The sequence below is a fragment of the Streptomyces sp. NPDC093598 genome, assembly GCF_044764825.1.
Lineage (GTDB): Bacteria > Actinomycetota > Actinomycetes > Streptomycetales > Streptomycetaceae > Streptomyces.
The window spans coordinates 448710-494526 of record NZ_JBIWIV010000004.1; the positions used below are offsets into that span (position 1 = coordinate 448710).

General features: G+C 68.0%; 44 protein-coding genes and 4 tRNA genes (1 of these 48 running past the window's edge). 9 read left to right on the forward strand and 39 right to left on the reverse strand.

What is annotated here, in order from left to right; translation table 11 throughout:
* The 7 genes from ACIRDU_RS17350 to ACIRDU_RS17380 form a co-directional block, all read right to left on the reverse strand.
* Positions 1–517, reverse strand: the 5' portion of a protein-coding gene (locus ACIRDU_RS17350; RefSeq protein WP_403580022.1) for an SMI1/KNR4 family protein. Its footprint begins 20 nt before the window's first position; 517 of the gene's 537 nt are visible here — the first part of the coding sequence; its start codon is at positions 515–517; the stop codon falls past the left edge of the window.
* The gene (locus ACIRDU_RS17355) at positions 514–738 is read right to left on the reverse strand and encodes a hypothetical protein (protein WP_403580024.1); all 225 of its coding nucleotides are present in this window, start codon (positions 736–738) and stop codon (positions 514–516) included. The genes ACIRDU_RS17350 and ACIRDU_RS17355 overlap by 4 nt, the downstream gene beginning before the upstream one ends.
* Before the next feature lie 33 nt (positions 739–771).
* A complete protein-coding gene (locus ACIRDU_RS17360; protein ID WP_403580027.1) occupies positions 772–1161 on the reverse strand; it encodes a hypothetical protein in 390 nt (129 codons plus the stop codon).
* Complete coding sequence (locus ACIRDU_RS17365) at positions 1158–1871, reverse strand: hypothetical protein (RefSeq protein WP_403580029.1); 714 nt, start codon at positions 1869–1871, stop codon at positions 1158–1160. The genes ACIRDU_RS17360 and ACIRDU_RS17365 overlap by 4 nt, the downstream gene beginning before the upstream one ends.
* A gap of 48 nt (positions 1872–1919) precedes the next feature.
* Positions 1920–6482 carry a DUF6531 domain-containing protein gene (locus ACIRDU_RS17370; RefSeq protein ID WP_403580031.1) on the reverse strand — a complete coding sequence of 1521 codons (4563 nt, stop codon included), beginning with the start codon at positions 6480–6482 and terminating at the stop codon, positions 1920–1922.
* 156 nt (positions 6483–6638) lie between these two features.
* Positions 6639–7106, reverse strand: a complete 468-nt coding sequence (locus ACIRDU_RS17375) for a hypothetical protein (protein WP_403580033.1) — start codon at positions 7104–7106, stop codon at positions 6639–6641.
* A gap of 7 nt (positions 7107–7113) precedes the next feature.
* Entirely contained in the window at positions 7114–7761 is a 648-nt protein-coding gene (locus ACIRDU_RS17380) for a hypothetical protein (RefSeq protein WP_403580036.1), read from the reverse strand.
* Positions 7762–7842: 81 nt separating this feature from the next.
* On the opposite strand from ACIRDU_RS17380, the gene ACIRDU_RS17385 reads away from it, so the two are divergent.
* The gene (locus ACIRDU_RS17385; RefSeq protein WP_403580039.1) at positions 7843–8592 is read left to right on the forward strand and encodes a hypothetical protein; all 750 of its coding nucleotides are present in this window, start codon (positions 7843–7845) and stop codon (positions 8590–8592) included.
* Here the strand turns inward: ACIRDU_RS17385 and ACIRDU_RS17390 are convergent.
* From ACIRDU_RS17390 to ACIRDU_RS17400, 3 genes are read right to left on the reverse strand one after another with little or no spacing between them, the layout of a single operon-like run.
* Positions 8546–9151, reverse strand: a complete 606-nt coding sequence (locus ACIRDU_RS17390) for a hypothetical protein (protein ID WP_403580042.1) — start codon at positions 9149–9151, stop codon at positions 8546–8548. The genes ACIRDU_RS17385 and ACIRDU_RS17390 overlap by 47 nt on opposite strands.
* Before the next feature lie 3 nt (positions 9152–9154).
* Positions 9155–9337 carry a DUF397 domain-containing protein gene (locus ACIRDU_RS17395; protein ID WP_392110653.1) on the reverse strand — a complete coding sequence of 61 codons (183 nt, stop codon included), beginning with the start codon at positions 9335–9337 and terminating at the stop codon, positions 9155–9157.
* Positions 9334–10209 carry a helix-turn-helix domain-containing protein gene (locus tag ACIRDU_RS17400; protein WP_403580045.1) on the reverse strand — a complete coding sequence of 292 codons (876 nt, stop codon included), beginning with the start codon at positions 10207–10209 and terminating at the stop codon, positions 9334–9336. Before ACIRDU_RS17400 ends, ACIRDU_RS17395 begins: the two co-directional genes overlap by 4 nt.
* Before the next feature lie 154 nt (positions 10210–10363).
* On the opposite strand from ACIRDU_RS17400, the gene ACIRDU_RS17405 reads away from it, so the two are divergent.
* The 4 genes from ACIRDU_RS17405 (at position 10364) to ACIRDU_RS17420 (ending at position 12582) form a co-directional block, all read left to right on the forward strand.
* A complete protein-coding gene (locus ACIRDU_RS17405) occupies positions 10364–10816 on the forward strand; it encodes an ATP-binding protein (protein ID WP_403580047.1) in 453 nt (150 codons plus the stop codon).
* 211 nt (positions 10817–11027) lie between these two features.
* Positions 11028–11894, forward strand: coding sequence for a helix-turn-helix domain-containing protein (locus tag ACIRDU_RS17410; RefSeq protein WP_403580050.1), 867 nt, complete (start codon positions 11028–11030; stop codon positions 11892–11894).
* Between the two features lie 86 nt (positions 11895–11980).
* A complete protein-coding gene (locus tag ACIRDU_RS17415; protein ID WP_403580053.1) occupies positions 11981–12328 on the forward strand; it encodes a hypothetical protein in 348 nt (115 codons plus the stop codon).
* Positions 12325–12582 (forward strand): hypothetical protein, encoded by a 258-nt coding sequence (locus tag ACIRDU_RS17420; protein WP_403580055.1) that lies wholly within the window; start codon positions 12325–12327, stop codon positions 12580–12582. Before ACIRDU_RS17415 ends, ACIRDU_RS17420 begins: the two co-directional genes overlap by 4 nt.
* Before the next feature lie 157 nt (positions 12583–12739).
* Here ACIRDU_RS17420 and tuf read toward each other — a convergent pair whose 3' ends face one another.
* From tuf to ACIRDU_RS17500, 16 genes are all read right to left on the reverse strand, one after another.
* Entirely contained in the window at positions 12740–13933 is a 1194-nt protein-coding gene (gene tuf, locus ACIRDU_RS17425; RefSeq protein ID WP_030839706.1) for an elongation factor Tu, read from the reverse strand.
* Between the two features lie 156 nt (positions 13934–14089).
* Complete coding sequence (gene fusA / locus ACIRDU_RS17430; protein ID WP_402615059.1) at positions 14090–16216, reverse strand: elongation factor G; 2127 nt, start codon at positions 16214–16216, stop codon at positions 14090–14092.
* A gap of 39 nt (positions 16217–16255) precedes the next feature.
* Positions 16256–16726 carry a 30S ribosomal protein S7 gene (gene rpsG, locus ACIRDU_RS17435; protein ID WP_003992340.1) on the reverse strand — a complete coding sequence of 157 codons (471 nt, stop codon included), beginning with the start codon at positions 16724–16726 and terminating at the stop codon, positions 16256–16258.
* Between the two features lie 2 nt (positions 16727–16728).
* On the reverse strand, positions 16729–17100 hold the full coding sequence (gene rpsL / locus ACIRDU_RS17440) for a 30S ribosomal protein S12 (RefSeq protein ID WP_003948652.1): 372 nt from the start codon (positions 17098–17100) through the stop codon (positions 16729–16731).
* Positions 17101–17419: 319 nt separating this feature from the next.
* Entirely contained in the window at positions 17420–17959 is a 540-nt protein-coding gene (locus ACIRDU_RS17445) for a DUF1707 and DUF4190 domain-containing protein (protein WP_403580058.1), read from the reverse strand.
* A gap of 240 nt (positions 17960–18199) precedes the next feature.
* Positions 18200–22099, reverse strand: a complete 3900-nt coding sequence (locus ACIRDU_RS17450) for a DNA-directed RNA polymerase subunit beta' (RefSeq protein WP_403580061.1) — start codon at positions 22097–22099, stop codon at positions 18200–18202.
* A gap of 94 nt (positions 22100–22193) precedes the next feature.
* Positions 22194–25679 (reverse strand): DNA-directed RNA polymerase subunit beta, encoded by a 3486-nt coding sequence (gene rpoB, locus ACIRDU_RS17455; RefSeq protein WP_403580063.1) that lies wholly within the window; start codon positions 25677–25679, stop codon positions 22194–22196.
* A 569-nt stretch (positions 25680–26248) separates the two neighbouring features.
* Positions 26249–26632, reverse strand: coding sequence for a 50S ribosomal protein L7/L12 (gene rplL, locus ACIRDU_RS17460; protein WP_030839722.1), 384 nt, complete (start codon positions 26630–26632; stop codon positions 26249–26251).
* Between the two features lie 114 nt (positions 26633–26746).
* Complete coding sequence (gene rplJ / locus ACIRDU_RS17465) at positions 26747–27277, reverse strand: 50S ribosomal protein L10 (RefSeq protein WP_361923130.1); 531 nt, start codon at positions 27275–27277, stop codon at positions 26747–26749.
* Between the two features lie 309 nt (positions 27278–27586).
* Complete coding sequence (locus tag ACIRDU_RS17470) at positions 27587–28414, reverse strand: DUF1396 domain-containing protein (protein ID WP_403580066.1); 828 nt, start codon at positions 28412–28414, stop codon at positions 27587–27589.
* 95 nt (positions 28415–28509) lie between these two features.
* Positions 28510–29367 (reverse strand): hypothetical protein, encoded by an 858-nt coding sequence (locus tag ACIRDU_RS17475; RefSeq protein ID WP_403580069.1) that lies wholly within the window; start codon positions 29365–29367, stop codon positions 28510–28512.
* A gap of 128 nt (positions 29368–29495) precedes the next feature.
* Entirely contained in the window at positions 29496–30221 is a 726-nt protein-coding gene (rplA, locus tag ACIRDU_RS17480; RefSeq protein ID WP_403580072.1) for a 50S ribosomal protein L1, read from the reverse strand.
* 77 nt (positions 30222–30298) lie between these two features.
* Positions 30299–30733 carry a 50S ribosomal protein L11 gene (gene rplK / locus ACIRDU_RS17485; protein WP_003992325.1) on the reverse strand — a complete coding sequence of 145 codons (435 nt, stop codon included), beginning with the start codon at positions 30731–30733 and terminating at the stop codon, positions 30299–30301.
* 166 nt (positions 30734–30899) lie between these two features.
* Positions 30900–31724, reverse strand: a complete 825-nt coding sequence (gene nusG, locus ACIRDU_RS17490) for a transcription termination/antitermination protein NusG (RefSeq protein WP_175434213.1) — start codon at positions 31722–31724, stop codon at positions 30900–30902.
* An 80-nt stretch (positions 31725–31804) separates the two neighbouring features.
* On the reverse strand, positions 31805–32089 hold the full coding sequence (gene secE / locus ACIRDU_RS17495; protein WP_030233953.1) for a preprotein translocase subunit SecE: 285 nt from the start codon (positions 32087–32089) through the stop codon (positions 31805–31807).
* Between the two features lie 108 nt (positions 32090–32197).
* Positions 32198–32270 (reverse strand) — tRNA-Trp (locus tag ACIRDU_RS17500).
* A 306-nt stretch (positions 32271–32576) separates the two neighbouring features.
* Between ACIRDU_RS17500 and ACIRDU_RS17505 the strand changes: the two genes are divergently transcribed.
* Both ACIRDU_RS17505 and ACIRDU_RS17510 read left to right on the forward strand, forming a co-directional pair.
* Positions 32577–33803, forward strand: a complete 1227-nt coding sequence (locus ACIRDU_RS17505) for a pyridoxal phosphate-dependent aminotransferase (protein ID WP_403580077.1) — start codon at positions 32577–32579, stop codon at positions 33801–33803.
* A 131-nt stretch (positions 33804–33934) separates the two neighbouring features.
* On the forward strand, positions 33935–34966 hold the full coding sequence (locus ACIRDU_RS17510; RefSeq protein WP_403580080.1) for an adenosine deaminase: 1032 nt from the start codon (positions 33935–33937) through the stop codon (positions 34964–34966).
* 282 nt (positions 34967–35248) lie between these two features.
* Here ACIRDU_RS17510 and ACIRDU_RS17515 read toward each other — a convergent pair whose 3' ends face one another.
* The 9 genes from ACIRDU_RS17515 to ACIRDU_RS17555 all read right to left on the reverse strand — a co-directional run bounded on the left by ACIRDU_RS17515 (position 35249) and on the right by ACIRDU_RS17555 (position 40446).
* Positions 35249–36304 carry a UDP-N-acetylmuramate dehydrogenase gene (locus ACIRDU_RS17515; RefSeq protein ID WP_403580083.1) on the reverse strand — a complete coding sequence of 352 codons (1056 nt, stop codon included), beginning with the start codon at positions 36302–36304 and terminating at the stop codon, positions 35249–35251.
* 97 nt (positions 36305–36401) lie between these two features.
* On the reverse strand, positions 36402–36782 hold the full coding sequence (locus tag ACIRDU_RS17520) for a DUF3291 domain-containing protein (protein WP_403580086.1): 381 nt from the start codon (positions 36780–36782) through the stop codon (positions 36402–36404).
* Positions 36783–36812: 30 nt separating this feature from the next.
* A complete protein-coding gene (locus ACIRDU_RS17525; RefSeq protein WP_403580088.1) occupies positions 36813–38249 on the reverse strand; it encodes an MFS transporter in 1437 nt (478 codons plus the stop codon).
* Between the two features lie 95 nt (positions 38250–38344).
* Positions 38345–38899, reverse strand: coding sequence for a TetR/AcrR family transcriptional regulator (locus tag ACIRDU_RS17530; RefSeq protein ID WP_403580090.1), 555 nt, complete (start codon positions 38897–38899; stop codon positions 38345–38347).
* A 111-nt stretch (positions 38900–39010) separates the two neighbouring features.
* Positions 39011–39439: a MaoC family dehydratase gene (locus ACIRDU_RS17535; RefSeq protein WP_403580628.1), complete on the reverse strand. Its 429-nt coding sequence runs from the start codon at positions 39437–39439 to the stop codon at positions 39011–39013.
* Between the two features lie 8 nt (positions 39440–39447).
* On the reverse strand, positions 39448–39900 hold the full coding sequence (locus ACIRDU_RS17540) for a MaoC family dehydratase N-terminal domain-containing protein (protein WP_388247543.1): 453 nt from the start codon (positions 39898–39900) through the stop codon (positions 39448–39450).
* Between the two features lie 101 nt (positions 39901–40001).
* A complete protein-coding gene (gene rpmG / locus ACIRDU_RS17545; RefSeq protein ID WP_003948671.1) occupies positions 40002–40166 on the reverse strand; it encodes a 50S ribosomal protein L33 in 165 nt (54 codons plus the stop codon).
* Positions 40167–40253: 87 nt separating this feature from the next.
* Positions 40254–40326, reverse strand: a tRNA-Met gene (locus ACIRDU_RS17550).
* A gap of 47 nt (positions 40327–40373) precedes the next feature.
* Positions 40374–40446: transfer RNA gene (locus ACIRDU_RS17555), tRNA-Thr, on the reverse strand.
* Positions 40447–40683: 237 nt separating this feature from the next.
* On the opposite strand from ACIRDU_RS17555, the gene ACIRDU_RS17560 reads away from it, so the two are divergent.
* Together ACIRDU_RS17560 and ACIRDU_RS17565 are read left to right on the forward strand one after the other, a co-directional pair.
* Complete coding sequence (locus tag ACIRDU_RS17560; protein WP_403580093.1) at positions 40684–41943, forward strand: amidohydrolase family protein; 1260 nt, start codon at positions 40684–40686, stop codon at positions 41941–41943.
* Between the two features lie 66 nt (positions 41944–42009).
* A complete protein-coding gene (locus ACIRDU_RS17565; protein WP_403580096.1) occupies positions 42010–42666 on the forward strand; it encodes an NAD(P)H-binding protein in 657 nt (218 codons plus the stop codon).
* 28 nt (positions 42667–42694) lie between these two features.
* Here ACIRDU_RS17565 and ACIRDU_RS17570 read toward each other — a convergent pair whose 3' ends face one another.
* From ACIRDU_RS17570 to ACIRDU_RS17585, 4 genes are all read right to left on the reverse strand, one after another.
* Positions 42695–42907, reverse strand: a complete 213-nt coding sequence (locus tag ACIRDU_RS17570) for a hypothetical protein (RefSeq protein WP_030839769.1) — start codon at positions 42905–42907, stop codon at positions 42695–42697.
* Positions 42908–43511: 604 nt separating this feature from the next.
* Positions 43512–44339 carry a hypothetical protein gene (locus ACIRDU_RS17575; RefSeq protein WP_403580099.1) on the reverse strand — a complete coding sequence of 276 codons (828 nt, stop codon included), beginning with the start codon at positions 44337–44339 and terminating at the stop codon, positions 43512–43514.
* A 585-nt stretch (positions 44340–44924) separates the two neighbouring features.
* Positions 44925–45031, reverse strand: a tRNA-Tyr gene (locus ACIRDU_RS17580).
* Between the two features lie 130 nt (positions 45032–45161).
* Positions 45162–45817: tetratricopeptide repeat protein (locus ACIRDU_RS17585; RefSeq protein WP_403580102.1), on the reverse strand; the 656-nt coding region annotated here is incomplete at its 5' end.

Here is a 45817-nt window from a genome sequence, read left to right on the forward strand (position 1 = left end):
GAGCAGGGTAGGGAGAGAACACGGGCTCTCGGGGGAAGACCTGCGGAAAGACGTCCACGTGATGTGCACCGGACATCACCGCAGCCAGGAAGGCGACGATCCCGCCTTCGAAGTGCGGCCACTTCATGTTGCGCGCACCGTTGGCCGTGATCGTCCAGGAATTCGGCTCATCCTCCGGACAGGTCACCCAGTAGATCGTGTCGCCATTGTCCGTAGCCCCTACGGCCAACAGCTCGTCGGTCTCGTACGGGATGTTCCCGCCCCTCTCCCGTGCCTGGTCCAGGATCTCCGCGGCCCGCTCCGAGGACTCCAGGAGACGGGTCATGGCGAAGGGGGATTCCGGCTGGAAGATGTGCAGGAAGTCATCGAAGGATCCCGGCCCGTACCGCTCGACGAGCCACTTGTAGTCGTCCGGCAGTGCTACGCCCAGGGCCTCCTCGATTCCGGCCCAGTCGACGTGGATCTCGACGCCGCCCGGCGGCGGCACGATGCGCAGGAGTTCGTCGCGTGCGGTCACAACACCTCCGTCTCTCCGAAGCCCGGTCGCGCATGCCGATGGGGGTACAGATCGACGCCCGCCTGTTCGGCGAGGTCATCATCGAAGCGGATGGCGGACGACGTAGTGATCGAATCGGCAGGCCAGCCGAAGGTCACCGGCCCGCCGAATTCGGAGAGGCACCGGCGTGCGGCATCGTGGGCTTCGGTCTGCGGGGACCAGTCCCCTGTCTGATCAGTCACCCACACACCGTCCGACACACGGCTGGTGCGGCTTCACCGCCGGTCCCCCCAGGGGCATTCGCGCTCAGCGTCCCAGTGCACCCAGGGCAATGCCGTACGCCAGCCCGGTCGGCCCGCGGCCCAGTCGAGCATCACGGGGACCACCAGACCGGCACCCCCCTGGTCCGACGGAACGCTCACTTCCGCGCGGTGGTGCGCGATGGCGCTTCCGTCCCGGTACTCGAGCAGCAGCGTCAGATCGTCATGGAGCGCGATCTGCAGGTAGTGCTGCCCGACCTCGCCCTCCGGCACGTCGAGCCGCTCAAGAACGAGGAAGTGCCGACGCGCGTTGAGTCCGGCGAAAAGCCGCTGGATCTGCCGGTCGGAAGGGTCGTCCCAGACCTCGTCGTCGGCCACGGTGACCCGCAGGCGGGGCTGGGTCATCGCAGAGACCGCTCCACGAATGACAGCAGATCCACGATGTCGAGGGGGTCCGGTCCGCTGCTCTGGTTCTCCTCAACGAGCGTCCAGGCCCGCTCCGGATCCCACTCGATCCGGAAAACGCTGCCTCGGAAGTTTTCGAACCGGACGAAGCTTCCTGGAGCGCCTTCAAGCAGCTTGATCTCCCGGTACAGCGTTTTCTCCGCTGCGAGGATTCCGTCAGGCCCGTCCGTTCCCCCCTTGGTGACTGTGTTGTCGTACCAGAGCCTGAGGAACGGTACGGGTTCCCTGCTGAGATCGGCCGGCGAGAGGAACCGGATGAAGCTCTCCCGGGCGTCTTCGAGGGAGTATCGGTTGGGATCGGCAAATTCACAGGTGTAACCGGGAAAAACTGCCCATGTGACCTGTTGCAGCTCGGGCTGTTGAACTTCGTGGTAGCGGTGAACTCCGGGCCGTGCTGCCGCGATGACCTCGAAGTCCCGCCCGGGGTGACGAAATTCCTGAGGAGCGCTCAGAAGTGCACTCCTCTCCAGCAGCTGCGGACTGTTCTCGCGGGCAGTGTGAAGAATCGCAGCCACCAGATTCTGGTCGTACGTGTCGCGAGCATTCACCTGAAAGAGGTTACGCCCATCAGCGCTGAGCGCCGCAGCGAAATCCAAGCCTGGCGCAGGAGACCAGTGCCAGGCGTCGGGGAGTCCGTCGAACTCCTCCACCCCGGGAAATTTGGACACTACAGCAGCCGGATCCACATCTACCTCCCCTTATGCTCCCTTGCAGGAATAGTTGGGCCCGGTGTCCTGACGGTACCTGGGAGCTCGCGCACCGTCCCGGCCATTGTCCGCCCGCGTCATGGGCTCCATGTCGGTTGTGTCATTGTACCAAGCCTCACGTTCCGGATAATTGGTGTTGTAACCCGTCTCATTCCAATGTTCGACCACTCGCGGATTGTGGTCGTAAGTGAGGATCTTCGAGTCCGCCGGAATTACTTCACCCGCATTGTTTCGCCATGTGAGCTGGTCTCGCGGAATGCGATTTCCGTTCTGGTCGAGAGGCCAGCCACCCGCCGCACGGCCCTCGTCGGTAAATCGGGTGACCATGTCCTCATGCGTCTCGTCCCAGTACGTATGGGGGTATTCCGAAGATCGGTTGTGGCGGGTGTCCGGGGCGTCGGGGTCCCTTACCCACCTTCCGTTTCCGCCTCGTGGCTGTGCCAGGCCGAGCGGATCGATGAAGCAGAAGGGGTTCGGGACGTACCCGTAGTGATTCGGCTGCGGCGCAAGACCCAATGGGTCGGGTGTCAGGTAGCGGCCGTTCTCGGGGTCGTAGTAGCGGGCGTGGTTGTAGTTCCAGCCGGTCTCGGCGTCGGCGTACTGTCCGGGAAAGCGCAGTGGGCAGTCGACCGGCACGCCGGAGCCCACATCTGCTGGGCGTGGCTCCAGCTCCCGGCCCCACAGCTCGGTCCTGCGATGCCACGCCACGGCACCCTCGGCGTCGACGAGTTCAGTGGGAGCTCCGACGGTGTCCGTGACCACGCCGTGGAACCGGACACCGTCCGCCCCACGACGTATCTGTGTCACCGGGCGATGCGTGCCGGAAAAGTAGTCCCACGTCAGCGCTTCTCCGGAGCCGTTGACCTGCTCGGCGAGGCGAGTGCCGTCCCAGGTGAACCGCGTCTCCTCGAGAACCGAGCCCTCGGCATCAAGCCGCACCTTGGCGCAGCGCCGTCCCGTGGGGTCGTAGCGGTACTGCCAGTGGTCGCCGTCCGGTGTGACAGCAGCGGTGAGTCTGTCCTGCGCATCCCAGGTGTAGGAGGCTATGCGCTTCTGCCCGTTCAGGAGCCGCTTGACGGTACGGACGGGCCGCCCTCGTCGGTCGTACTGGTAGCTGGTACGGCCGGATCGCCGAAGTCGCGTCCCTTCGTAATCACGCGTCGTCGGACGATCTTCCGAAGAGGGCGCGGTCGACTCTTGGATGTTGCCGAGAGCGTCGTATGCGTAGTTCTCCGTCCAGTCCAGCGCGTGTACCGCTGTGACGCGGCCGACTGCATCGAGATCGAACCTGCGCTGACCGGTTGTGAGTTCGTCGATTCCGGACAGCAGGCCATCTGGCCTGTAGGTGTAGGTGCGGTTCTGCAGGAGTGCTCGGCCACGGGTTCCGTTGCCGTGGAGCTCCTGTCCGACCAGGTGTCCGCGCTCATCCCAAGCCTGAGTGAGCGAGGCGAACGACCCGAACTCGCGGACCCGTTCCCGCCCTAGGGCGTCGAACCCGAAGGTGACCGTCTGCCCTGCCGCATGCAGGGAGGCGGGGCGGCCAACGGCGTCATAGCTCCAAGTCGAGGTGATTCCACTGGGGGTGCGGCGTTCCGTTCGACGGCCCAGTGCGTCGTAGGCGTAGGTCGTCTCAGCACCGTCCAGCACCTCGCGCACCAAGCGTCCGGAGGAGTTGTAGGCGCATTCCAGGGTGCTTGTGTCGCTCACCGCTCGGACCAGCCGCCCGGCCGGATCGTAGGTGAATCGCGACACCTGGTCGCCCGTGCGCTGTTCGACCATCCTGCCGAGTTCGTCGCGAAGGAACACGGTTTCCTGACGGTCGCCATCCGTGCGGCAGGACAGCCGGCCGGCAGCGTCGTAGGAGTAGGTGAGCGAGCGACCCTCGAAATCCGTTTCGGCGACCAGGCGGTTGGTCGAGTCGTACTCGTACTTCCACCTCTGTCCCCGAGGGTTCATGACCTCAGTCAGGTTCACCTCGGCGTCGTACGTGAACCGGTATTCGCTGCCATTGCGGTCGATGCGGCTGGTCGGCTGGTGGAAGTGCCCGGTCTCGATGAGCGACCTGCGCCCGAGCTGGTCCGTGTGGGCGACCAGGTCGCCTTCGCCGTCCCATTCCCAGCTTTCCCGGGAACCGTCGGCGGCGAGACGCCACGCCGGACGCCCCTCTACGGTCCATCCCATGGACTCGGCCCGGCCTTCGGCATCTACAACCCTGACGACACGGCCGAAGGCGTCGCGTTCAGCGTGTGTCGTGTGTCCGAGCGCATCGGTCTCTCGTATCGACAGTCCTGCCGCATTGCACTCGATACGGGTCTCATGCCCGAGGCCGTCGGTCACCGCAGTGCTACGGCCTCGCTCGTCATAGCTGTACTGACGTGAGTTGCCCGACGGGTCGACGATCCTCAGCCTGTTGCCGCACCTGTCGAAATGCTGCTCCCACACGGCCCCGTCCGCCTCGACCAGACGAACGGGAAGACCGAGATCGTCGTACTCAGCCGTCGTTCGAAGGCCGTCCGGACGTGTGACGGCCGCGAGGTTGCCGCGGGAGTCGTACGTGAATGCAGTGGTGTTACCAAGTGCATCCGTATAGGACAGCATCCGGTTGTACCGGTCCCACCCCGTGCGGACCGCTCGGCCGGATGGGTCGATCATCTCCGTACGTTGCAGGAACTCGTTGTAGCGGTGGACCGTGGTGTGCCCAAGCGCGTTCGTGTACCGGGTCTCACGAGCGTCGGTGTCGTAGGAAATGACGCAGTCGAGGAAGCCTTCCGCCCCCTCACCTCGTATGCACCTGTCCTGGTCGTCGTAGGTGTAGCGGTACCAGGACCCTTTGCGATCGGTCCAGGAGGTGACACGTCCCCGATCGTCATAGGTGAGCCGGTACGGCAGACCGCTCGAGTTGTAGATCTCGGTGAGGTGTCCCTCAGTGTCGTAGCCGTACCTCAGCAGTGTGACGCCGCCCGGGCCGCCCTGCGGGTCACGCAGTCGCAGCTGAGTGATGCGTGCACCGTCGGTGAGAACGTGCAGGTGATAGCCGCCAGAATGGCGCACGGCCACCGGGACGCCCCGCTCATCACGGTCGATGTCCATCCGATGGCCGTTACGGTCGGTCACCATAACGAGCGGGAGAGTGAAAACCTCTGTGGCTGACGGCGGCTGGGCCGTCGGCGCGAAGTGACGGGTGTGCCCTGTGGCCGGGTTCGTGATGCGGATCGGTGCGCCGGGCTCGCCGTCCCAGTCGAGGGGCCATCGGGGTCCTTCGAGGGGGAGTACCGACTCCCCGGGGACGGGAACCGGATAGACGAGCACCATCCCGTCCTCAGCCGCGAACAAGGCGCCTGCGCTGTCCAGTTCCAGTCGCTCGTCCAGCGTCGAGGCCCAGGAGGGGCCGAACCACTGCCCTGAGGCGTAGGTGGACAGGTGGGTGCGGCGCACTATCAGCGGGAGCAGACCTGGCAGTTCGACATCGGTGTGCTCCATCAGCATCTCGCCGGAGACCATGTCGACGGGGTCGCCACCCTTGCACCGGCCCTCCACCGGTTTGCTCTTGGCCAGGGCGTCGTCCGCCTCTCTGCGCAGACCGCTCCTGAGCCCCTTGGCCATGGCCTTGAGGCCACCTTTACCGAGGGCCTTCATGCCCTTTGCGAGTTTGCCGAGAGTGGTCAGGCCCTTCATGCCGGGTATGCAGTCCAGTGCCGCAAATCCCACATCCCATAGGGATGCCTGCCCCTTGGAGTACTTGTACAGCGCGTCGGCAAGGACGATGAGTCCCGCCACCACAACGATCGCGGCGAGGATCGGTCCACCGATGATCATCGCCACGATCCCGACAACGGCGACGACAACCTTGCACACGGCGACGATGGTGTCCCAGTTGTCGACGAACCAGTCGCCGACCTCTTCCCACCACGACCGGTTCTGAATGCCCGCGTCGGAGGCCTCGTCGATCTTCGACTTGGCCTCGCGGGCCGCCTCGTCACGCATCGCGCGCGCATCCGCGGCCATCTTCTTCGCCGCGGCCAGCGCGTCCTGCGCGTCGGATACGTCCGACTGCGCCTTGGACTGAGCCGACTTGGCGTGCTGGACGTCCCGGGTCGCGGCCCGCACCTTGGCCTCATCGGGCTTGTCGGCGTCGGACTTGCTGCCGGTCGGGTCGTCCTTGTACTTGTCCGCCTCCTTGCCGGCCCGTGTCACCCACGAGTCGGCCGAGGTGAGACGGGACTGGGCGGAGGAAAGGCTGTCGCGCGCCTCACGCCCCTTGCGCAGGGCCTTGTCCGCCAGCGACTGCGCCCGCTCCAGCTTCGGCCAGAAGTCCGCCAGCGCGACCCCGCACATCTCATAGGACTTCTTCAGCTTCTTGAGGTTCTTCGGGACATCCGCGAAGTCCTCCTTGAAGACATCCGCCGACTTGCCCGCCCACTCGAGAAGCGTGCCCTCCCCCGCCATGCCCTTGACCAGACGCAGCGCATCGGAGACGTCGTCGGCGAAGTCGTGCAGATGCTTCGCGAGTGTGCGTACGCGTTGCGGATCCCCAGGAGTCGGATCGTTGTCCAAGTCCAGGACATGCCAATCCGAAGGCCTGTGCCCCGCCATACCGCAACCCCCGTCACGCATGTATCTGCATCAACAACCGTATGCACACGTGAACTTACAAGGCACAGTCGTTCGACGGAAAGGCGGTACCGCGGGCGGAGACTGCGGAGACCGGCGTCAGGAGCTGGGTCCGCGTACCGCCCGCCAGGCATCCTCGACGGCGTGCACGCACCGCAGCCACCAGCCTTCCAGCCCGTCCCGCACCGTCACGTACACCCACCGCCGCTTGAACCACGGCGGCAGCTTCCGGAACGGTACGAAGGTCAAGGTGTCCCTGATGGGGTGCTCGGCGACTCCGCCGGGTCCCTCCGCGCGCAGGGCCGCGTACAGCTCGGGCGTCAACTCCCCGTTCAGGCGCGCCGCGTGACCCGCCGCCGTGAAGGCGAACCCACGCTGAGCGGCGTCCGGCAGCCGCATCGCCCGGGCGATCCGCGGGGAGGCCTCCGCCAGTGAGCAGTGGACCGCCAGGCCGATCACCGCCGTCCCGAGACGCGCCTCGCCACGCTCGAAGGCCAGGTCCCACTCCCCCGGGTCGTCCAGCCTCAACAGTCCCTCACCGCTCTCCCAGTCCCACCCACGAGACACCGGCACATCAGCCCGTGAAGCGGAACGTCGACGTGATCGCGTCGAAGATGTCGAAGAACGAGTCCGCGAGGTCGAGGACCTGGCTGCTGCCGGCGACCAGGGCGACCTTGCCCTCCTGGCCCGGCACGGGAATGTACGTCTGCATCAGCACGGCCCGGATCGTGCGGTTGAGGGCGTCACCCGGTACGGCGATGTCCTCGATGCCCTGCGTGCGCGCGGCCGGGCCGACACCCGGGATGTCGACCGTCGTCACCTTGCGCCAGGAGTCGCCCTCCCGCTTGGCCTCCTTGACCGCGAGCTGGCCCGCGATGACCGACGGGTCGTTCGGCAGCGGCTCGCCGCGGTCGTTGCGGCCGCCGACCAGGGAGACGGTCACCGAGCCGGTGATCGGCGTATCGCCGCCGAAGTTCTCCGCCATGCAGCCGCAGTACAGCGCGCCCGACTTCCAGGCATCGGCAGCGGCCTTCTGGAGAAAGTCGACGTAGGTGCCGCGGTGCTGCTCCAACTCCGGGCGCTGCCGCACCCGTTCGCTCACCATCCGCCGGATCGAGTCGTCCCGCGACTCCGGCCGTACGTCGAACTCCCACCACGACTCCGGCACCTTGATCCGGAAACCGCCCCGCTCGACGGTCAGGGTCTCCATGTACCGGGCCATGGCGCCGGCCTCCCGTTCACTCGATCACAAGTCCGGCCATCGTCCCATCGTGCGAGCGCTGGGTGCGACAAGATCAGCGGCGTGAGACGGACGAAACAAGCGATAGCCATGGACATGGCCGGCGCGGAGATCGAGCGGCGCAGGTCGCGGTGGATCTCGGACGGGATCCAGGTGTCCTCCGTGCCATGGGCCGACGATCGCGAGTGGCTGGCAGTGCACTTCAGCGCTGTGGGCTGGGCCGTGCGGCTGCTGGTGGAGGTGCACTGCAACGGTCACGCGCGGCTCCACTTCACTTCGCCGAGCGAGAGCGAGAGCGAGAACGAGCTCGGAGGCGAGGGCCAGGCCGTCCAGGAGTCCCGCCGGCTCGCCTCCGTGGAGGCGGTCGGCGCACTGCTCGACGAGGCGGTGACCCGGGCCGGGCGGATCAGCCTCCAGCCGGCGCAGCTCATCGCCCGTACTTGCACGACCGGTTGGCTGGACTGGATCCACGGCGAGCTGTGGCTGCTCCCCGATCAGCTGCTCCGCATCCGCGGCGGCGTACCGGCCACCATGACGGTCGGGCTCCTCGGGCCCGAACTGGCGACCCCGGACACGTTCCGGACGCTCGCCCACGACCCCGACGCCATCCGCTCCGCGCACCGCACCAACAAGGTGCTCCCCCTCACCGAGATCGCCAACGCTCGGATCCACCGCGGCCTGACCACCTCCGGAATGACGCTCTCCATGGCCGACGGGACGCGTCACAAGCTGCTGTGGATGTCCATGGAGCCCGCGCGCGGCCTCCTCAGGGACCGGCTGCTGCCGCTCCTGGGCCCTCGGCTGGCTCACTGAGCACCTCGGGCTCCGCCACCGTCCAGAAGGGGGAGTCCTTCGGCGGTGCCGGGCGTACGGGGAGCGCCGTGAAGTCGATGTCCGCATCCGCGACCGGGTCCCCGACCGGACTCCGGCCCCGGCTGTCCGAGCCGTAGTACAGACCGTAGGCCCAGTACTCGGGCAGTTCATGCCCCATGAGCTGGAGGTCCAGGGTCACCGACTCCCGCGTCCCGTACACCGCGTTGACCCTGGCGACGGCCTCCGCACGCGGGACACCGATCCGCTCCACCAGCACGTCCACCATTGCGCGGAAGAAGCCGAGCATGTCCTCGTCGAGCGGGAGCACGAACTCCGTCCCCGTGGTGCCCGCCGTCGGGCACGCCCCGTACTCGACGAGCCATCGCAGGCGCCTGACCTCCGCCACCAGTCGCGGCACCGTCTCCCTGGCCGTGGCGGCCAGTACGGAGTCCGGGGTCGAGCCCGAGCACAGCTCCTCGATCGCCTCCAGGTCGAGGTGGTCGCCGTTCGCGTCCGCGGCGGGGTCGAGAGAGTCGTCGCGCGCCGGTTCCGAAGTCATGCTCTACACGGAGGCCAGGAACTCCGACCAGGCCTCCGGCGCAAGCGCGAGCCGGGGGCCTTCGGTGTGCTTGGAGTCCCGGACGTGGATGGTGTGGGGGGCTATGGCGATCTCGACGCAGGAGTCACCATCAGGGCCACTGCTGTAGCTGCTCTTGAACCACGCCGGTTCAGCGTTGCGGATCATGTCTCTCCCAGCAGTTGCTCGATGAAGGCCAGCGACTCCCGCGGGGGAAGGGCCTGAGCTCGGATGGTGCCGTAGCGCAGTTCGAGGATCCGGATGTGCTTCGGGTCAGTGGTCGGCCGGCCGCTGAAAGCGCCGTCGGACCGGCCTACCGCAGTGCCGTCCCCGAATTTCAGCACCTCGATCCTCCCGTTCAGACCGGGGTGTGCCTCGCTGCTCGTCGGCATCAGCTGAAGCCTGACGTTACGCAACCGCCCCACCTCCAGCAGACGCTCAAGCTGCCGACGCCACACCATTGTGCCTCCGACCGGGCGGAGCAGCGTCGACTCCTCCTGGACGAAGCTCAGCGAAGGTGCCGGCGACCGCTCGAACACCGACTGCCGAGCCATGCGTGCAGCCACCAGACGTTCCACTTCGTCCGGCGAGTACGCGGGTTGCCACGACTCGAACAACGCCCGCGCGTGCTCGGGGGTCTGCAGCAGCCCGTTGACGCTGCTGCACTCGTACACCCCGATCTCCACCGCCTGCCCCTCCAACTTGGCAAGCTCCCGCACCTTCCTGGGATACCGGACCTTCTTCACGTCCTCCCAAGCCGCCGCGACCAGCCCACCCGCCCCCAGCACCTCATCCGCCCGGACCAGATAGTCCTGCCGAGGAATCCGCTTCCCGCCCTCGATCTTGTAGACCATGTCCTCGCCGTAGCCGACCGCCGTTCCGAACTCGGCGGCCCGCATCCCCACCGCCTCACGCCGCAGCTTCAGCTGCCGCCCGACCGTGGCGATGACCGCGACGCCCCACTCGTCGTCCGGGTCCACCTCCCAACCCGGCTCGTCCGTTTCGCCCTTGAGCCGCCCCGAGTCCGCCTCGACCGTCATCCCGCGCCCTTCCGCCGTCGTACGACCGTGCTCAGCGCCCTACCCGTACGCCCGGCCCCGACAGCCCGGACAACGCCGGACAGGCTCCGGACAGTCACCGTACGCACTCGCTGAGTCACTGTCACGGTAAGCGCAGACAGCCACGCTGAGTGACGTGAAGCAGAACTCCCCCGAACTCCGCACCCCACTCCGCAACTTCAGCCTCCAACTCTCCGCCACCCCGCGCGGCGCCCGCTTGGCCCGCCTCCTCGCCGCTGAACAACTGCGCTCCTGGGGAGTGCCGTTGGACCCGGCAAGGCAGGTCATCGCGGAGCTCTCGGCCAACGCGGCGACACACGGCCGAACCCCCGGCCGCGACTTCCGCCTGCTCCTCTACGTCGTGGCCGACACCCTCCGCATCGAGGTGACGGACACCCGCGCGGACCGCCTCCCGACAGCCCGACCCGGCCTGGGGCTCCTCCTGGTCGACGCGCTGGCCGACCGCTGGGGCGTCACCCGAGGGCTGCCGCCCCGCAAGACCGTCTGGGCCGAACTCGACCTCGCACCGAAACCCGAAAGTGCGTGCTCCGGCGGTACAGGCGCTCTCCTCCAAGGACCACAAGGGTGAAAGAACCCGACCAAACCCCACCCCTCCTCCCAGCCGCAGGGCTGCCTCACCCTCGCGAGTGAACATCGCCAACTCAGCTGGAGTCAGGGCCCATCGCCTGCCCTACGCTCAGCGCAACACGTCACGACACAACCGCAGACATGCGACGGCCCCCGCCGGGACTGCAATCCCAGTGCGAGGGCCTGACCACCGAGGAAGTAGGAGCTTCCCGATGGATACGCAGAACCCTAACGTGCCCACGCACGCCCACACCCGGGTTGCCGGAAAGAAGCACCCGAACCGGCGGCACCCCCACTCCGGCCTGGTGCACGACAACGCCCGCCACACCACCCGCTTCACGGTGATCGGCAACCACCTGGCCCAGCACCCGGAACTGTCACTGCTCGCGATCGGGCTGTCGGTGCACATCCAGTCGCTCCCGGCCGGCGCCCGCATCGACATCAAGTCCCTCGCGGCCCGCTTCCCGGAGGGCACGACCCGCATCGCCGCGGCCCTGCGCGAGCTGGAGGCGCACGGCTACCTCCGCCGCACCCGCGAACGCGTCCCGGACGGCCGGATCATCACCCGCACGACCTCCTGCAACCAGCCGGGTCACAGCGGTACGGAGACCCCGCCGCACCCGGCCCCGAGGAAGCGGCCGAGGCAACCCGGCGGCAAACCCCTCCCCGCGGTACCGCGCCCGGCCTGCCCTGCCCCCGCCCTCCTCCGGCAGGCCACGGACCTCCTCAGTCGGCTCCGCCGCGACGACCCCCGACTCCTCCTGTCCGCGTGCGACACCGCCCACCTCGCCCCGGGCGTCGCCGCCTGGCTGGAGCGCGACGTCTCCCCGGCCGCCGTACGGCACGCCCTGACGACGGACCTCCCACCCGAGCCCCTCCACCGCCCGGCCGCCCTCCTGGCCCGCCGCCTCACGGCCCAGCTGCCAGCCCCGCCGCCCTTCGCCCCACCGACTCCCCCACCACCCACCCGGCACCCCCTCCAGACCTGCGACGGCTGCGACCGCGCCTTCCGCGCACCGGACCCCGGCCACTGCCGCGATTGCCGGTCCGGCCAAACCGAACTCCTGGAAGCCGTATGAAGAGAGCAACGGCCGCACACGTCGCCTCGCTCCCCCGCCAACCGAGCGGGATAGCCTGGCCGGGGCACTCCCTGGAGGTGGACACGATGAGCACTCAGGCCGACCACGGACATGAGCTGGTCCCCCGCCCTCAGCACACTCCTGACGCCCTGCGTGCCGCCCTCACCGCTGTCGATCCGGCTCGCCTGGAAGAGATGCAGGCCACGAAGGACGACGCCTTCGCCAAGGCGGTCGAGTGGCAGTCCCTCAGCCCTGTGCAGAGCTGGGTGCTGTCCTGGGCCCGGGACATCGAGATCGCCCGGCGTCCCGACCTGTCCATCCGCTACACCCGCGCGAAGGGCAACCTGGAGCACGAGGACCCCGCCATCGCGCAAGAGGCCCTGCGTGAACTGAGCGCTGTCCTGGACGAAGCCATGAACGCAGTCCGCGAGTGAGCTGGAAATGGGAGTACGCCTTCGGCGCGGAGGAAGTGGCCCGCACCGCTCCCACCGGCTTCCTCGCGGAGGTGGAACGCAAGGCGGATGAGCTGGTCAGGGCCGCCGAAGCCCTGCACACTCACGGACAGGCGCATGGGAGCGTCGATCCGAAGGGTGGCGACGTCATCGTCCCCGGCGGCATGTTCACGTATCAGGTCGTCGTCCGCAGCGAGCGGATCTTCATCGTCCAGATCACGTACCTGGGCTTCTGACCGACTACAGGAAACACACCCCAGGCCTCGGTCCGCCCGCGCGCCGACCTGCCGCAGGTGAGCACCCCCGGACACGACAAAGGGACCCGCACGACCGAAGTCGTACGGGCCCCTTCGAGCCACTCAGGTCAGTAGACCCTCAAGCCAGTCCGAGGACTCACTTGTTGATCTTGGTGACCTGGCCGGCGCCCACGGTCCGGCCACCCTCACGGATGGCGAACTTCAGGCCCTCCTCCATGGCGACGGGCTGGATGAGCTCCACCTTCATCTCGGTGTTGTCACCCGGCATGACCATCTCGGTGCCCTCGGGGAGGGTCACCACGCCGGTCACGTCCGTCGTACGGAAGTAGAACTGCGGGCGGTAGTTGTTGAAGAACGGCGTGTGGCGGCCACCCTCGTCCTTGGACAGGATGTAGGCCTGCGCCTCGAACTCGGTGTGCGGGGTGACCGAGCCCGGCTTGATGATGACCTGGCCGCGCTCGACGTCCTCGCGCTTGATGCCACGGAGGAGCAGACCGACGTTCTCACCGGCCTGGCCCTCGTCGAGCAGCTTGCGGAACATCTCGATGCCGGTGACCGTGGTGGTGGTCTTCTCCTGCTTGATGCCCACGATGTCAACGGTCTCGTTGACCTTGAGGACACCACGCTCGATACGGCCGGTGACGACCGTACCGCGACCGGTGATCGTGAAGACGTCCTCGATCGGCATGAGGAACGGCTTGTCGACGTCACGCTCGGGCTGCGGGATGTTCTCGTCCACGGCCTTCATGAGCTCGAGGACGGAGTTGCCCCACTCCTTGTCGCCCTCGAGGGCCTTGAGCGCCGAGACCTTGACGACCGGCAGGTCGTCGCCCGGGAACTCGTACTCGGAGAGGAGCTCACGGACCTCGAGCTCTACGAGCTCCAGGATCTCCTCGTCGTCCACCATGTCGGCCTTGTTAAGGGCGACGACGATGTACGGAACGCCGACCTGGCGGGCCAGGAGCACGTGCTCCTTGGTCTGCGGCATCGGGCCGTCGGTGGCGGCGACCACGAGGATGGCGCCGTCCATCTGCGCCGCACCCGTGATCATGTTCTTGATGTAGTCCGCGTGACCGGGGCAGTCGACGTGGGCGTAGTGACGCGTCTCGGTCTGGTACTCGACGTGCGCGATGGAGATGGTGATACCGCGCTGGCGCTCTTCAGGAGCCTTGTCGATCTGGTCGAAGGCCGAGGCCTCGTTCAGGTCCGGGTACGCGTCGTGCAGCACCTTGGTAATGGCGGCCGTGAGGGTCGTCTTACCGTGGTCGATGTGACCGATGGTGCCGATGTTGACGTGCGGCTTAGTCCGCTCGAACTTCGCCTTCGCCACTGGGGTCCTCCTGGGGAGTGGTTCTGGTACGCCTTACTCATCGGCGCCAGGTGATCTTTGCTGGAAAGCCCGGGCCCCGGGGCATTCCCACCACGATTGCGGCGGAATGCCCCTCAAGGCTCCGGAGTCAAGCCTACGGCGTGTAGACGCGGTGCGTTACTCGCCCTTGGCCTTCGCGATGATCTCCTCGGCGACGTTCCGCGGAACCTCGGCGTAGGAGTCGAACTGCATGGAGTAGCTCGCACGGCCGGACGTCTTGCTGCGCAGGTCGCCGACGTAGCCGAACATCTCCGAGAGGGGCACGAGGCCCTTCACGACGCGGGCACCGGCCCGCTCCTCCATGGCCTGGATCTGGCCACGGCGGGAGTTGATGTCACCGATGACCTCACCCATGTAGTCCTCGGGCGTGGTGACCTCGACGGCCATCATCGGCTCGAGCAGCACGGGGCTGGCCTTGCGCGCGGCCTCCTTGAAGGCCTGCGAACCGGCGATCTTGAACGCGAGCTCGGAGGAGTCGACCTCGTGGTAGCCACCGTCGATGAGCGTGACGCGGACACCGGTCATCTCGTAGCCGGCGAGGATGCCGAACTGCATGGCCTCCTGCGCACCGGCGTCCACCGAAGGGATGTACTCCTTCGGGATACGGCCACCGGTGACCTTGTTCACGAACTCGTACGAGGCGTCGCCGCCCTCGATCGGCTCGATCGCGATCTGCACCTTGGCGAACTGGCCGGTACCACCAGTCTGCTTCTTGTGCGTGTAGTCGACGCGCTCGACGGCCTTGCGGATCGTCTCACGGTAGGCGACCTGCGGCTTGCCGACGTTGGCCTCGACCTTGAACTCACGGCGCATACGGTCGACCAGCACCTCGAGGTGCAGCTCACCCATACCACCGATGATGGTCTGGCCGGTCTCCTCGTCCGAGTGGACCTGGAAGGACGGGTCCTCCTCGGCCAGACGCTGGATCGCGACGCCCAGCTTCTCCTGGTCGCCCTTCGACTTGGGCTCGATGGCGACCTGGATGACCGGCGCCGGGAAGTCCATGGACTCCAGGATCACCGGGTTCTTGTCGTCGGACAGCGTCTCACCGGTGGTGGTCTGCTTCAGGCCCATGACGGCGACGATGTCGCCGGCGCCCACCGAGTCGATCTCCTCACGCTTGTTCGCGTGCATGCGGTAGATCTTGCCGATGCGCTCCTTCTTGCCCTTGACGGAGTTCAGCACGGCGGTGCCGGACTCCAGGCGGCCCGAGTAGACCCGGACGAAGGTGAGCTTGCCGAGGTGCGGGTCGCTCATGATCTTGAACGCGAGCGCGGCGAGCGGCTCGTCCTCCGACGGCTTGCGCGCGACGACCAGCTCCGGGTCCTTGACGTCGTGGCCCTCGATGGCCTCGACGTCGAGCGGAGTGGGCAGGTAGCGCACGACCGCGTCGAGCAGGGGCTGAACGCCCTTGTTCTTGAACGCGGTGCCGCAGAACACGGGGGTGACGGTGGTGCCGCCGCCCTTGCCGGACGCGATCGTGATACGGCGGATCGCGGCGTAGAGCTGCTCCACGGTGGGCTCGGTGCCCTCCAGGTACAGCTCCATCAGCTCTTCGTCGTTCTCGGCGACGGCCTCGAGCAGCTTGCCGCGGTACTCCTCGGCAGCCTCGACGTGGGTGTCCGGGATGTCGACGGTGTCGTACATCTCGCCCTTGGTCGCCTCGGCCGACCAGACCAGGGCCTTCATCGTCACGAGGTCGATGACGCCCTTGAAGTCCGCCTCCGCACCGATCGGCAGCTGCATGACGAGCGGCTGCGCGCCCAGGCGGTCCGAGATCATGTCCACGCAGCGGTGGAACTCGGCGCCGGTACGGTCCAGCTTGTTGACGAAGCAGATACGCGGCACGCCGTAACGGTCGGCCTGACGCCACACCGTCTCGGACTGCGGCTCGACACCGGCGACACCGTCGAACACCGTCACGGCACCGTCGAGCACGCGCAGGGAGCGCTCCACCTCGACGGTGAAGTCGACGTGACCCGGGGTGTCGATGATGTTGATGGTGTAGTCGTTGTCCTCGAGCGGCCAGTGACAGGTGGTCGCAGCAGACGTGATCGTGATGCCACGCTCCTGCTCCTGCTCCATCCAGTCCATGGTGGCAGCGCCGTCGTGGACCTCACCGATCTTGTACGACACGCCCGTGTAGAACAGGATCCGCTCGGTGGTGGTCGTCTTGCCCGCGTCGATGTGGGCCATGATCCCGATGTTGCGGACCTTGGCCAGGTCAAGTGAAGTGGTAGCCATAAGGCTTCAGTCTTCTCTCGGTCTCGATGTGGGTAGCGACTACCAGCGGTAGTGCGCGAAGGCCTTGTTGGACTCGGCCATCTTGTGGGTGTCCTCGCGCTTCTTCACAGCGGCACCGAGGCCGTTGGAGGCGTCGAGAAGCTCGTTGAGCAGACGCTCGGTCATGGTCTTCTCGCGACGGGCGCGGGAGTAACCGACCAGCCAGCGCAGCGCGAGCGTGTTGGCGCGACCGGGCTTGACCTCGATCGGAACCTGGTACGTCGCACCACCGACACGGCGGGACTTGACCTCGAGGGTCGGCTTGATGTTCTCCAGCGCGCGCTTCAGCGTGATGATCGGGTCGTTGCCCGTCTTCTCACGCAGACCCTCCATGGCGCCGTAGACGATGCGCTCGGCGGTGGAGCGCTTGCCGTTCAGCAGCACCTTGTTGATGAGCGACGTGACCAGAGGAGAACCGTAGACCGGGTCGATGATGACCGGGCGCTTCGGGGCGGGGCCCTTACGAGGCATTCTTACTTCTCCTTCTTGGCGCCGTAGCGGGAACGGGCCTGCTTGCGGTTCTTGACACCCTGGGTGTCGAGGGAGCCACGGATGATCTTGTAGCGAACACCCGGCAGGTCCTTCACACGGCCGCCGCGCACGAGCACGATGGAGTGCTCCTGCAGGTTGTGTCCCTCACCCGGAATGTAAGCGGTGACCTCGATCCCGCTGGTCAGACGCACACGCGCGACCTTACGCAGGGCCGAGTTCGGCTTCTTCGGGGTGGTCGTGAACACACGCGTGCAGACGCCCCGGCGCTGAGGGGAACCCTCGAGTGCGGGCGTCTTGTTCTTCTCGACCTTGTCCTGCCGGCCCTTGCGGACCAGCTGCTGGATCGTAGGCACTACTTCTCCGGTTTCTGTGTGCCGAATGGTAAAGCTAACCTGGAACATCTCCGACCCACGCGGTCGGGTGTGTCGAACCCGCGGACTTCCGCCGCGAGGCAGAAACAGCGCAGATTACGGTGGCCGGCGTCGACTCGCCGTGCGGTTCATGGCACACACGCGAGCCAGGGCACACCCCAGGCACAAGGTCTGAGCGTACCTACCGCATTCGCTGCGGTCAAAACAAATGGGCACCGCCCGCATCGCCATGCGGGGCATGTCAAGCCCCCCGGCCGTTGTCGATCTTCAATTCGACGGTGACTGTCCGTTTTGCATACCTTCACGATGCTACGACGGACACCACCGTGAGCAACACCAGAACGAGTGCCCAACCCGCCGTGGACAACCACCCGAGCACCAGACCGGTCAGCGCGAGCCCGTCCCCCAGCTCTCCCCGGCTGCGGATCTCGGCCCGGGCCACATGCCCCAGCACGACGGCCGGGATCCCGGTCAGCCCCATCGTCGGCACGCACAGCAGCCCGCACACGCCGGCCGCGACGGCCTTCGCGTTGGTCCGCGGCCGCGGCACGGGCAGGAACGTCGTCGGCACGGGCCCGAAGGGGGCCGACTGCGGCAGCGGCCCCTGCGGCAGATCCGCGACGAGCAGCGCCAGCTCCCCCACGGTCCGCGCGGCGTACGCCCGCCCCACCCGGTTCTCGAACTCGTCCCGCTCCATCCGTCCCTCGCCGTACCCGGCTCTGAGCACGTCCACGGCCCGCTCCCGGTCGGCGTGCGACGCGAGCATCGACGGGGCACCGGAGCCCTGCCAGGGCTGCCAGGGCTGCCAGGGCTGCCAGGACGGATAGCGCGGCTGCGACACGGAGCACCTCCCCGGGGGCCGGAGTCCTTCCATGATGCGCCGAGCGCGCCGTTCCGGCACGGGTGCGTCCCTCACCACCACTGCGTGTCGGCCAGACGGCCGCCAGACGCGCTCCGGCGCGGGGGCACGCCTCGTACGCGCCGCCGTACGCCGGGACGCGCGGAGGACCCGCCTGAAGGCACGGAACGCCGAAGGGCGGCCACCCCGCAGGGTGACCGCCCTTCGACTCAAGCGACTCGCTTACTGGTTGTACGGACCGTAGTCGTAGTCCTCCAGCGGAACGGCCTGGCCGGAGCCCGTGCCGAACGGCGAGTAGTCGATGTCGTCGTAGCCGACGGCCGAGTACATCGCGGCCTTGGCCTCCTCGGTCGGCTCGACCCGGATGTTGCGGTAGCGGGACAGACCCGTACCGGCCGGGATGAGCTTACCGATGATGACGTTCTCCTTGAGGCCGATGAGGCTGTCGGACTTGGCGTTGATCGCCGCGTCCGTCAGGACTCGGGTCGTCTCCTGGAAGGAGGCGGCCGACAGCCAGGATTCCGTCGCCAGCGAGGCCTTGGTGATACCCATCAGCTGCGGACGACCGGAGGCCGGGTGACCGCCCTCCTGGACCACACGACGGTTCTCGGTCTCGAACTTCGAGCGCTCGACCAGCTCACCGGGCAGCAGCTCGGCGTCGCCGGACTCGATGATCGTCACACGGCGCAGCATCTGCCGGATGATGATCTCGATGTGCTTGTCGTGGATCGACACACCCTGCGAGTTGTAGACCTTCTGGACCTCGCCGACCAGGTGGACCTGGACGGCACGCTGGCCCAGGATGCGCAGCACGTCGTGCGGGTTGGTGGCACCCACGGTGAGCTTCTGGCCCACCTCGACGTGCTCGCCCTCGCTGACCAGGAGACGGGCACGCTTCGAGATCGGGAACGCCGTCTCGTCGCTGCCGTCGTCCGGGGTGACGACGATCTTCTTGGTCTTCTCGGTCTCCTCGATCCGGACGCGGCCCTGGGCCTCGGAGATCGGGGCGACACCCTTCGGGGTACGGGCCTCGAAGAGCTCGACGACACGCGGCAGACCCTGGGTGATGTCGTCACCGGCCACACCACCGGTGTGGAAGGTACGCATCGTCAGCTGGGTACCGGGCTCACCGATGGACTGGGCGGCGATGATGCCGACCGCCTCACCGATGTCGACCAGCTTGCCGGTGGCGAGCGAACGGCCGTAGCACATCGCGCAGGTGCCGACGGCGGACTCGCAGGTCAGGACCGAGCGGGTCTTGACCTCCTCGACGCCGCGCTGCACGAGCTCCTCGATGAGGACGTCGCCCAGGTCGGTACCGGCCGGGGCCAGCACCTGCCCGTCGACCACGATGTCCTCGGCGAGGCAGCGCGCGTACACGGAGGTCTCGACGTCCTCCGTCTTGACCAGCGTGCCCTCGGCGTTCCGGTCGGCGATCTTCAGACGCAGACCGCGCTCGGTGCCGCAGTCCTCCTCGCGAATGATGACGTCCTGGGAGACGTCGACCAGACGACGCGTGAGGTAACCCGAGTCGGCGGTACGCAGAGCGGTGTCCGCCAGACCCTTACGGGCACCGTGCGTGGAGATGAAGTACTCCAGCACGGACAGACCCTCACGGAAGGACGCCTTGATCGGACGCGGGATCGTCTCGTTCTTCGCGTTCGACACCAGACCACGCATACCGGCGATCTGACGCATCTGCATCATGTTGCCTCGTGCACCCGAGTTCACCATCATGAAGATCGGGTTGGTCTTCGGGAAGTTGTCGTTCATCGCCTCGGCGACCTCGTTGGTCGCCTTGGTCCAGATCGCGATGAGCTCCTGCGTGCGCTCGTCCTTGGTAATCAGACCGCGCTCGTACTGCTTCTGGACCTTCTCGTCCTGCGCCTCGTAGCCCTTGACGATCTCCTTCTTCGCCTCGGGAACGACGACGTCGGAGATGGCCACGGTCACGCCGGAACGGGTGGCCCAGTAGAAGCCGGACGCCTTCAGGTTGTCGAGCGTCGCCGCCACGATGACCTTCGGGTAGCGCTCGGCGAGGTCGTTGACGATCTCGGAGAGCTGCTTCTTGCCGACCTCGTAGTCGACGAACGGGTAGTCCTCGGGCAGCAGCTCGTTGAAGAGCGCACGGCCCAGGGTGGTGTTCAGCCGGAAGCTGTCACCCTGCTGCCACTCGGGCTCGCCCTCCTCACGCGCCGGCGGGGTCCAGCCACGCGGCGGGATGGTGCCGACCGGGAAGCGGACATCGATCCTCGACTGGAGCGACAGCTCGCCCGCGTCGAAGGCCATGATCGCCTCGGCGACCGAGGCGAAGGAACGGCCCTCGCCCTTGAGCTCGCGCATCTCGCCGTCGGTGGTGAGGAAGAACAGACCGAGGACCATGTCCTGGGTCGGCATCGTCACCGGGCGGCCGTCGGCCGGCTTGAGGATGTTGTTCGAGGACAGCATCAGGATGCGGGCCTCGGCCTGCGCCTCCGCGGACAGCGGCAGGTGCACGGCCATCTGGTCACCGTCGAAGTCCGCGTTGAACGCGGTGCAGACGAGCGGGTGGATCTGGATGGCCTTGCCCTCGACCAGCTGCGGCTCGAAGGCCTGGATGCCGAGGCGGTGCAGCGTGGGCGCACGGTTCAGCAGAACCGGGTGCTCCGCGATGACCTCTTCCAGCACGTCGTACACGACCGTGCGGCCGCGCTCGACCATGCGCTTGGCGCTCTTGATGTTCTGCGCGTGGTTCAGGTCGACCAGGCGCTTCATCACGAACGGCTTGAAGAGCTCCAGCGCCATCGCCTTCGGCAGACCGCACTGGTGCAGCTTCAGCTGCGGACCGACGACGATCACGGAACGCGCGGAGTAGTCCACGCGCTTGCCGAGCAGGTTCTGACGGAAGCGGCCCTGCTTGCCCTTCAGCATGTCGCTGAGGGACTTCAGCGGGCGGTTACCGGGACCGGTGACCGGACGGCCACGGCGGCCGTTGTCGAACAGCGCGTCGACGGCCTCCTGGAGCATGCGCTTCTCGTTGTTCACGATGATCTCGGGCGCACCGAGGTCGAGAAGGCGCTTCAGGCGGTTGTTCCGGTTGATCACACGGCGGTACAGGTCGTTCAGGTCGGAGGTCGCGAAGCGGCCACCGTCCAGCTGCACCATCGGACGCAGGTCCGGCGGGATGACCGGCACGCAGTCGAGCACCATGCCCTTGGGGCTGTTGCTGGTCTGCAGGAACGCGGAGACGACCTTCAGGCGCTTGAGCGCACGGGTCTTCTTCTGGCCCTTGCCGGTACGGATGATCTCGCGGAGGCGCTCGGCCTCCTCGTCGAGGTCGAAGGACTCCAGGCGCTTCTGCAGCGCCGCGGCACCCATCGAGCCGTCGAAGTACGTGCCGAAGCGGTCACGCAGCTCGCGGTAGAGCAGCTCGTCGCCCTCCAGGTCCTGGACCTTGAGGTTCTTGAAGCGGTTCCACACCTCGTCGAGACGGTCGATTTCGCGCTGCGCACGGTCGCGCAGCTGCTTCATCTCGCGCTCGGCACCCTCGCGCACCTTGCGGCGCACGTCGGCCTTGGCGCCCTCGGCCTCCAGCTCGGCCAGGTCGGTCTCAAGCTTCTTGGCGCGGGCCTCCAGGTCGGCGTCGCGGCGCTGCTCGATCTGCTGGCGCTCGACGGAGACGTGGGCCTCCAGCGACGGCAGGTCGCGCGTACGGCGCTCCTCGTCGACGTACGTGATCATGTACGCCGCGAAGTAGATGACCTTCTCGAGGTCCTTCGGGGCCAGGTCGAGCAGGTAGCCCAGCCGCGACGGGACGCCCTTGAAGTACCAGATGTGGGTGACCGGGGCGGCGAGCTCGATGTGGCCCATCCGCTCACGGCGCACCTTGGCGCGGGTGACCTCGACGCCACACCGCTCACAGATGATGCCCTTGAAGCGGACACGCTTGTACTTGCCGCAGTAGCACTCCCAGTCCCGGGTCGGACCGAAGATCTTCTCGCAGAAGAGTCCGTCCTTTTCGGGCTTGAGCGTGCGGTAGTTGATCGTCTCGGGCTTCTTGACCTCGCCGTGGCTCCACTGACGGATGTCGTCAGCGGTGGCCAGACCGATCCGGAGCTCGTCGAAGAAGTTGACGTCGAGCACTATGCGTCAATCCCTCTCAGGGTTGTAAGTCATGGGGTCTGATACGGGGGTCCTGGGGCCGGAGGCCTTCATGACGAAGGCCTCCGAACTCCCGTCAGACCTCTTCGACGCTGCTCGGCTCACGCCGGGACAGGTCGATGCCAAGCTCCTCCGCAGCGCGGAAGACGTCCTCGTCGGTGTCGCGCATCTCGATGGACATGCCGTCCGAGGACAGCACCTCCACGTTGAGGCACAGGGACTGCATCTCCTTGATGAGCACCTTGAAGGACTCGGGGATGCCGGGCTCGGGAATGTTCTCGCCCTTGACGATGGCCTCGTAGACCTTCACGCGGCCGGTGACGTCGTCGGACTTGATGGTCAGCAGCTCCTGGAGGGCGTATGCGGCGCCGTAAGCCTCCAGCGCCCACACCTCCATCTCACCGAAGCGCTGGCCACCGAACTGGGCCTTACCACCCAGCGGCTGCTGGGTGATCATCGAGTACGGACCGGTCGACCGGGCGTGCAGCTTGTCGTCGACCAGGTGGTGCAGCTTGAGGATGTACATGTAGCCGACCGAGATCGGCTCGGGGAACGGCTCGCCGGAGCGGCCGTCGAACAGCGGCGCCTTACCGGTCGGGAGCACCATGCGCTCGCCGTCGCGGTTCGGGATGGTGTGGTTCAGCAGACCGGCCAGCTCGTCCTCGCGCGCACCGTCGAAGACGGGGGTGGCGACGTTGGTGCCCGGGGCGACCTGGTCGGCCTCGATGGCCTGCAGGCGCTGCGCCCAGTCGTCCGCGAGGCCGGAGACGTCCCAGCCACGGCTGGCGAGCCAGCCGAGGTGGATCTCCAGAACCTGTCCCGGGTTCATTCGGGACGGCACACCGAGCGGGTTGAGGATGATGTCGACCGGGGTGCCGTCCTCCAGGAACGGCATGTCCTCGATCGGCAGGATCTTCGAGATGACGCCCTTGTTGCCGTGGCGGCCGGCGAGCTTGTCACCGTCGGTGATCTTCCGCTTCTGCGCCACGTACACGCGCACCAGCTGGTTCACACCGGGGGGAAGCTCGTCGCCCTCCTCGCGGTCGAAGACGCGGACGCCGATGACCTTGCCGATCTCGCCGTGCGGCACCTTCAGCGAGGTGTCACGGACCTCACGGGCCTTCTCGCCGAAGATGGCGCGCAGCAGGCGCTCTTCCGGCGTCAGCTCGGTCTCACCCTTGGGCGTGACCTTGCCGACGAGGATGTCGCCGGCGACGACCTCGGCACCGATGCGGATGATGCCGCGCTCGTCGAGGTCGGCGAGGACCTCCTCGGAGACGTTCGGGATGTCCCGGGTGATCTCCTCGGGGCCGAGCTTCGTGTCACGGGCGTCGACCTCGTGCTCCTCGATGTGGATCGAGGAGAGGACGTCGTCCTGCACGAGGCGCTGCGACAGGATGATCGCGTCCTCGTAGTTGTGACCCTCCCACGGCATGAACGCCACGAGCAGGTTCTTGCCCAGCGCCATCTCGCCGTTCTGGGTGGCCGGACCGTCGGCGAGGACCTGGCCCTCGATGATCCGGTCGCCCTCGTTGACGATGACCTTCTGGTTGACCGAGGTGCCCTGGTTGGAACGGGCGAACTTGGCCAGGCGGTACGTGATGTACGTGCCGTCGTCGTTGGCGGTGGTGATGTAGTCCGCGGAGACCTCCTGGACCACACCCGGCTTCTCGGCCTTGACCACGTCGCCGGCGTCGACCGCGGAGCGGTACTCCATGCCGGTGCCGACGAGCGGGGCCTCGGACTTAATCAGCGGCACGGCCTGACGCATCATGTTCGCGCCCATGAGGGCGCGGTTGGCGTCATCGTGCTCGAGGAAGGGGATCATGGCGGTCGCGACCGACACCATCTGGCGCGGGGAGACGTCCATGTAGTCCACGTCCTCGGGGCCGACGTAGTCGACCTCGCCGCCCTTGCGGCGGACCAGCACGCGGGCCTCGGCGAAGCGGAGGTCGTCCGTCAGCGGCGCGTTGGCCTGCGCGATGACGAAGCGGTCCTCCTCGTCGGCGGTCAGGTAGTCGACGTCGTCGGTGACCTGGCCCTCGAAGACCTTGCGGTACGGGGTCTCGACGAAACCGAAGGCGTTGACCCGGCCGTAGGAGGCGAGCGAACCGATCAGACCGATGTTCGGGCCTTCGGGCGTCTCGATCGGGCACATGCGGCCGTAGTGCGAGGGGTGCACGTCACGGACCTCGAAGCCGGCCCGCTCACGGGACAGACCACCGGGACCCAGCGCCGAGAGACGACGCTTGTGCGTCAGACCCGACAGCGGGTTGTTCTGGTCCATGAACTGCGACAGCTGGCTGGTGCCGAAGAACTCCTTGATGGAGGCGACGACCGGCCGGATGTTGATCAGGGTCTGCGGCGTGATCGCCTCGACGTCCTGGGTCGTCATCCGCTCGCGGACGACACGCTCCATACGCGCCAGACCCGTACGGACCTGGTTCTGGATGAGCTCGCCGACGCTGCGCAGGCGGCGGTTGCCGAAGTGGTCGATGTCGTCGGTCTCGACGACGATGTTCGTGCCACTGTCGCCGACCGTCTCGGTCTCGCCCGCGTGCAGCTTCACCAGGTACTTGATCGTCGAGATGATGTCCTCGACGGTCAGGATGCCCGCGTCCAGCGGAGCGTCCGCACCCAGCTTCTTGTTGACCTTGTAGCGGCCGACCTTGGCCAGGTCGTAGCGCTTGGGGTTGAAGTAGAGGTTCTCGAGCAGCGTCTGCGCGGCCTCACGCGTGGGGGGCTCGCCCGGACGCAGCTTGCGGTAGATGTCGAGCAGCGCGTCGTCCTGGCCCTGGGTGTGGTCCTTCTCCAGGGTGGCGCGCATGGACTCGTACTCGCCGAACTCCTCGAGGATCTGCTCGGTGGTCCAGCCGAGCGCCTTGAGCAGGACGGTGACGGACTGCTTGCGCTTGCGGTCGATGCGGACACCGACCATGTCGCGCTTGTCGATCTCCATCTCCAGCCAGGCACCCCGGGACGGGATGATCTTCGCGGAGAAGATGTCCTTGTCGGACGTCTTGTCGATGGAGGAATCGAAGTAGACACCGGGGGAACGGACGAGCTGCGACACCACGACACGCTCGGTGCCGTTGATGACGAAGGTGCCCTTGTTCGTCATGAGCGGGAAGTCGCCCATGAAGACCGTCTGGGACTTGATCTCGCCGGTCTCGTTGTTCGTGAACTCGGCGGTGACGAAGAGCGGGGCCGCGTACGTGAAGTCGCGGTCCTTGCACTCGTCGATGGAGTTCTTCGGCGGCTCGAAGCGGTGGTCGCGGAAGGTCAGCGACATCGACCCGCTGAAGTCCTCGATCGGGGAGATCTCCTCGAAGATCTCCTCGAGCCCGGACTTGGTGGGGACGTCCTGACCGTTCTCGAGAGCCTCCTCGACCCGACTCTGCCAGGCGGTGTTGCCGAGAAGCCAGTCGAAGCTCTCGGTCTGCAGCGCGAGCAGGTTCGGAACCTCGAGAGGCTCCTTGATCTTTGCAAAAGAGATGCGCAGCGGGGCAGTGCTGGCGGCGTTGTTCGTATTCGCGGTCGAGGCGTTGCGCGAGGCGGCCAAGAGGGGGTCCTTCCGAGGGCTCGGACTCACTACGCGCGTACCGGCCCCTCTCCCGTACACGGAGACAAGCCGCGTCGATCGGGCCAAAGGCCAGGTCAACAGGTCTTGTCGTCGATGCTCGGGCGAGGGCAGACCCCTGGTGACGGGCAGGGGACAGCTAACAGGCAGCGCAAAGGGTCAGTGTAGCCACTTGGCACACTGATGTCCAGTGCGGGTCGTGAAACCCGTGTTCACCCTCGTTGTTCCACTCCTGCGACAAGGCGCTGCCCTCAACGCACGTTGATACTGCCCTCTTCGTCGTCGATCCATGCCTCGGATTCGGATCCTGTGACGACGCGTCCTGAGAATTGCGCGCTGCGTGCGGTTCGTCAAGGCCCCCCTGCCCGATCCGGAGCCGCCCGGAGACACGACGAAGATCACCATACCCCCCGCCACAGAGGGTTCAAGGCAACCGCGGCCGACCCCCGAGAACGCCGAAGAGCGACCACCCGGATGGATGATCGCTCTTCCGCGCTTACGCGTTACACGTCCGCGGGGACGTGTCGTGGATCCTGACGGATCCGAGGGTGTTACTTGACCTCGACGGAGGCGCCGGCGCCCTTGAGGGACTCGGCGGCCTTCTCGGCGGCGTCCTTGGCGACCTTCTCGAGAACGGGCTTCGGGGCGCCGTCCACGAGGTCCTTGGCCTCCTTCAGGCCCAGGGAGGTCAGCTCACGCACGACCTTGATGACCTGGATCTTCTTGTCGCCGGCACCCGTGAGGATGACGTCGAACTCGTCCTGCTCGGCCTCGGCCTCGGCCGGGGCGGCCGGGCCGGCCGGACCGGCGACGGCGACGGCCGCGGCGGCGGTGACGTCGAACTTCTCCTCGAACGCCTTCACGAACTCGGAGAGCTCGATGAGGGTCATCTCCTCGAACTGCGCGAGCAGGTCTTCCTGGCTGAGCTTCGCCATGATGGCGGTCCTTCCACTAATTCGGCAGGTGCCGGATGTACATGTGAGGCGGGCGTACGTCTGGCCCGCTACGGTCGCCGCGTTCAGGCAGCGGCGGCCGGGATGCGAGCCGAGTTACTCGGCACCGCCCTGCTCGTCCTGCTTGGCACGGAGCGCGTCCACGGTGCGGACGAGCTTCGAGGGAAGCGCCTGGAAGAGCTGAGCAGCCTGGGACTGCTTGCCCTTGAAGGCGCCCGCCAGCTTGGAGAGCAGAACCTCGCGGGACTCGAGGTCCGCAAGCTTCTTGATCTCATCGGCGGACATCGCCTTGCCGTCAAGGACGCCGCCCTTGATGACGAGGTTGGGGTTGTCCTTGGCGAAGTCACGGAGACCCTTCGCCGCCTCGACCGGGTCACCGGTCACGAAGGCGACGGCCGACGAACCCGCAAAGAGGTCGTCCAGCGTCGTGATCCCGGCCTCGTTGGCCGCAATCTTGGTCAGCGTGTTCTTCGCCACACGGTACTGAGCGTTCTCACCGAGTGAACGACGCAGCTGCTGGAGCTGCGCGACGGTGAGACCGGTGTACGCGGTAACGACGGCAGCGTTGGAGTTGCGGAACTTGTCCCGCATCTCCTCGACGGCATCGACCTTGTCAGGCCTCGCCATGAGCCTCGGCCTCCTTCCGGGTGATTCGGACCGCGCGGACCCGAAGGAGGACTGGGGAAAACGAAACGCCCCGGCGCAAGCGCACGGGGCGTAGCTCGACCGGTTCCACACGCGCACTGGGCGGCGGGTTCCGGGAGCTTCTCCTGTGTCACCTGCGCGGGTCGTCCGCCGTTCAGCGGATCCTTCGGCCACCGCGCCCTCTGATGAGCGCGCGGTAACGACCAGCGGTCTTTGGCTTCTGTAGGAGAGTACGGGAACGGATCGCCGTCAAGCAAATCCGCCCGTACGGCTCATCAGCGCAGGGGCGGTTCAGCCCTGCTCCAGCTCCTTGAACATCTCACCCAGGTCCGCGACGTCCTTGGCCGGCGGGGCCGTGACGGTGACCGGCTTGTTGTAGTCCAGGAAGGTGATGGTCATGTCCATCGGGCCCTTGTCGGCCTGGCCCTTCATGCGGAACTGCTTGGTGTGGTCCTCGCCGTCGACCCACATGTCCATCGTGAACTTGTCGACGCCGAGCTTCTCGTACTGCTTGATGCTCTTCTCGCGCTGCTCGCGGGTCTCCGCCTTGGCGTCCTTGAGCGAAGCACGCAGGTCGGCGAGCGTGACCGTGCCCGTGTAGTGGGTGGTCTCGACGCCGTCGACCTTCTCGCTGCCGACCTTCTTCACGTCCTTGGCGCCCGTGAGGAAGGTGGACTCCGCCGCCGGGTTCTGCTCGGCCTGGCTCGTGGACCCCATCTTGTCCAGGTCCTTGGCCGCGTCGGAGCCGGACAGATCGAACTTCAGCCAGCGCTTGCCGTCCATCTGCTTGGCCATCTCGGCTCCCCCACCGAGGTACATGGCCTTGTCGACGAGACGGATCTCCACGGTCTCGCCGGCTCCCTGGTCGGGCGCCTTCATCTTCATGCTCATGGCGATCGTGGGCTTCAGGCGCATGGACGCCTCGCCCTCGACACGGCCGGACTCCGGGACCGAGCCCTTCATGCGGTACTGGAGGGACGTGATGTCCTCCGTGTTCTTCGCCGCCTTGGCGACGGCCGCAGCGGGCGTCATCTCCGGCGACTTCTCGGAACCGCAGCCCACCGCACCGGCGGCGAGAAGCAGGGCGCACAGCCCGGCGGCAGGTATGGATGTCTTCATCGGATTCCCCCCAAGGAATACATGCTTGCTTCACAGCAAGGCCGTGAGCCTATCCCAGAGGGGCACAAGTGATCTATCCGGTTTGGGCGGAGGCTTCAGGGCGTCCCGGTCCGCTTCCGCATCAGGTCCTCGAAGTCTCCGGTGTCGGCCTGCGGGGGCCGCTCGGCCCGGACCGTGACGCCGTAGTCGGCGTAGTGCGCGGTCTGGGTCATCAGGCCCGTGGCCATCCGCGCCTTCTCGACTTTCTTGACCAGCAGGTTCCGCTTGTCGATCCAGATGTCGACGGTCTCGGTGGTGACACCGGCCTCGGTGAGCTGCTTCCTCAGGCCGGCGTCGGCGACGTCGGCAGCTGCCACGGTTCCGGACCAGCGCGTGGCGGGCCTGCCGCGGACGGTCTCCTCGCCGACCTTCCTGACGTCGCCCGAGGACAGCAGGAGCTTCACGGACTGGTTGGGGGTGGTACTGCGCATCTGGTCGCCGAGGTGGCCGCCGGAGCCGCCGGTGAGGGCTGCGAGGTCCTCGTAGGCGTACCGGATCCAGTGTCTGCCGCCGGCCTGCTCGGCGAACTTCTCGCCCATGCGCGCGTAGTACGCGTCGGGCAGGTAGCGGGCCTCCATCGAGGTGCTGCCGAGCCGGCGCATGGTGTCGGCCATGGTGCCGCCGGTGTAGGTGATGGTGAGGGTGCCGGTGATGCCGTCGTTCCAGCCGAGGATGCCGTCGGCGGTCATGGACATCAGCGAGCCCATGGTCGTCGTGGACTCGACCCGGGCGGACTCGGCGTGCTCGGTGGCGCGCTCGGCGGACCGCAGGGCGGCGAGGGACCGGCCACGCGCGGCACGGTCGTTCCGATCGGGACCGTCGGAGGTGTCCGGGGAGGTGCAGGCCGCCATCCCCGTCAACGCGGTCGCCACCGCGAGTCCCAGGCCCACGCGGCGCACGGTCGTGCCCTGCATACGTCCCCCCGTTCACATCCGGTTCCCGCACGTTAACCCAGGCCACCGGCGTACGTACCGGAAAAGGGAACGGGCCCCGCACCTGTAAGAGGTGCGGGGCCCGTGACCGGTTGGGTGAGCCGTCAGGCTCAGACCGCGGCCGGGTCCTCCTCGACGAGGAGGTTGCGGGTGCGGTTCGGGTCGACCGGAATGCCGGGGCCCATCGTGGTGCTGATGGCGGCCTTCTTGATGTAGCGGCCCTTGGCGGCGGACGGCTTCAGACGGAGGATCTCCTCCAGCGCGGCGCCGTAGTTCTCCACCAGCTTGGTGTCCTCGAAGGACGACTTGCCGATGATGAAGTGCAGGTTCGCGTGCTTGTCGACACGGAACTCGATCTTGCCGCCCTTGATCTCGGTGACGGCCTTGGCGACGTCGGGGGTGACGGTGCCGGTCTTCGGGTTCGGCATCAGACCACGCGGACCGAGCACGCGGCCGAGGCGGCCGACCTTGCCCATGAGGTCCGGGGTGGCGACGACGGCGTCGAAGTCCAGACGGCCCTTCGAGACCTCGTCGATCAGTTCGTCGGAGCCGACGATGTCGGCGCCCGCGGCCTCCGCGGCCGCAGCACGGTCACCGGTCGCGAAGACCAGGACCCGGGCAGTCTTGCCGGTGCCGTGCGGCAGGTTCACGGTGCCACGGACCATCTGGTCGGCCTTGCGCGGGTCGACACCCAGGCGGAAGGCGACCTCGACGGTGCCGTCGAACTTGGTCGTGGAGGTGTCCTTGGCGAGACGGACGGCCTCGAGCGGGGCGTAGAGCTTCTCCCGGTCGACCTTGGCGTCCGCAGCGCGAAGGGACTTGCTGCGCTTGCTCACTACTGCTCCTGTGGATTCTTAGGAGTCGTGGTCCGGGCCGAGCAGGCCCTGCCACTTCTGCTGATGGAGGTTGGGGCTCAGCCCTCGACCGTGACGCCCATGGAACGGGCGGTGCCGGCGATGATCTTCTCGGCGGCGTCCAGGTCGTTGGCGTTGAGGTCGGGCATCTTGGTCGTGGCGATCTCGCGGACCTGGTCACGCGTGATCTTCGCGACCTTGGTCTTGTGCGGCTCGCCGGAGCCCTTCTCGATGCCCGCGGCCTTCAGGATCATCTTCGCGGCCGGCGGCGTCTTGGTGATGAAGGTGAAGGAACGGTCCTCGTAGACCGTGATCTCCACCGGGATCACCCAGCCACGCTGCGACTCGGTCGCGGCGTTGTAGGCCTTGCAGAACTCCATGATGTTCACGCCGTGCTGACCCAGCGCGGGGCCGACCGGCGGGGCCGGGTTGGCGGCACCGGCCTGGATCTGGAGCTTGATGAGCCCCGTGACCTTCTTCTTCTTGGGAGGCATAGCTCTCCGGGTCCTTTCGATTCGGGTCCTGCCCGCGCCCGGGGACCACCCGGATGCAGGCATACCGCACAACGATAACGGGTATGGATGCGCGGCCAAAAACCGCGCAGGTCAGGCAAGCGCCGGAGCGATCGCCTGACCTGCGCGGAAGCGGTGAGTCCGGAAGTTAGTTCTTCTGGATCTGGTCGAAGGAGAGCTCGACCGGCGTCTCGCGGCCGAAGATCTCGACGAGGCCCTTGACCTTCTTCGAGTCCGGGTTGATCTCGTTGATGGTCGCCTGCAGCGTGGCGAACGGGCCGTCGGTGACGGTGACCGAGTCGCCGACCTCGAAGTCCAGCACCTGGACCTCGACCTTGCGCTGCGGAGCCGGCTTGCCCTCGGCCTCGGCGGCCTCGCGGGCGGCCTTCTCCTCGGCCTCGGGGGCGAGCATCTTGACGATCTCGTCCAGGGTCAGCGGGTACGGGTCGTAGGCGTTGCCCACGAAGCCGGTGACGCCGGGGGTGTTGCGGACGACGCCCCAGGACTCGTTCGTCAGGTCCATACGGACCAGGACGTAGCCCGGGAGCTTGTTCTGCTTGATCGTCTTGCGGTCGCCGTTCTTGATCTGGACGACCTCTTCCTGCGGCACCTCGGCCTGGAAGATGTAGTCCTCGACGTTCAGCGAGACGGCGCGCTGCTCCAGGTTGGTCTTCACGCGGTTCTCGTAGCCGGCGTAGGTGTGGATGACATACCACTCGCCGGGCAGGACCCGCAGTTCCTCGCGGAGCTTCTCGATCGGGTCGCGGTCGTCCTCGGGCTCTTCCTCGAGTTCTTCCGCGGCCTCTTCGCCGTCCTCGGTCTCCGCCTCGGCGGCGTCGTCCGCGACGGCGTCGGCAGCCTCGACCTCGGCGGAGGCCTCGGTGTCCTCGCTGTCCGCGCCCTCGACGGTGTCGAGCTCGTCCTCGACGGACTCGACCGGCTCGATGGCGTCGTTCACGTTCGGGTCAGACACGGTGGCTGCTTCTTCCTGGATACATAGGGGTGGAACATGCGAAAGGAGCGCCGGGTACCTCGGCGCTCTTCGCGGACTGCTCAGCCGAACACGTACTTCGCGGCGTTGCTGAGCCCATAGTCAATCACGGTGACCAGGCCGATCATGATGACGACGAAGATGATCACCACGGTCGTGTAGGTCGTCAGCTGGTTGCGGCTCGGCCAGACGACCTTGCGCAGCTCCGCGACGATCTGGCGGTAGAAGAGGGCAAGGCGCTTCAGCGGGCCCTTCTTGCCGCGCTTGCCACCCTTGCGGGTCTTCTTCGACTCCGGCGCCTCGTCCTGGGCATCAGGCATGTCGATGGAGCCCACGGCGTCCGTCACTCGTCCTCACCTGATTCCGGGTCGTGGCCGTGCCGCGCCCGGTCTGAGCCGCACGGCGGTGCATTGCTGTACGTACATGCGCACACATCCTGGCGAAGGTGTGTGTAGCAGGGCCGGAGGGACTTGAACCCCCAACCGCTGGTTTTGGAGACCAGTGCTCTACCAATTGAGCTACGACCCTTTGTGTGTCCCCCAACGTACCGCATCCATCCGGATGCTTGGTGTGCACCGAACGGGCGCGGCCTGCTGAAGGCCAACGAGGTGAGAGTGTACGTGCTCCGCGGCCGGTCGTCGAACAGAAAGGGCCCGCGGGAGGCCTTGTTGGCGGAAGATCGCCTCGGGTACGGGGGGCGGACTGACGTGAATCCGCTGAAGATCCCCCAGGCCGTGCGGGCGATCCGCACTGTTGTTCAGGGGTTTGCCCGACGTTGTTCAGTCTGTGAAACCCCCGTGCCGCGCGCGTTTCCGGTCTGAAACGATGGGGCCCATGAGCGCTGCAACCCCTCCCACCGAGCGCCGGGTCTCCGCCCGAGTCGGCGCGATCTCCGAGTCCGCCACCCTCGCCGTGGACGCCAAGGCCAAGGCCCTCAAGGCCGCCGGGCGGCCGGTGATCGGCTTCGGCGCCGGTGAGCCCGACTTCCCGACCCCGGACTACATCGTCGAGGCCGCGATCGAGGCCTGCAAGAACCCGAAGTACCACCGCTACACGCCGGCCGGCGGTCTGCCCGAGCTGAAGGCCGCCATCGCCGCGAAGACCCTGCGCGACTCCGGCTACGAGCCGGACGTCTCTCAGATCCTGGTCACCAACGGTGGCAAGCAGGCCATCTACGAGGCCTTCGCCGCGATCCTCGACCCGGGCGACGAGGTCATCGTGCCCGCGCCGTACTGGACGACGTACCCGGAGTCGATCCGGCTGGCCGGGGGTGTCCCGGTGGAGGTCGTCGCCGACGAGACGACCGGCTACCGGGTGACCGTCGAGCAGCTGGAGGCGGCCCGTACGGAGAAGACGAAGGTCGTCCTCTTCGTCTCGCCCTCCAACCCGACCGGCGCGGTCTACAGCGAGCACGAGACCGAGGCGATCGGCCACTGGGCCGTCGAGCACGGCCTGTGGGTGCTGACCGACGAGATCTACGAGCACCTCGTCTACGGCGACGCCTCCGCCGTGTCGCTGCCGGCGGTGCTGCCCGAGCTGCGCGACAAGTGCGTCGTGGTCAACGGTGTCGCGAAGACGTACGCGATGACCGGCTGGCGCGTGGGGTGGATCATCGGCCCGAAGGACGTCGTCAAGGCCGCGACCAACCTTCAGTCGCACGCCACGTCGAACGTGTCCAACGTCGCCCAGGCCGCCGCGCTGGCCGCCGTCTCCGGTGACCTGGACGCCGTGGCGACCATGCGAGAGGCGTTCGACCGGCGCCGCAAGACCATCGTGCGGATGCTGAACGAGATCGACGGCGTCGTGTGCCCGGAGCCGGAGGGGGCGTTCTACGCGTACCCGTCGGTGAAGGCGCTGGTAGGCAAGGAGATCCGGGGCCGTCGTCCCAAGGACACCGTCGAGCTGGCCGCGCTGATCCTGGAGGAGTCCGAGGTCGCGGTCGTACCGGGTGAGGCCTTCGGCACGCCGGGCTATCTGCGGCTGTCGTACGCGCTGGGTGACGAGGATCTGGTCGAGGGCGTGAGCCGGATCCAGAAGCTGCTCGCGGAGGCCAGGGACTGACGTCCGCTTCGCCGGTCCTCCGGCCTGGGGCACATACCGCGTTCGGTATGTGCCCCATTTGTTTGTGCGAGCAAGACCACTAAAGGGGAAACAGCTACCGGGACGGCTGGGACGTACGGCAGGATCCTGGGATGGAGCGTGTACGTGATGTCTCTGAGCTGCCGAAAGCCCATCTGCACCTGCACTTCACCGGATCCATGCGGCCCGCGACCGTCCTGGAACTGGCCGACAAGCACGGTGTCCGGCTGCCCGACGCGCTGAGTGAGGCGCTGACCAGCGGAGAACCGCCGAGCCTGCGGGCGACGGACGAGCGGGGCTGGTTCCGCTTTCAGCGGCTGTACGACGCGGCGCGCTCGTGTCTGCGGGAGCCGGAGGACATCCAGCGGCTGGTGCGTGAGGCCGCGGAGGAGGACCTGCGGGACGGTTCGGGGTGGCTGGAGATCCAGGTCGACCCGACGTCGTACGCGCCGCGGCTGGGCGGGCTGATTCCGGCGCTGGAGATCATCCTGGACGCGGTGGAGACGACGTCGCGGGAGACCGGGCTCGGGATGCGGGTGCTGGTCGCGGCGAACCGGATGAAGCACCCGCTGGACGCGCGGACGCTGGCGCGGCTGGCGACGCGGTACGCGGACCGGGGCGTGGTCGGCTTCGGGCTGTCGAACGACGAACGGCGGGGGATGGCGCGGGACTTCGACCGGGCCTTCGGGATCGCGCGCGAGGCCGGGTTGCTGTCGGCGCCGCACGGGGGTGAGCTGGCCGGACCGTCGTCCGTGCGGGACTGTCTGGACGACCTGGGGGCGAACCGGGTGGGGCACGGGGTGCGGGCGGCGGAGGACCCGCGGCTGATGAAGCGGCTGGCGGACCGGCAAGTGACGTGCGAGGTGTGTCCGGCGTCGAATGTGGCGCTGGGGGTGTACGAGAAGCCGGAGGACGTGCCGCTGCGGACGCTGTTCGAGGCCGGGGTGCCGTTGGCGCTGGGCGCGGACGACCCGTTGCTGTTCGGGTCGCGTCTCGCCGCGCAGTACGAGATCGCGCGGCGGCATCACGGCTTCACGGACGCGGAGCTGGCGGAGGTGGCTCGGCAGTCGGTCCGGGGGTCGGCGGCCCCGGAGGATGTGAAGACGAAGCTGCTGGCCGGCGTGGACGACTGGCTGGCCTCGTAGCGGGCGGACGTGCTTCGCGTGGCGCCCGGAAGGTGGGTCGGAGTCGCGCCGGGGGGTGTCCGTCCTCGGAACGGCGCGATGGCCTCCCTACCGACGGACTGGCGTTGACGCGCCAACCGCTGCGGGCGGACACCCCCCGACACGGCCCCTTGGGTACGACCGCGGGTGCGGGTGCGCTCGCCTGCGGGCATGCGTGCCGCCTGGGCGGCACGGGTGGGCGCAGGCGGCACCCCGTCACGCCGAGCTGCGCAACGCCCCGGCCCCAGCACCAGCGCCGAGCACCTACAGGCTGACCCCGACCGTCACCGGCTCGTTGACCAGGGTGATGCCGAAGGCCTCGCGGACTCCGGCCACGACCTCACGGGCCAGGGCGAGGAGGTCCTCCGTCGTCGCACTCCCCCGGTTGGTGAGCGCCAAGGTGTGCTTCGTGGAGATGCGGGCGGGGCCGTCGCCGTAGCCCTTGGTGAAGCCCGCCTTGTCGATCAGCCAGGCCGCTGAGGTCTTGGTGTGGCCGTCGGCGGCTGGGTACGCCGGGGGCTCCACCCCGTCACCGAGCCGCTCACGCACGCGTGCGCGGAACGCCGCGAAGTCCGTGTCCGTGAGGATCGGGTTGGTGAAGAAGGACCCGGCCGACCAGGTGTCGTGGTCCTCGGGGTCCAGGACCATGCCCTTGCCGGCGCGCAGCTTGAGCACTGTGTCGCGGGCTGAGGCGAGGGGGACGCGGTCGCCGGGCTCCACTCCGAGGGCTCGGGCCGTCTCGGCGTACCGGAGGGGCGCGGAGAGGCCCTCGGCGTCCTCCAGGGAGAAGCGGACGCGCAGGACCACGTAGCGCTCGGGGTCGGACTTGAAGCGGCTGTGGCGGTAGGAGAAGGCGCAGTCCTCGTTGGCCAGGGTGACCGTCTCACCGGTGCGGCGGTCGTAGGCGACGACCTCCGTGATCGTGGAGGAGACCTCCTGGCCGTACGCCCCGACGTTCTGGATCGGCGTGGCGCCCGCCGAGCCGGGGATGCCGGCCAGGCACTCGACGCCGGCCAGGCCCGCCTCGACCGTCCGGGCGACGGCGTCGGTCCAGACCTCGCCGGCGGCCAGCTCCAGCGTCGTGCCGTCGAGGGAGAAGCCCTTGGTGGCGATGACGAGGGCGGTGCCCTCGAAGCCCTTGTCGCCGATGACCAGGTTCGAGCCGCCGCCGATGAGCAGCAGCGGGGTGCCCGTCCCGTCGGCTTCGCGGACGGCGGCGATCACCTCGTCGTCCGTCGTCGCGGTGATCAGCCGGGTCGCGGGGCCGCCCAGCCGGAAGGTGGTCAGGGGGGCGAGGGGGGCGTCGTGGAGTTCCTGCACGGGCTCAAGACTACGAGACGCCACTGACGGCACCGGGCACGCGTGCGTGCGGCCCCGTTCCGCGGGGGAAGGGGGCCGCACGCGCGCGTGGTGGCTGTCAGGGCAGGCGGCGGAGCGCCTCGGACCAGGACAGCGGCAGTTCGTCGCTGCTCACCTGCCAGGTGGTGAAGGCCGAGTCCCTCATCTGCGGGGCGAGTCCCCGGGACGCGGGGCCGTGGGCGCCCGCGCGGACGAAGGCGTGCAGTGCGTCCTTGGACTCCCAGGCCGACAGGGTCCAGAAGGTCCGCTTGAAGGGCTTGGCCCTCAGGGTCGCTCCGTACGCGCCGGGGCTGCGGCGGACCTGCCGCCAGACGGCGGGCGTACCGGCGAGGAACTTCAGCGCTCCCCACAGGGTGCGGGTCTCGAAGCGGGAGGCGAAGACGTGCACCTCGGTGCCGTCGGGCGGGGTGTTCGGGACGGTCCAGGGAAGGGTGGGCATGGCCGCTTCTCCTTGTTCGGGTCCTTCGGGTCAGTGGGAGACCGTCTCCAGTACCGGTGCCGGTTCGGCCGGCTCGGCCTGCCGTTCCGTGCGCCGCCGGGTCGGTATCAGCAGGGCCGCGACGCCCGCGAGCGCGACCACCGCGGAGCCCGTCACCAGGGCCGGCCGCATGCCGTCGACGAAGGTCTGGCCGGTCTCGTAGCCGCCCTGGGCCGCGAAGATCGACGCCATGACGGCGATGCCGAGCGCCCCGCCCACCTCGCGCAGGGCGTTGTTGGCGCCGGAGGCGACGCCCTGCTCCGACGGCCGGACGCTGGACATCACCAGGTGCGAGGCGGGGGCGAAGAACAGCGCCATGCCGATGCCGCTGACGATCAGGGCGGGCAGCTGGGCGGTGTAGGAGGCGTCGGCCGTGGCCACCACCGCCATGTAGCCGAGGCCCAGGGCCTGGAGGAAGAGGCCCGCGGCGACGACCGGGCGGCCGCCGATGCGGTCGGCCAGGATGCCGGCGATCGGGGCGACCAGCATCGGCATGCCGGTCCAGGGCAGCATCCTGAGGCCCGCCTCGGTGGGCGAGTAGCCGAGGACGCCCTGCAGGTACTGGCTGAGCAGGAAGATCGAGCCGAACATGCCGAGGAACATCAGCAGGCTCGCCGCGTTGATGCCGGCGAACGCCCGGGAGCGGAACAGCCGCATCGGGAGCATGGGGTTCTTGGCGCGTGTGCTGTAGAGGACGAAGCCGGCGAGCAGGGCGGAGCCCGCGAACAGGCCGGTCAGGACGAGGGAACCGGTCCAGCCGTCGGCGGGGCCGCGGACCAGGCCGTAGACGATGCCGAACAGGCCGCCGCTGGCGAGCAGGGTTCCGGGGACGTCGAGCGGGGCTCCGGTGCCGTGGGACTCGGCGAGGCGGAGGCGGGCGAGGGGCAGCAGCGCCAGCCCGAGCGGGACGTTCAGCCAGAAGATCCACTGCCAGGAGATGTGTTCGGTGAGGGTGCCGCCGACGAGGGGCCCGGAGGCGACGGCGAGTCCGTTGACTGCGCCCCAGATGCCGTAGGCCATGCCGCGCTTGGCGACGGGCACCGCGGCGGTCAGCAGGGTGAGCGTCAGCGGCATCATCACGGCCGCACCGGCGCCCTGGACCGCGCGGGCGGCGATGAGCGAGTCGATGCCGGGCGCCATGGCCGCCGCGGCGGAGGCGCCGGTGAAGACGGCGAGGCCCGCGATGAAGAGCCGGCGGCGGCCGAAGCGGTCGCCGAGGGCCGCGCCGAACATCAGCAGGACGGCGAAGGTGAGCGTGTAGGCGCTCACGGTCCATTCCAGGTCGTGCAGTCCGCCGCCGAGGTCCTCGCGGATGGAGGGCAGGGCGGTGGTGACGACGAGGTTGTCGAGGGCCGCCATGAATCCGGCGACGCTGGTGATGACGAGGGCCCAGGCGGCTCCCCCGCGACGTGCGGTCTGCTGTGACATCGCTCCCCCAAAGGAGAATCGGCGGTGATTGATTAGTTATTGATTACTAACTTTCGCGGCCACAAAAAGGAGCGCGGCATCCTCGCGCTTGTCTGTCAGCTGTCGGACGGCGGCAGGTTCAGTCCTGCCCAGACCCGGTGATCGGCCGGGAAGCCCATGGCCACCAGGCAGTTGATCAGCATGCCCTGGGCCAGGAAGATCGTCGTCTCGTGGGCGTCGGCACCCAGCGGCAGATGGACGGTGTCCCACAGCCGCATCCAGCCCGCGCGCACCGCCTCGCCGAACTCGTGGTCTCCCTCTTCCTCGGCGGCCGCAACGGCGAGGTACATCTGCATCTGCATCATCAGCCACTCGGGCTGTTCGGAGATGGTCTCGACGTACGCACCGCCCATGGCGTTACGGGCCTCTTCACCCTCCAGCCCCTCGGCCGCCTCGGCGAACATCCGGATGGTGTCCTCGACGCAGCGCTGCGCCGCCGCCAGGAAGATCGCCTTCTTGCCCGGGAAGAGCCGGAACAGGTACGGCTGCGAGACGCCGACCCGCCGGGCGATCGCCTCGGTCGAGGTGCCGTGGTAACCGCCCCGGGCGAACTCGGTCGTCGCCGCCCGGATGACGCTCTCGCGCCGCTCTTCCGCACTCATCCTGACCATGCAACCGAAGTTAGTGCTCAATCACTAACTAGTCAAGCGGTTCAGTCGTCCGAGAAACGAGTGAGGGGCGCCCCGCAGCGGGAAGCGCCCCTCACCTGGACTTTTCGCGGCTCAGGCCAGCCGTACGACCGCCCGGGACATGCCCAGCACCTTCTGCCCGGCGCTGGTCGCCGTCAGGTCCACACGGACGGTGTTGTCGTCGAGCTTGGCGGCGACCTTGCCGGCGACCTCGATCACGGCACCCTGGTCGTCGTTCGGGACGACGACCGGCTTGGTGAAGCGGACGCCGTACTCGACGACAGCGCCCGGGTCGCCGGTCCAGTCGGTGACCACGCGGATCGCCTCGGCCATGGTGAACATGCCGTGCGCGATGACGTCCGGCAGGCCGACCTCCTTGGCGAACCTCTCGTTCCAGTGGATCGGGTTGAAGTCGCCGGAGGCGCCCGCGTAGCGGACGAGGGTCGCGCGGGTCACGGGGAAGGTCTGGGCGGGCAGTTCGGTGCCGACCTCGACGTCGGAGTAGGAGATCTTCGCGGTCATGGGGTCGCTCACGCCTCCTCGGCCGCGCGGGCCACGAGCTTGGTCCACGCGGTCACGACGTGCTCGCCGGCCTCGTCGTGGACCTCGCCGCGGACGTCCACGATGTCGTTGCCCGCCAGGGACTTGATCGCCTCGATGGTCGAGGTGACCGAAAGCCGGTCGCCGGCGCGGACCGGGCGGCGGTAGGCGAACTTCTGGTCGCCGTGCACCACGCGGCTGTAGTCCAGGCCGAGCTGGGGGTCCTGGACGACCTCGCCCGCGGCCTTGAAGGTGATCGCGAAGACGAAGGTCGGCGGGGCGATCACGTCGGGGTGACCGAGTGCCTTGGCGGCCTCCGCATCCGTGTACGCCGGGTTGGCGTCGCCGACCGCCTCGGCGAATTCACGGATCTTCTCCCGGCCCACCTCGTAGGGCGCGGTGGGCGGGTACGTCCGCCCCACGAAGGACTGGTCGAGCGCCATGGCTCGGCACCTCCTGGTAGCTCTACTGACCGGTACGGGTCCCTCAAACGACGCGAGGCCGCCCCCGATCACTCGGGAACGGCCTCGCGTACGAGCCTGTTTTATCGCGTTTCGCGGTGCGCGGTGTGCGCGTTGCAACGCGGGCAGTGCTTCTTCATCTCAAGACGATCCGGGTTGTTACGCCGGTTCTTCTTGGTGATGTAGTTCCGCTCCTTGCACTCCACGCAGGCCAGCGTGATCTTCGGGCGGACGTCGGTGGCAGCCACGTGAGTGCTCCTAAGACGAACGGATGGACATTTAACGCAAGAAGAGTAGCCGATCGAAGGACCGACCCCGCAATCGGCTACTTAGCGTAGCGGTGACCGGACTTGAACCGGTGACACAGCGATTATGAGCCGCTTGCTCTACCGACTGAGCTACACCGCTTTGATGTGGTCCGGGCCCCGCCTCGCGACGGGAACCAGTCACACCAGAGCCCCAAAACGGAATCGAACCGTTGACCTTCTCCTTACCATGGAGACGCTCTGCCGACTGAGCTATTGGGGCGAGCGATGAAGACATTACACGCTCGGCCGCCGTTCACCCAAATCCGTTTCGAGGCCCCCGCCCCGGGCGCGCGGACCGTCCTCCCGGCAGCCTCGTGGGTGCCTCCCGTTCCGTGAGCGGACCACGCCGGTACGACTATTGCGCTCCTCCCCGCCGCGGGCGGGAGGCCGTCCTAGGCTCGTCTCACTCTGCGTGATCATGCGTCCTCCCGCGCACAGCCCGAGCCCCTGGAGTGCGATGCCCGACAGCCGGCCGCAGCCACCACCGCCCCCGTCGTCCTCGCCGGGTCCGGCCGACCCCTCGTCGCTGCTGCTGTGCGGGGCACGGCTCACCGACGGCCGGACCGTGGACGTGCGGCTGGGCGGCGGGCGCATCGAGGCGGTCGGCACGGCCGGCAGCCTGGGGGCGGGCGCCGCGCGCGCGGGCGGGGTGCGTGTGGACCTCAGCGGCTACCTGCTGCTGCCGGCCCCGGTCGAGCCGCACGCCCACGCCGACACGGCCCTGTCGGCCGACACCGAGGGGCCGGTCTCGTACGAGCCGCAGGACGTGCAGCGCCGGGCCACGGAGGCCGCGCTGCTCCAGCTCGGGCACGGGGCTACGGCGCTGCGGGCGCACGTGCGCGTGGGCGATGTCCAGGGGCTGGGCGCGCTGGAGGCCGTGCTGCAGGCGCGGCGGGCACTGCGCGGGCTGGCGGAGCTGACGACGGTGGCGATGCCCCGGGTGCTGACCGGGGTGGCCGGCGCGGACGGGCTGGCGATGCTGCGGGACGCGGTGAAGATGGGCGCCTCGGTGGTGGGCGGCCGGCCGGACCTCGACCCGGATCCGACGGGGTACGCGGAGGCGGTCCTGGAGGTGGCCTCCGAGCACGGCTGCCCCGTCGACCTGCACACGGACGCCGGGGATCCGGCCCGGCTGGCCCGGCTCGCGGCGATGGCGGGCGGACTGCGCCCCGGGGTGGCCCTCAGCCCGTGCGGCGACCTCGGCCGGCTGCCCTCCGACGTGGCCTCGCGGACGGCCGACCAACTCGCGGCGGCGGGGGTGGCGGTGGTGTGCCTGCCGCAGGGCGGCTGCGGCGGCGTCGACCGGCGCGGGGCGGCTCCGGTACGGCTGCTGCGCACGGCCGGGGTGCGGGTGGCCGCCGGGAGCGGGGCGCTGCGGGACGTGTCCAACCCCGTGGGGCGCGGCGATCCGCTGGAGGCGGCCTTCCTGCTGGCCTCGCGCTACGGACTGTCGCCCGAGGAGGCGTACGACGGGGTGAGTTCCTCGGCGCGGGCGGTGCTGGGGCTGCCCGAGGTGCGGGTGGAGGCGGGTTTCCCGGCCGAGCTGCTGGCGGTGCGCGGGGACCGGCTCGCGGGGGCGCTGTCCCTGGCGTACAGCCGGATCGTCGTGCATCAGGGGCGCGTGGTGGCGCGGACCAGCGCGGTGCGGGAGTACTGCAATTCGGCGGCCTCGGTGGAACTGGGGCTGCCGCGGCAGGGGCGGGGCGAAGTGTCGTGAGGCCTGTGGCGTGGTGTGGCCGAGGTCGTGCGGCGGACGGTGCTGTCCAGGCGTACGGTCGAAGGCATGCGCATTGTCATCGCTGGTGGTCATGGTCAGATCGCGTTGCGGCTGGAGCGGTTGCTCGCCGCGCGCGGGGACGAGGTAGCGGGGATCATCCGCAAGGCCGAGCAGGCCGACGATCTGCGGCAGGCCGGTGCCGAACCGGTCGTGCTCGACCTGGAATCGGCGTCCGTGGACGAGGTCGCCGAGCGGATGAGGGGTGCCGACGCCGCGGTCTTCGCGGCGGGCGCGGGCCCGGGCAGCGGGGCGACCCGCAAGGACACGGTGGACAAGGCCGCGGCGGTCCTCTTCGCGGACGCGGCGGTGCAGGCGGGCGTACGGCGCTTCGTGGTCGTGTCGTCCATGGGCGCCGACCCGCGCCACCAGGGCGACGAGATCTTCGACGTGTACCTGCGCGCCAAGGGTGAGGCGGACGCGTACGTGCGCGGGCTGGACGCCCTGGACTGGACGGTCCTGCGCCCCGGTCAGCTCACCGACGACGCCGGCACCGGTCTGGTGCGTCTGGAGGCGCGGACGGGCCGCGGCCCGATTCCGCGCGACGACGTGGCCGCCGTACTGGCGGAGCTGGTGGACACCTCGGCGACGGCCGGGCTCACCCTGGAGCTGATCAGCGGGTCGGCGCCGGTGTCCGTGGCGGTGAAGTCGGTGGCCGGGAACTGAGGTTCGCGGCCGACCGCTCGAGCGGGGTCTAGAACAGGGGCAGTTGGCCGGGGAAGTCCGGGACCGTGTAGCCGTCCAGGGACGGTTGCTCCGGGCCCGGCCGGGCCTGGCGGCGGGAGCCCGGGCACGAGGTGAGTTCACCGTGCTCGCGGGCGCCGGGCGGGTCGTGGCGTGCGTACCGCCCGGCGACGACGGCGATCTCGCGGCGGCACTCCGGGCAGACTCTGCGGCGGGAGGACATGGGGTCAGTGTGCCGCGCGGGCAGACCGGCCATGCCTCTCCCCTGCGGGGACTGCGGGGAGCTCCGTTGACTGCGGGTACTGCGCGAGCGGCGGGGGCGGCCCGTTTACGGACCTCGATATGGTCATTCGGGACCTCGATATGGTCATTCGGCAGCTCTTGCCGTTGCGTGAGGCGACCGGCTACCCGCCCCGGGCGGACAGGTGACGATCCCGGGCTCCGGCGCGGACGACCACGACATCGAACTCGCCCACGCCGGGGAGTAGGGAGCCGTCGGGGGCGGCAACCAGCTCGGCAGCCGGTTGAGCAGTTCCTCCTGACTCTCGCCGGCCCGGGCCGCGTGGCCGTCCGTCGGCAACAGCACCCCGGGCACGTCGAGTTGCTCGCTGACGTCGGCGACCCGGTCCACCCGGTCCGCCCGGTCCGCCCAGCCCGCCGGCCTGGTCGGCCATGATCACGACGACCTCGGGCCGCCCCCTCGTCACGGACCTGGCGGCCGAAACGAAAACCCCCTCTCGTCTGCGTCTCCGCAGATGAGAGGGGGACTTCCCCGGTGTGGCGGCGCCAGGATCCGAACCTGGGAAGGCCCATCCGGCGGATTGGCGTCAGCGCACGTCGACGTAGTCGGCCGCGCTGGTCGCGACGCCGGTCGTGGAGTTGCCGTAGTACACCCAGCGGTAATAACCGTCGACCGAGGCGGTGACCGTGGCCTTCAGACCCCCGGTGCTGCTGGTGGTGGCCTTCTTGAGCGTCTTGTAGGTGTCGGTGCCCTTGGCGCGGAACTGGAGGCTGACCGTACGGCCGCTGTAGGCGTCGTACTTCTTCGTGCTCCAGTTCGCCCGGGTCAGCTTGCCCGTGACGGTGATCGGCTTGCCCTTGGTGACCGGCTCCGGCGAGGCGTTGGTGGTGGCCTTGGCCGCGCGCTTGAGCTGGGCGGTGGTGGAACGGGTCTCCAGTTCCCCGGTCTTGAGGCCGCCGTCGGCCTTCCACAGCCGCAGCGAGACGCCGACCTTCCAGGTCGTGGCGTCGCTGTTGGAATCGACGTGCTCCTGGCTCGGGTGCGGGTCGATGTAGAGGTTGCCCTCGCAGCGAGCGTGCTTGGAGTCGATCTCGTAGCAGGTGTAGCTGCCCGGCTGGATGAAGTTCTCCCCCGTGTCGGCCGCCGTCTTGATGGTGCCGCGGTAGAGGAAGGGGTAGGCGTCGTAGCGGGAGGGGTCGGAGGTGCTGTACCCGGAAGGCAGCGCGATGTCGAAACTGATGGGCGGCTCCACCTCCTGCGACGTGCCGACGACGATCGGCTTGCCGCCGTTGATGACGATGTCCGACACGGTGATACCGGTGTCCGCCGCCTGAGCCGCCGGCGCGTTCAGCACCGAGAGCCCCAGCGCCCCCACGAGCGTGGCCACCGCGACGGTTCGTCTGCCTGTCTTCATTCACACCTCTTCAGGAGAATGCCGTTACAAGAGGCGGCAGCGTATCTGACGAGTTCATGCCCTCCGGCCCTGACCTCCCAGCTCACCGCCCCGCTGCCGTCCCTCCCGCAGCTCCTCGTGCGTCGGCTTGCCGGGGCGCCTGCTCCTCCGGCCCCCGGACGCCCTCAGCAGACGTTGTGCGAACCACCCGGTACTGGGCTGCCGTTGGGGACTGCTGTTGGCGGGCAGGGCCGGCCGGACACAGGAGACCGACTATGGGGAGGTGTTCGGCGAAGGTCCGGGAGGACGCGCTGATCGAGGTGGAAACGGCCTCGCGGGGCTGCACCAGGTGTACGCCGAGGTGCTCGGCCAGACGCGGGACCGGGCGAACAGCCGGATCGACGCGGCCGTGCGGGAGTGGGTCGAGCCGAGTGATCATGCTCACCGCGGGGGGCGCCCGGGGGGACACGTACTGATCAACGTGCGATGCGGGCGGGATATGAGGTGAGACACGTCCAGGCCCGTCCACAATGCATCGACCGGGGAGCCAACGAAAAACCCCCTCTCGCCTGCGTCTCCGCAGATGAGAGGGGGTCTTCCCCAGTGTGGCGGCGCCAGGATTCGAACCTGGGAAGGCTGAGCCGGCAGATTTACAGTCTGCGCGCGCATCTGTATCTGACCAGGGGTTTGAGCCACCACTGAGTGGAGCTGCCCCACACTTGTCCCACCAAGCGGATAACCGTAAGAGCGCCGTCAGGTTTCATGCCGCGTCTGCCCGAGCCGGGAGCTGATCACGGTATGAAGGCGAATCCTGTCGCGCATTGGAAGCACTGGCCATGCTCGTTAACGGCGTTTGCGGCCAAAGCGGCGTTTGCCCTTGTTCGACTTCCGACCAGTCAGCTGCTGCGCCTCATGTGTCCTTCCCATCGCGGTCAGTGCAGCGGCGAGATTCCGGGTGACACGCTGAGTGTCGGGATGCTTCGCGCCGAAGAGGCATACGTAGCTGGCACGTACATCCTTCAAGAGTCGGACCGCCTCCGGGTACTGACGGAGAGCATGCAAAGCTCTGGCGAGGTTGTTGGCGGAAGAGAGGGTCTCGGGATGGTCCTCACCCAAAACACGGCCACGACGCGCAAGAACATCCTCATGCATGCGGCGGGCCTCCGCATGCTCCCCCAAGGAGTGCAGGGTGCTGGCGAGATTGCTGGCGGAATTGAGGGTATCGGGATGGTCCTCACCCAGAACACGGCCACGACGCGCAAGAACATCCTCATGCATGCGGCGGGCCTCCGCATATTCCCCCAAACCCTGCAGGGCGCTGGCGAGGTTGTTGGCGGAAGTGAGGGTGTCGGGATGGTCCTTACCCAAAACACGGCCACGACGCGCAAGGACATCCTCATTCATGCGGCGGGCCTCCGCATGCTCCCCCAAGGAGTGCAGGGTGCTGGCGAGATTGCTGGCGGAATTGAGGGTATCGGGATGGTCCTCACCCAGAACAC

Coding starts and splice junctions, on each gene's coding strand:
- ACIRDU_RS17415 (WP_403580053.1), top strand. CDS start 11,981: ATGAGCACTCAGGCCGACCACGGACATGAGCTGGTCCCCCGCCCTCAG.
- ACIRDU_RS17535 (WP_403580628.1), bottom strand. CDS start 39,439: ATGACCGCGAAGATCTCCTACTCCGACGTCGAGGTCGGCACCGAACTG.
- ACIRDU_RS17395 (WP_392110653.1), bottom strand. CDS start 9,337: ATGATCCGCAACGCTGAACCGGCGTGGTTCAAGAGCAGCTACAGCAGT.
- rplL (WP_030839722.1), bottom strand. CDS start 26,632: ATGGCGAAGCTCAGCCAGGAAGACCTGCTCGCGCAGTTCGAGGAGATG.
- ACIRDU_RS17410 (WP_403580050.1), top strand. CDS start 11,028: ATGGATACGCAGAACCCTAACGTGCCCACGCACGCCCACACCCGGGTT.
- ACIRDU_RS17540 (WP_388247543.1), bottom strand. CDS start 39,900: ATGGCGCTCGACCAGTCCTTCGTGGGGCGGACGTACCCGCCCACCGCG.
- ACIRDU_RS17360 (WP_403580027.1), bottom strand. CDS start 1,161: ATGACCCAGCCCCGCCTGCGGGTCACCGTGGCCGACGACGAGGTCTGG.
- rpsG (WP_003992340.1), bottom strand. CDS start 16,726: ATGCCTCGTAAGGGCCCCGCCCCGAAGCGCCCGGTCATCATCGACCCG.
- fusA (WP_402615059.1), bottom strand. CDS start 16,216: ATGGCTACCACTTCACTTGACCTGGCCAAGGTCCGCAACATCGGGATC.
- ACIRDU_RS17380 (WP_403580036.1), bottom strand. CDS start 7,761: ATGGCCCGGTACATGGAGACCCTGACCGTCGAGCGGGGCGGTTTCCGG.
- ACIRDU_RS17575 (WP_403580099.1), bottom strand. CDS start 44,339: ATGAAGACAGGCAGACGAACCGTCGCGGTGGCCACGCTCGTGGGGGCG.
- ACIRDU_RS17560 (WP_403580093.1), top strand. CDS start 40,684: ATGCCCGACAGCCGGCCGCAGCCACCACCGCCCCCGTCGTCCTCGCCG.
- ACIRDU_RS17505 (WP_403580077.1), top strand. CDS start 32,577: ATGAGCGCTGCAACCCCTCCCACCGAGCGCCGGGTCTCCGCCCGAGTC.
- ACIRDU_RS17475 (WP_403580069.1), bottom strand. CDS start 29,367: ATGCAGGGCACGACCGTGCGCCGCGTGGGCCTGGGACTCGCGGTGGCG.
- ACIRDU_RS17530 (WP_403580090.1), bottom strand. CDS start 38,899: ATGGTCAGGATGAGTGCGGAAGAGCGGCGCGAGAGCGTCATCCGGGCG.
- ACIRDU_RS17520 (WP_403580086.1), bottom strand. CDS start 36,782: ATGCCCACCCTTCCCTGGACCGTCCCGAACACCCCGCCCGACGGCACC.
- rplJ (WP_361923130.1), bottom strand. CDS start 27,277: ATGGCGAGGCCTGACAAGGTCGATGCCGTCGAGGAGATGCGGGACAAG.
- ACIRDU_RS17510 (WP_403580080.1), top strand. CDS start 33,935: ATGGAGCGTGTACGTGATGTCTCTGAGCTGCCGAAAGCCCATCTGCAC.
- ACIRDU_RS17565 (WP_403580096.1), top strand. CDS start 42,010: ATGCGCATTGTCATCGCTGGTGGTCATGGTCAGATCGCGTTGCGGCTG.
- ACIRDU_RS17390 (WP_403580042.1), bottom strand. CDS start 9,151: ATGACTTCGGAACCGGCGCGCGACGACTCTCTCGACCCCGCCGCGGAC.
- ACIRDU_RS17525 (WP_403580088.1), bottom strand. CDS start 38,249: ATGTCACAGCAGACCGCACGTCGCGGGGGAGCCGCCTGGGCCCTCGTC.
- ACIRDU_RS17570 (WP_030839769.1), bottom strand. CDS start 42,907: ATGTCCTCCCGCCGCAGAGTCTGCCCGGAGTGCCGCCGCGAGATCGCC.
- rplK (WP_003992325.1), bottom strand. CDS start 30,733: ATGCCTCCCAAGAAGAAGAAGGTCACGGGGCTCATCAAGCTCCAGATC.
- ACIRDU_RS17400 (WP_403580045.1), bottom strand. CDS start 10,209: ATGACGGTCGAGGCGGACTCGGGGCGGCTCAAGGGCGAAACGGACGAG.
- ACIRDU_RS17470 (WP_403580066.1), bottom strand. CDS start 28,414: ATGAAGACATCCATACCTGCCGCCGGGCTGTGCGCCCTGCTTCTCGCC.